Consider the following 55,986-nt stretch of genomic DNA (forward strand, 5'->3'; position numbering starts at 1 on the left):
GCCGCGCGTACACCCCGCAGCAGCCGGAGAACGACTCGAAGCGCAGCCGGTCGCCGTTGCCCGTCACCACCGGGTCCAGGGACGACAGCAGGGTCCGCTGGTAGTAGCGCGCGGCGGCGACATCGGCGACGGCGAGCAGCCCCCGCGCCGCTATCCGCGGCGAGGCCAGGAACCCCGAGAAGAACCGGGGGTGCGCCTCGGCGCCCTGCGGTGTGGAGCCGCCCGCCGTCTCCAGGCCGAGCGACCGCCCGGCCTGTGAGGAGGCCAGGACGGAGGGACGTGAGTAGGCCAGGGCCTGCAACGTTCGGGTCATGGAAAAACCGTAGAACCCACCACTGACAATCGGTCATCACCGCAGGTCAAAAGGGCTATTGAACAAGGCAGGCCAGTGCGCGCACCCCGCGCACGATGTCGGCCGGCGTCAGATGGGCGTAGCCGAGGACGAGGCGTACGCAGTCGTCCTCCGGCCGCTCCGTCCCGTACTCGCGCAGCAGCCGCACGGCCACCCCGGCAGCCGCCGCGCGCTCCGCGAACTCCTCCTCCGGGCCCCGGCGCCCGGGGAGCCGCGCGATGGCGTGCAGGCCCGCCGCGACACCGCTCACCTCGGTGCCCGGGATGTGCTCGGCCAGGGCCCGCGTGAGGACGTCCCGGCGCTCCCGGTAGGCGCGCTGACAGCGCCTCAGCTGGCGGTCGTAGCCGCCGCCGGCCACGAAGTCGGCGAGCACCGCCTGTTCGAGGGACGGGTTGCCGAGGTCCATCATCCGCTTGCGCTCCACGAGCTCGGCGGTCATCGACGCGGGCGCGATCAGCCAGCCCAGACGCAGCCCGGGAGCCAGTGACTTGCTGACCGACCCGGTGTACGCGACACGTTCCGGATCGAGGCCCTGGAGGGCGCCGACCGGGGCGCGGTCGTACCGGAAGTCACCGTCGTAGTCGTCCTCGATCAGCAGCCCGTCCGTCTCCCGCGCCCACTCCAGGAGCCGGCTGCGACGGGCCGCGGAGTACGCCACTCCGGTCGGGAACTGGTGGGCGGGAGTCGTCACCGCGACCCGCACCCCGGAACGTTTCAGCGGCGCCAGGGCCAGGCCCTCCTCGTCCAGCGGGACCATCGTGGTGGCCACCCCGGCGGAGGCGAAGAGTGCCGTGTGCTCCGGGCTTCCCGGGTCCTCCACACCGACCGTGCGCACCCCGCGCCCGTGCAGGACGAACCCGAGCAGCGTCGTCGCCTGCGCGACCCCGGAACACACCAGCAGCCGTTCCGGATCGGCGACCACCCCGCGCCGCCGCGTCAGCAGCGCGGCCAGGGCGACGCGCAGCTCCGGCAGGCCGCGCGGATCCGGGTAGCCGAGCGCGCCGTGCGGCAGCCGCCCGAGCACCGAGCGATGGGCGGCGGCCCAGGCACTGCGCGGGAAGAGGGAGAGATCGGGCGTCCCGGGCCGGAAGTCGACCCGCACCCCACGGGCGCGCGGCGCCAGGTCCCGCGCACCGCCCGCCGCCGCCCGCGCCGACCCGCTCACCCACGTCCCCGCCCCGCGTCCGCTGCGCAGATAGCTCTCCGCCGTCAGCTGCTCGTACGCCTCGGTCACCAGACCGCGCGAAACCCCCAGATCGGCGGCCAGCTCACGGCTGGACGGCAGCCGCGTCCCCGGCGCCAGGCGGCCGGAGCGGACCGCCTCGCGCAGCGCCGACTGGAGCGCCCGGCCACGGCCACGCGCCGGAGCCGACGCCACCGGAAGCAGCAACTCCCAGGCCGCCGATACGGATTCACGGCCTCTGCCGCTGCCACCGGCGGGCGGTTCGGCCCCCGGATTGGTCCCCGAAGCTGTCATGGAAGTGGACCTTAAACCGAACCACCGCGCTCCCTAGCGTCGGTCCCATGAACGTGACCTCACTGCGCGGGGCCCTGCTGGCCACCGTCGCCTGCGTCCTCGTCGGCGCCTCCTTCACCGCCAACAGCGTCCTCGGCGACTACCCCTACGCGGGCGGCCAGGCGCTCCGCTACGGCCTCGCGGCGCTCCTCCTGCTGCCCCTCATCCGCCGCCCCGGCGAACCCCGCCCCGCCGCTACGCTCCGCCTGCTCACCGGGCGCCAGTGGGGGCGGCTCGCGCTGCTCGCCGCCGTCGGCATGGTCGGCTTCAACTTCGCCGTCCTGGCCGCCGAACGCTCCGCGGAACCTGCGGTTCCGGGTGTCTTCGTCGGCTGCGCCCCGATCCTCGTCGCCGTCCTCGTACCGCTGCTGGAAGGGCGCAGGCCCGCACGGCCCGTGCTGTACGCGGCGGCGCTGGTCGCCGCCGGGGCGTTCACGGTCCAGGGCTGGGGGCGCAGCGACCTGAGCGGCATCCTGTGCTCCGTCGGCGCGCTGGTCGGCGAGGTGGGCTTCGCCGTGATCGCGGTGCCGGTCCTGCGCCCGCTGGGCCCGAAGCTGCTGTCCGCGACCGTGTGCGTCATCGCGGCGGCCGAGTCGACGGTCCTGGGCCTGGTGCTGGACGGCGGCGGCTTCCTCCGCGTGCCGACCGGGGCCGAGGCGCTGGCGCTGATCTGGCAGGCGGCCGTCGTGACGGTCATCGGCTTCGTCTGCTGGTACATGGGCATGCAGCGCATCGGCGCCGAGCGCGCCACCCTCTTCTCCGGCCTCATCCCCGTCTCCGCCGCGCTCACCGCCCCGCTCGTCGGCACCGGTTCGTACGGCCTCGCCCAGGCCGCCGGGTCCTGCCTCGTCGGCCTCGGTGTGGCGATCGGCTCGGGAGTGCTGGGGCGGCGCCGCGCGACCGCCCGGCAGGCGGAAACCCCTGCTCCGAAGGCGGACGCCGGGCCGCGCGCGGTGCGCCGGTCCGCGAACGTCCTGTGAACGCTGTGCGGCACATCGTCCATTCACAGGGTCTCCGGCGCAGGATTGGTCTTGACCAAGGGGTTGCGCCGTCCTATGGTCTCAACGTTAAGACAGGAACCTTTAATAAATAACGTCGCGGAATAAGCCGCTGGGTGATTGCGGAGGACAGGGTGGGGACCACGCAGCTGGAAACGGTGCAGGAGCCGAAGTACTGGCACCTCAAGACCGTGCTCAGTGAGGCACTCGACTCGGACTTTGCGGTGGGGGAGATCCTTCCCAACGAGCGCGAGCTCGCCGCCCGGTTCGGCGTCGCCCGGGCCACGCTCCGGCAGGCCCTGGAGCAACTCGAACTCGAAGGCAGACTGCACCGCCGCCGGGGCGTCGGGACCACGGTCGCCCCGCCCCGCGTCGGCGTGGCCGTCTCCACCGCCCGCAACGACTGGACCGACGGCGAGGCCGACACGGCCTGGCAGCCGGTGGACTGCGAGAGCGCCCCCGCCCCGGCCGCCGTCGCCGCCACGCTGAACGCCGGCGCCGAGGAGCCCGTGCACATCGTGCGCCGCATCCGCACGAGCCACGGCCAGGTGGTCGCCGCCGAGCTGCTCTACGTGCCGTCCTCCTCCGTGCCCGAGCTGTCCGGGATAGACGCCCCGTCCGGCGCGGCCCGCGCCCGCAACGTCGTCCGCGAACTGCACCGGCTCGGCCTCGACGGCCAGGACCGCTCCGTCGAGCTGGGCTCCGCCCGCGCCGACGACGCCAGGGAGCTGGACCGGCTCCCCGGCGCCCCCGTCCTCGTGGTCACCACCCGCTACCTCGCCGCGGGCGGCACGGCGGCGGTCTCGGTCGCCACGTACCGGGCCGACACCTGCCGGCTCACCTTCGGCGACACGGGCGACCTGGAGATCAGCCACCCGGCCCAGGAGCGCCAGGCTTCCTGACACGAGGCGCATCAAGGATCAAGCACCCCACGGCCCGTCGCGTTCAGCGGCGGGCCGTCACCGTTCCCTCGACCGCGAACAACTGCTCCTCCACATGGTCGAGCGCGAGCCGCAGCGCACCGGTCGCCACCGCCGCCTCGCCGAGGAGCGACAGGCACACCCGGGGCGGGCGCAGGCAGTAGCGGGCCAGTTCGCCCCGCAGCGGGTCCAGCACCCCGTCGAGACCGGCGGCCCAGCCCCCGACCACCACCAGCTCGGGGTCGAGCGCCAGCACCAGCGCCGCCACGTCGTGCACCAGGCGCTGGATGAACCGCTCCACCGCGGCCCGCGCCTGCTCGTCCCCGTGCCGCGCCTTCGCGAACACCGCGGCCACCGCGTGCTCGTCCAGCGGGTCCAGCGGGGTGTCCGTCATGGACAGCAGGTGTTCCGGCGTCACGTCCCGGCCGAGCAGGTGCAGCGCGCCGATCTCCCCGGCCGCGCCGCCGAACCCGCGGTGCAGCCGTCCGCCGATCAGCGAACCGGCGCCCGGGCTCAGCCCCGCCAGCACGAACACGATGTCGTCGGACTCCGTCGCCGCGCCCTTCCAGTGCTCGGCGACGGCGGCGGCGTTGGCGTCGTTCTCCACGAGGACCGGGCAGCGGAAGGAGCGCCGCAGCCGTTCGCCCAGGGGCAGGCCCGTCCAGTCCGGCAGCGCGGTGCCCAGCCGCACGGTCCCGTCGGCCTCCACGATGCCCGGGCTGCCCACGCCGACCGCGCGCAGGCTGCTGCGGGCCACGCCGGTGCGGCGCAGGACGTCGGCGACCACGGCCCGTACCCGGTCGAGGCGGTCGTCGGCACCCGCGGTCTCCGGCACCTCGCGGGAGCCGGCGCCGATGATCCGGCCGTCCAGCCCCGACAGCAGGGCGGAGACGCGGTGCGGGCCGATCTCGATGCCCAGCAGGTGCCCGGCCTCGGCGCGGAAGCGGAAGCGGCGGGCCGGACGGCCCTGACGGCGGATTTCGGCCCCCTCCGGAGCGCACTCCACGACCAGGCCCGCCTCGAAGAGACCTTCCACGACGCCCTCGACCGTCGGACGGGACAGGCCCGTGATCCGGGTCAGGTCCGTGAGGGTCGAGGAGGACGCGCCCCTGAGGGCGTGAAGCACCACCGCGGAATTGATCCGCCGCAGCAGCGAGGGGTCCCCGCCGGTCAGCCGGCCCACGGTGTGTCCTCCCAGCTAGTGCGCATGTCAGGCGGATCGTACTCGCTGCTCAGGGGGTAGGCGACCGAGGGATGCGAAGCCGTTAGCAAGGGGTTCGGCACGCCGGGCGAGGCTGCCGCGGACCCGGATGCCGCGACCGGTGCCATCTTCTGCGGAGCACGGCCCAGTTGGTGCGTGGGCAACGCCAACTGGGGGCGCGGCAGCCGGAACGAGGTGGCTGAAATCATCTCAAAGTACGGAGCGGAGTCCCGATTGTCAGTGGGGGAAGGTTTACTGACGGCATGACCACCGCACATCACCTCCGCCTCATCGACGGGATGCGCACCCGGGAGTTCCCCGCGGAGCGCGTCCGGTCGGGTTCGGGAGTCAGCGGTCCCGGTTACCACACGGAGTTCCTGTACGCGGACGAGGTCGGGGAGGACGACGAGGCCGGCCGGATCGAGCGCAGCGCCCAGTGCCTCGCGGACCACGAGGCACTGGTCACCCTGCTCGGCAGCCGCTGGGGCGAGCCGCAGCTGGTCAGTCTGTTCAGCGCCCAGGAGCGGATGCTCGCCGGCGAGGAGATACCGCAGCCGTGGGCGGACACCGTCGCGGGCTGCGCGTACCTGCGCCTCTGGTACATCGAGGAGCGCTGGATAGCGCTGGCCCTCGCTCTGGAGGAGGGCGGCTCCGGCTGCGAGCTGAGCGTGGTCGTGACGAAGACCGACCCGCCCTAACCCGAGCTCTCCTCCTCCACCGCCGCGCGCAGCCGGGCGTACTCCTCGGCCATCGTGGCGGCCGTCCAGTGCGCGTTGAGGCCGCTGGGGTTGGGCAGTGCCCAGACGCGGGCGCCGCCGACCGTCCGTTCCTGCGGCCCGATCCGGGCCCGGCGCTCGCCGAACGCCGTGCGGTAGGCGGTGATGCCCACGACGGCCAGCCGGCGCGGGCGCAGTTGCTCGACCTTGGCGGTCAGGATCCGCCCGCCCTCCCGGTACTCCTCGGCGGACAGCTCGTCGGCCCGGGCGGTGGCCCTGGCGACGACGTTGGTGATGCCGAGCCCGTGGTCGAGCAGTTCGGCCTGCTCGGCGGGGGCCAGCCGGCGCGGGGTGAAGCCCGACAGATGGAGCACCGGCCAGAAGCGGTTGCCGGGGAAGGCGAAGTGGTGCCCCGTCGCCGCCGTCGTCAGGCTCGGGTTGATCCCGCAGAACAGGACGCGCACGCCGCCCGCGGCCACGTCGGGAACGACGCGGTCGCGGGCCGCCTGGAGCTCTTCGGGCGTCATCTGCGGGAGGCGGACGCGGTGGCCGTCGCCGTCAGAGGATGGAGCCGGGCGCGTAGCCGGCGGCCTCGGGGTGCTGCTTGGTGATCTCCTCGATCCGCGTGACGAGCGCGGTGACCTGGTCGCCGGCGGCCCCGGTGAAGGACAGCTTGTCGGCCATCAGCTCGTCCAGCTGGGCGCGGTCCAGCGGGATGCGCTCGTCGGCGGCGAGCTTGTCCAGCAGCTCGTTGCGCTCGGTGCCCTGCTCGCGCATGGCGAGGGCGGAGGCGACGGCGTTCTCCTTGATCGCCTCGTGGGCGACCTCGCGGCCGACGCCCGCGCGCACCGCGCCCATCAGGACCTTGGTCGTGGCGAGGAACGGCAGGTAGCGGTCCAGCTCGCGGGCCACGACGGCCGGGAACGCGCCGAACTCGTCCAGCACCGTCAGGAACGTCTCGACCAGCCCGTCGAACGCGAAGAACGCGTCCGGCAGGGCCACCCGGCGTACCACCGAGCAGGAGACGTCGCCCTCGTTCCACTGGTCGCCCGCCAGCTCGCCGGTCATCGACGCGTAGCCGCGCAGGATGACCATCAGGCCGTTGACGCGCTCGCAGGAGCGGGTGTTCATCTTGTGCGGCATCGCGGACGAGCCGACCTGGCCGGGCTTGAAGCCCTCGGTGACCAGCTCGTGGCCGGCCATCAGCCGGATGGTCTTCGCCACCGACGAGGGCGCCGCCGCCAGCTGCACGAGCGCGGTCACCACGTCGTAGTCGAGCGACCGGGGGTAGACCTGGCCGACCGAGGTGAAGGCGTGCGCGAAGCCGAGGTGCGTGGCGATGCGCTCTTCGAGGTCCGCCAGCTTCCCGGCGTCGCCGCCGAGCAGGTCCAGCATGTCCTGCGCGGTGCCTACCGGGCCCTTGATGCCGCGCAGCGGGTAGCGGCCGAGCAGGTCATCGAGGCGGCCGTACGCCACCAGCAGCTCGTCGGCCGCGGTCGCGAAGCGCTTGCCGAGGGTGGTGGCCTGCGCGGCCACGTTGTGGGAGCGCCCGGCGACGACCAGCTCGCGGTACTCGGCGGCCAGCTTGCCCAGGCGGGCCAGGACGGCCACGGTGCGGTCGCGCATCAGCTCCAGGGAGAGCCGGATCTGCAGCTGCTCGACGTTCTCGGTGAGGTCGCGCGAGGTCATGCCCTTGTGGACGTGCTCATGGCCGGCGAGGGCGTTGAACTCCTCGATCCGGGCCTTCACGTCGTGCCGGGTGACCTTCTCGCGCTCGGCGATCGAGGCCAGGTCGACCTGGTCGAGGACGCGCTCGTAATCGGCGAGGGCGGAATCGGGCACCTCGATCCCGAGGTCCTTCTGGGCGCGCAGCACCGCCAGCCACAGCCGGCGTTCCAGCTTCACCTTCTGCTCGGGGGACCAGAGGACGGCCAGCTCCGTGGAGGCGTAGCGGCCGGCCAGGACATTGGGGATGCGAGGCTTCGCAGACACAGCAGTCACGTGTACGGATTCTACTGGCGGTTTGTGCAGCTCAGCGCCGAGGTCCGGTTTGTGCGTTGCTACGAACCCGAGGCGTCCCGCGCCCCCCGCTCACCGGACTCCACCTGACGCCACGTCGCCACCGGAGCCGCCCAGCCGTCCTCCTCCGGGGTCACCCAGAAGGCCCGCCCCAGCTCGGTGTCGAACTGCGCCCCGGCCCGCCCGTCGCCCGACGAGCGCCCCGTGAGCCGCCGGCCGATCCAGGGCAGCAGGTGCTGCCGGGCGAACCGCACGTCCTCCACCCGCCGGGCGCCCCAGCGCGCGGGGGCCGAGTCGGGCAGCGCGGCCTGCCAGTCGCTGTCCGGCGGCAGCCCGAGAGCCTGCCAGACCGCCTCGGCCACCCGGCGGTGCCCCTCGGCGGTCAGGTGCAGCCGGTCGACGTCCCACATGCGCGGGTCGGCCAGGGCCGGAGCGCCGTACAGGTCGACCACCACCGCGTCGTGCCGGGCTGCCAGCTCGTCCACCAGTGCGAACAGCTCCTCCATGCGCGGCCGGAACCGGTCGAAGACGGGCCCGCTGCGGCCGGGGCTGCGCATCAGCACCAGCTGCTTGCACGACGGCGCCAGGCGCTCGACCGCCTCCTCAAGGCGTCCGCGCACCATGCCCATGTCGCACTTGGGGCGCAAGGTGTCATTGAGGCCGCCGACCAGCGTCACCACGTCCGCCCGCATGGCCGCCGCCACCTCCACCTGCTCGTCCACGATCTGGGCGACGAGCTTCCCGCGTACCGCGAGATTGGCGTACCGGAAGCCCGGTGTCCGGGCGGCGAGCCGGGAGGCGAGCACATCGGCCCAACCCCGGTACGAGCCGTCGGGCAGCAGGTCCGACATGCCCTCGGTGAACGAGTCGCCGACCGCGACCAGGCTGGTGTATGAGGCATTGATTTCCATGGCGATGCGATCGTATCGCGGTGCCGTACGGCGCCGACGGGCGCTCGGCGGCTCCGGACCGGGGCCCGGAACCGCCCCGGCTCAGCGGCTCTGCGGCCGCCCCACCAGCTCCCGGAGCACGTCCTCCATCGTCACCATGCCCGCGAGCCTGTCGTCCTCGTCCAGGACCGCCGCCAGGTGCGTACGGCTGCGCCGCAGCGCCGTCAGCGCGTCGTCCAGCGGTGTCGCCGCCCGGACCCGGGCGATCGGCCGCATCGAGGACACCGGGAACGGCATATCGCGCGGGGTGACGTCCAGGGCGTCCTTCACGTGGAGGTAGCCGAGGATGCGCTGCTCCGCGTCCATCACCGGGAAGCGCGAGAAGCCCGTCTCGTACGACAGCCGCTCCAGCTCCTCCGGTGTCGCCCCGACCCGGATGTACATCACCCGGTCGACCGGCAGCACCACGTCCCGTACCGGCCGGCGGCCCAGCTCCAGCGCGTGGTGCAGGCGCTCGGCCGCCCGGTCGTCCACCAGCCCGGCGTCACCGGCGTCCTTCACCAGGCGCGCCAGCTCGTCGTTCGAGAACGTCGCCTCCACCTCGTCCTTCGTCTCCACCCGCAACAGCTTCAGCAGGGCGTTGGCGAAGGCGTTGATCGCGAAGATCACCGGGCGCAGCGCCCGGGCCAGCGCCACCAGCGGCGGACCGAGCAGCAGCGCGGACCGCACCGGCTCGGCCAGCGCGATGTTCTTCGGGACCATCTCGCCCAGCAGCATGTGCAGATAGGTCGCCACCGTCAGCGCGATCACGAACGAGGCCGGGTGGACCAGGCCGTGCGGCACGCCCACCGCGTCGAAGACGGGTTCCAGCAGATGCGCGATCGCGGGCTCGGCGACGATACCGAGCACCAGGGTGCACAGCGTGATGCCGAGCTGCGCCGCCGCGAGCAGCGCCGAGACGTGTTCGAGGCCCCAGATGACGCTGCGCGCCCGCCGGTTCCCCTGCTCGGCCTGCGGCTCGATCTGGCTGCGGCGCACCGAGATGAGGGCGAACTCCGCGCCGACGAAGAAGGCGTTCACGACCAGCGTCAGCAGACCGATGAAGAGCTGTACGGCGGTCATCGCTCGTCCTCCGAGGGCAGGTGGGCACCGGTCAGCGGGGCGTGCAGCAGCGCCCGGGCGGCACGGCGCCCGGAGGCGTCCACCACGTCGAGCCGCCAGCCGGCCAGCTCGATCGAGTCGCCCACGGCCGGGATGCGGCCGATCTCCGTGGCGATCAGGCCCGCCAGGGTCTCGTACGGGCCGTCCGGCACACGCAACCCGATCGTCGCCAGCTGGTCCGTGCGGGCGGCGCCGTCCGCCGACCACAGGACGCGCCCGTCGGCGTCCTCACCGGCCGGGGCCAGGTCCGGCGTCTCGTGCGGATCGTGCTCGTCGCGCACCTCGCCGACGACCTCCTCCACGATGTCCTCCAGCGTCACGACGCCCGCCGTGCCGCCGTACTCATCGATCACGACCGCCATGGCGAGCTTGCCGGACAGCCGGTCGAGCAGCCGGTCCACGGTCAGCGTCTCGGGGACGAGCACCGGCTCGCGCAGCATCTCGGACACCCGCTTGCGGGGCCGCTCCTCGGCCGGGACCGCCAGCACGTCCTTGATGTGGGCGACGCCCACGACCGTGTCGAGGCTGCCCCGGTAGACGGGGAAGCGGGAGAGGCCGGTGGCCCGGGTCGCGTTGGCGACGTCCTCGGCGGTCGCGCCGACCTCCAGGGCCGTGACCTGCACGCGGGGGGTCATCACGTTCTCCGCGGTGAGCTCCGGGAGGTTGAGGGTACGGACGAACAGCTCGGCGGTGTCCGCCTCCAGCGCGCCCTCCTTGGCGGAGTGCCTGGCCAGCGCCACCAGCTCCTGCGGGCTGCGCGCGGTGGCCAGCTCCTCGGCCGGTTCGAGCCCGAAGCGGCGCACGATCCGGTTGGCGGTGTTGTTGAGGTGGCTGATGAAGGGCCGGAAGACGGCCGTGAAGGCCCGCTGCGGGGTGGCGACCGTCTTCGCCACCGCGAGCGGCGAGGAGATGGCCCAGTTCTTCGGGACCAGCTCGCCGACGACCATCAGGAACACCGTGGACAGGGCCGTACCGATGACGAGCGCCACGGACGAGGCCACTCCGGGCGACAGGCCGACGGCCTCCACCGGCCCCCGGATCATCTTGGCGATCGACGACTCGGAGAGCATGCCGACCACCAGGTTGGTGACCGTGATGCCGAGCTGCGCCCCGGACAGCTGGAAGGTGAGACCGCGGACCGCTTTCATGGCGCTCTCGGCGCCGCGCTCACCCCGCTCGACGGCCCGCTCCAGCTGACCCCGCTCCACCGTGGTCAGGGAGAACTCCGCGGCGACGAACGCGCCGCAGGCGAGCGAGAGCAGTATCGCAACGAGCAGCAGAAGCACTTCGGTCATCGGTTCACCTCCGTCCCATGATCGGACAGGGACCGGCGGACCGCGCGATGCCGGTGGCTTCTGGTACGGGGAGGCTCGCCCATGGGCGGACGCTCACACCTTTCGTCGGAAGGGGCAGGACTGCGCCCCCATAGTAAAGGATCGGCAAAGTCACGGGTGCGGCCGGTCACCTGTCCCCGGTGTCCGGCCCGAGCGGCTTCACCCACCGCCGCCAGTGGTTCTCGCGGTGGTAGCCGGCCGCCTGCCAGGTGTGGTGCGCGCGCTCGTTCTCCTCCAGGACCATGGCGTCCACCCGCCGCCCGCCCAGCTCGGCGAAGCGCTGCTCCGCCGCGTCGAGCAGGGCGCTCGCGATGCCCCGCCGGCGGTGGTCCGGGTGGACGGCCAGCCGGTAGGCCGAGCACCGCCAGCCGTCGAAGCCCGCGATCACGGTCCCCAGGAGCACGCCCTCCCGTTCCGCGAGGAGCAGCGCCCCCGGGTCGCGGTCGATGAGCCGGGCCACCCCGTCGTGATCGTCGCTGATGCTGGTGCCTTCCGCCGCCGTCCGCCAGAACCGCAGTACGGCGTCGATGTCGGAAGGGGCGGCGGGGCGTATCGGGAGATCACTCATGGGGCGAGCCAATCAGAGGACCGCTCGTCCGGGCGAGTGCTTTGCCCACCGGTACGGGGACGGCTCAGCGGAGTCGTGCGGGCAGCGACTCGACGCCGTACACGATCGACAGCTTGCGGAAGGCGAGGTCCTGCGGCGGTACGGCGAGCCGCATCGCGGGAAAGCGGCGGACCAGGGCCGGGAAGGCGGAGCGCAGTTCCATCCGGGCGAGCTCCGCGCCGATGCAGCGGTGGATGCCGTACCCGAAGGCGAGGTGGCCGGCCGGAGTGACCCGGTCCACCTCGAACCGCCCGTCGTCCGTGACGTACGCCGGGTCGCGGTTGGCGCCGCTCAGCGAGCAGAGCACCATGTCGCCGCGCGGGATCACCACCCCCGCGATCTCGATGTCCTCGCGGGCGAACCGGGGGAAGGCCATCTGCACGGCCGACAGATAGCGCAGCACCTCCTCCACGAAGGGCGCCGTCACAGCGTCGTCCGCGCGCAGCCGGTCGGCCACTTCCGGGTTGCGCAGCAGGACGAGGGCGCCGAGCGCGATCGTGCTGGCGGTCGTCTCGAAGCCCCCGGTGAGCACTCCGTCCGCCAGGCCCGCCAGTTCCTCGTCGTCCACGCTGTCCCCGTGCTCCCGCACGATCATCCCGAGCAGGCCGTCGCCCGGCGCGCGCCGCTGGTCCCGGACGACGCCCCGGAAGTAGTCGAGCGACTCGGACATGGCGCCGAACGGCGCGGTGGCCCCCTGGAACAGGTCGAAGCGGTCCATGGCGAGCTTCTGGAAGTCGTCGCGGTCCTCGTAGGGCACCCCGAGTAGTTCGCAGATGGTCAGCGAGGGCACCGGCAGCGCGAACGCGTGCACCAGATCGACCGGCCCCGGCGCGGCGGCCATCGCGTCCAGCCGCTCCGCGACGATGGCGTCGATCCTGGGCGTCAGCCGGCGCAGCCGGCGCATCGTGAACTCCGGGGTCAGGATCCGGCGCAGCCGCGTGTGCACCGGCGGATCGCTGAACCCCAGGCCGCCGGGGCTGTGCTCGGCGGCTATGCCCGCGTTGCCCGCCAGGTGCGCGAAGTCCGTGCTGAAGCCCTCGGCGGAGCCGAGCACGGCCTTGGACTCCTCGTAGCCGGTGACCACCCAGGCGTCCATCCCGAACGGCAGCGCCACCCTGGACACCGGTGCGCCCGCCCGGGTCTCGGCAAGCCGCCGGACCGGGTCGAGCCCGTCCCTGCGCAGCGGCATCAGGAGCTGTTCCGGGAGCAGTTTCATCGTGGTCGACCCGAATCCGTGCTTCTGGATCCTGGCCAGGTAGCCGCGCCCGAGCCGGGCCGTGATGCGGGAACGGAACGTCGTCGTACTCAATGTCACTCCATGAGTCGTCGCGAGAACTGGTCGGTTGGCGCGCCTGTGGCGCCAGGACGTGGCCGACCGCGGTGACTTCGGCTACCTGAGCCCTGAGCAGGAATTATGACCAGGTGTTCGACCCATGGGGGGCCGGGGTACGGAATACGTCCGAATACGCCGGTGAACGGACGCGCGGGCGACCCCGGAAGGCTCCCGGGGCCGGCGGCCGCCCGCTCGGCTCAGCCCAGCGGCCGGTCGCCACCCAGCGGTGCGGCCAGCCAATTCGCCGCCCGCGCCCGGAAGTCCGCCGGGGTGAGCGCCCCGGCGCCCTCCGGGACGACGCCCAGCAGCGGAGCACCGGCGGCCACCGGGAGGTCCGTCACATTGCAGCGCTCCGCCAGACCGGGCGCGGCCGGCATGCTGCCGATGACCACCCCCAGGCAGTCGAGCTCCCGCGCCCGCAGCGCCTCCGCCGTCAGGGCCGTGGAGTTCAGCGTGCCCAGCCCGGCCGGGGTGACCAGCAGGACCGGGGCCGCGAGCAGCCGGGCCGCGTCCGCCAGGGTCGCGCCCTCGTCATCGAACCGTACGAGCAGCCCGCCGGCGCCCTCGACCAGGACCAGGTCGTGGTCGGCGGCCAGCTTCTCGGCGGCCTCGGCGACCTCGTACGGGCGGACCGGGTCCATCCCGGCCCGGCGGGCGGCCGTCGCGGGCGCCAGCGGCTCGGGGAAGCGAGCGAGCTCGACCGCCGTGACGTGGGCGCCCGCCAGCCGCGCCACCTCGGCCACGTCGCCGGGTTCGCCCGGCTCCAGGCCGGTCTGAGCCGGTTTGAGGACGGCGACGCGGCGGTGCGCGGCGGCCGCCGCCACGGCCGCCGTCACGATCGTCTTGCCGATCTCCGTACCGGTACCGGTCACCACCAGAACGCTCATGCCTCAGCCTTCCCGCGCCGCCGCGCACACCGCGCGGCAGATGCGTGCCACATCGTCGTCACCCGTCACATACGGCGGCATGGTGTAGACGAGGTCCCGGAACGGCCGCAGCCACACCCCCTCGCGCACCGCGGCCGCGGTCGCCGCCGCCATGTCCACCTCGTGGTCCAGCTGGACGACCCCGATGGCGCCGAGCACCCGCACGTCGCGGACCCCGGGCAGCTCCCGCGCCGCCGCCAGACCCTCGTTCAGCCCGGCCTCGATCCGCTTGACCTCCTGCTGCCAGTCCTGGCCGAGCAGCAGGTCGATGGAGGCGCAGGCCACCGAAGCGGCCAGCGGGTTGCCCATGAACGTCGGTCCGTGGGCGAGCACCGGAACCTCGCCGCGCGAGATGCCGTCGGCCACCTCGCTCGTGCACAGCGTCGCCGCCATCGTCAGATAGCCGCCGGTCAGCGCCTTGCCCACGCACATCACATCGGGGGAGACCCCCGCGTGCCCGGCCGCGAACAGCTTCCCCGTACGGCCGAAGCCCGTCGCGATCTCATCGAACACGAGCAGCACGCCGTACGCGTCGCACGCCTCGCGCAACACCCGCAGATAATCGGGGGAGTGGAAGCGCATGCCGCCCGCCCCCTGGACCACCGGCTCCACGATCACGGCCGCCAGTTCGTCCGCGTGTCGCTCGATCAGCTCGCGCAGGTGCGCCGCGTACGCCGGGTCGGGCTCGGCGTCGTAACCGGCGGGCGGCTCATCGGCGAAGACCTGGCGGGGCAGGGCGCCGGACCACAGCTCGTGCATCCCGCCCTCGGGGTCGCACACCGACATCGGCTGCCAGGTGTCCCCGTGGTAGCCGCCGCGCCAGGTCAGCAGCCGCTTCTTGGCCGGCCGCCCGGCCGACCGCCAGTACTGGAGGCACATCTTCACGGCGACCTCGACCGACACGGAGCCCGAGTCGGCGAGGAAGACGTGGCGCAGCGGTTCCGGGGTGATCTCCACCAGCCGGGCCGCCAGCCGGACGGCGGGCTCGTGCGTGAGCCCGCCGAACATCACATGGCTCATCCGGTCCAGTTGGCCGCGCGCCGCCTCGTTCAGCACGGGGTGGTTGTAGCCGTGCACGGCCGACCACCACGAGGACATCCCGTCGACCAACTCATGCTGCCCGTGGGCGGGTTCGGCGAGCCGCAGCCGGACCCCGGACGCGGACTCCACGACCAGCGGGTCCTGCCGGCCCGGCATGGGGCCGTACGGATGCCAGACGTGCGCCCGGTCCAGGTCCCGGAGCACGGCGGGGGAGAGCGGCTCAGGCATTGGGAGCGAGGTCCGTGCCCGCGCCGCGGCGGCGGACCGCCACCAGATCCGTCCGGGCACCCGGGGTTTCCGGCACCTCGGCGGCGGGTACGGCCTCCGCCTCCGCGCCTTCTCCGCACGGCCCGCAACCGCTGCCCGCGTGCGCACCGCAGCCCTCGTCCTCCGGGGCACAACCGCCGTCCCCGGGCGAGCCGCAGCCCGCCGCCGCGTCCGCGCGGTGCCGGGGGAGCGTCGTCGTACCCGCCCCCTCCACCTCGAAACCGGCGTCCGCGATCATGTCCAGATCCGCCTGGCCCGCCTGGCCCTCACTGGTCAGGTAGTCGCCCAGGAAGATGGAGTTGACCAGGTTGAGGGCGAGCGGCTGCATCGAGCGCAGATGGACCTCGCGCCCGCCCGCGAGCCGCACCTCCACGTCCGGGCAGACGAACCGCACCATCGCCAGGATGCGCAGACACCGCTGCGGCGTCAGGTTCCACTCCTTGGCGAGCGGGGTCCCCTCGAACGGGATCAGGAAGTTGACCGGCACCGAGTCCGGGTCCAGCTCGCGCAGCGAGAAGACCACGTCGACCAGATCGGCGTCGCTCTCGCCCATGCCCGCGATCAGCCCCGAGCACGCGGAGAGCCCGGCGGCCTGCGCCTGCTGCACCGTGTCCACGCGGTCGGCGTAGGTGTGGGTGGTCGTGATCTCCCCGTACGTCTCCTCGGACGTGTTGAGGTTGTGGTTGTACGCGTCGGCGCCCGCCGAACGCAGCCGGTCGGCCTGGCCCTCGGAGAGCAGACCGAGGCAGGCGCACACCTCGACGCCCTCGTGCCGCTCCTTGATGGCCTCGATGGTCTGCGAGACCCGGTCCACGTCCCGGTCCGTCGGGCCCCGGCCGCTGGCCACCAGGCAGACGCGTTTGGCGCCGCCGGCCACCCCGGCCGCCGCCGCCTTCGACGCCTCATCCGGCTTCAGCCAGGTGTACTTGAGGATCTCCGCCTTGGAGCCGAGCCGCTGCGAACAGTACGAGCAGTCCTCGGGGCAGAGCCCGGACTTCAGATTGACCAGATAGTTCAGTTTCACCCGCCGCCCGAACCACTGACGGCGCACCTTGCCGGCCGCGGCCACCACGTCGAGCAGTTGGTCGTCCGGGGTCGCCAGTACGGCGAGCGCTTCTTCACGGGTCGGCAGCTCGCGCCGCAGCCCCTTGTCCACCAGCGTGTTCAGGAGGTCCATGGCGATGATCCTGACGCACCGCACCGCCCGGAGCCAAGGAGGAACCGGACAACAGAGCTCGCACGGGGTGTGTGCATGGCCACACCCTGTCTCGGCATGAGCCCGGTTAGGGTCTGTGAGCTGCCTACAAAAGGGACCGCCCATGCCCGCCACCCCGTTCGACTGGATCGAGGACGAGGCGCGCCGGCGCGCGGACGCGGGGCTGGTCCGCCGGCTGCGGCCCCGCGAGGCCGAGGCGGAGCTCCTGGACCTCGCGAGCAACGACTACCTCGGGCTCACCCGGCACCCGGAGGTGACCTCCGCGGCGGCGGACGCGGCGCGCCGCTGGGGCGGCGGGGCGACCGGCTCCCGGCTGGTCACCGGCTCGACCGCGCTCCACGCCGAGCTGGAACGCGAACTCGCCGCGTTCTGCGGCTTCGAGGCCGCGCTCGTCCTCTCCTCCGGTTACGCCGCCAACCTCGCGGCCCTCACCGCGCTCACCGGACGCGGCGCCCTCATCGCTTCGGACGCGGGCAACCACGCCTCCATCGTGGACGGCTGCCGGCTCTCCCGGGCCGAGACCGCGGTCGTCCCGCACGCCGACCCGGAGGCCGTCCGCAAGACGCTGCGCGGGCACGGGGGCCGGAAGCTGGCCGTCACCGACTCGGTGTTCTCCGTGGACGGCGACGCCGCGCCGCTGGCCGCACTGGCCGCCGTCTGCCGGGCGGAGGGCGCCGCGCTCCTGGTGGACGACGCGCACGGGCTCGGGGTGCTCGGCGCGGGCGGACGGGGCGCGCTCGACGCGACGGGGCTCGCGGGCGACGCGGACGTCGTCGCCACGCTCACCCTGTCCAAGTCCCTGGGCAGCCAGGGTGGCGCGGTCCTCGGGCCGGCCCGGGTCATCGACCACCTGGTCAACACCGCGCGGACGTTCATCTTCGACACCGGCCTCGCCCCGGCCGCCGTCGGCGCCGCCCTGGGCGGACTGCGGCTGCTGCGCCGCGAACCGGAGCGCGCGCTCCGGGCCCGTACGGTCGCCACCGCGCTGTACGAGGGGCTGACGGCGGCCGGGCTGACCGCGGTGCGGCCCGACGCGGCGGTCGTCTCGGTCCGGGCGCCCTCGGCCGACGCCGCCGTGCGCTGGGCCGCCGACTGCCGGACGGCCGGGATGGCGGTGGGCTGCTTCCGGCCGCCGTCCGTGCCCGACGGCGTCTCACGGCTCCGGTTGACCGCCCGCGCGGACCTGACGGACGCACAGATCGCGCGGGCGGTGGAGACGGTGCGGCGGACCGCACCTCAGAGCTGAGGCAACTGGTCCGCCTCAGCCTTTCAGGCGGGAGACGAAGGACGTCCAGGCCGTCGGGGAGAACTCCAGGTGCGTGCGGTCCACGTCCTTCGAGTCGCGGACGGCCAGCAGCCGCCCGCTTCCGGACGGCGCGGTCTCCACGCAGTTGTTCATCCCCGTGCTGTAGCTGCTGCTTCGCCAGCGCGGCGCGGGCCGGGCGAGGTGATCGGACATGACGCTTCCTCCGGGCGGTGGGGGGGGGTCACCGGTCGCCGCGGTCGATCGCGGCGATCAGGTCCAGCGTGTGCTCCGGCGACAGCGCGTGCGTCTGAAGGGTCTCGAAGGCCGAGCTGTACGCCGCAAGGTCTTCTTTCCGTTCCAGATAGAGGCTACTCGTCAAGTGGTCAAGAACGACCACGTCAAGGTCGGAAGCGGTCGGAAAAGAGAAGATAACGAAAGGGCTGGTGAGGCTGACATAGCCGCCGACCGAGAACGGAAGTAACTGGAGTTGCACATGGGGAAGTTGTGCCACCCGGGCGAGATGGCGCAGCTGCTCCCGCATCACCCGCCGGCCGCCGACCTCCCGGCGCAGCACCGCCTCGTCCAGGACCGCGCTCAGCCGCAGCGGCGGATCGCTCCGCAGCACCCCCTGCCGGGTCAGCCGCACCTCCACCAGCGAGTCCAGCTGACCGGACGGCAGCCCGTCCAGGGACGCCCGGGTCACCGCGCGGGCGTAGTCGGCCGTCTGCAACAGGCCCGGCACCACCGTGGTCTCCAGCGTGCGGGCGGTGCGCGCCTGCGACTCCAGGCTGATGAAGTCGCGGTACTGCGGGGGGATGAGCCCCCGGTAGGCGTGCCACCAGCCGGCACCGCCCCCGCCCGCCGAACCGGCGAGCGCGCCCAGGACCTCGCGGAGCTTCGGATCGTCCATGCCGTACGCGTCGAGGAGCCGGCTCACGTCGTCCGGCCGCACCCCGCTGACACCTGTCTCGATCCTGCTCACCTTCGACTGGTGCCAGCCGAGCAGCGCCGCCGCCTCCCGGCTCGTGAGACCTGACGCTTGGCGCAGGCTCCGCAGCTCCTCTCCCAGCTTGCGGCGCCGCACCGCAGGGCCGTGCTGCATCCGATGTCTCCCTCCGCTGTCCGACGAGCAGACAGTGTGGCGCCGGAGCGGGCCCGCGTGGGGAGAGTTCACCGGTTTGAGCGACAGATATATGCATATCTTGGTGGATCGCCGCCACGGAGGGCGGCATCGGTGGCACTCTGGCGCGAAGCACAACCGGACCGCTCGGCGGGCCGGTATCGGGTGGGAAAGGGACGGCTCGCCATGGCAGACCATCAGGAAGCACGTGTCACCCTGCCGAGCGAGCCGGTCTCGGTCTCCGCGGCCCGCGGATTCGTCGCCCGGGTGCTGACGGAGTGGGGCCTGCCCGAGGAGGCGGAGGCCGCCGACACCGTCCGCCTCATCATCTCGGAGCTGGCCACCAACGCCGTCCTGCACACCTTCGGGCAGTCACCCACTTTCACCGTCGACCTGCGTCTTGAGCGGGACGAGGAACTGCGCCTCGGTGTGACGGACAGCCACCCCCGCCGGCCCCAGCGGCTGCCCGCCGCCGTCCAGCAGGACAACGGACGCGGCATGGTCATCATCCGCTCACTGGCCAAGGAGTACGGCGGCCGGCTGGCCGTCACACCCACCGCCGACGGCGGCAAGACCGTCTGGGTGGCGCTCCCGTGGCAGGTCCCCGTCCAGCCCTGAGGCGGCCGGATCAGGCGACCCGGCCGTAGGAGACGCTCCTGGTCCAGATCTTCTCCAGGCGGACCACGGCCCCGGTCTTCGGCGAGTGCCAGATCTTCCCGCTGCCGGCGTAGATGCCCACGTGGTAGACGCTGCGCCCCGAATGGAAGAAGACCAGGTCACCTCGTTGGCGCCGGGACGCCGAGATGTGCCTGGTCCTGTTGTACTGCTGCTGGGCCGTACGGGGGAGTCTCTTGCCGGCCTTCTTGAACGAGTAGAGCGTCAGCCCCGAACAGTCGAAGCTGCCGGGCCCGGTGGCGCCCCAGCGGTAGGGCGCCCCCTTCTTCGACGCGGCGATCTTCAGGGCTTTCACCGCGTGGCCGGCCGCCTGCGCCTCGGGCGCGGCTCCTGGGACGCACAGCGTGCCGCCGACGGCGGCGAGCGTCATGACCGAGGCCGTGGTGGCCCGGGCGAGCAGAGACGGGACATGAACCTGCGCACTCATGCGCAACCCTTCGTCAGCCGCCTGTGAAGGATGACCTGTCGGGTTCGGGCTGGCGAAGTTGCCCGGCCGCGCGAGGCGGCTTCACCCCGAGGGACAACCGGAGATCCGGCGGTCCCGTAGTGCTCGGGTCCTCCACTCCTGCCGATGCACTCCTGTCGACCAGTCATCCGGGCGGCGGCAGGACTCGGCGTCCGCCCGGACCGCCCCGCCGCGGTGGCGGGGGCTTGTCGTCCCAGGGATCTTGACTCACCTCGTGCCGGATTTCCGAGCCGGAACAGCCATCGGTGAAGACCGTCGCGGATGGCCCGTTCAGGTGGGCGGAAACCCGGACGGCGGTCCGCCGGCCGCACGCGGCCACGGCCGTACCAGCGGTGTCGCGAAGGAACGCGCCCCACGCGCATCAGGAAAAGGCAAATCGGACCGTCGCTCGTGAGAGGGAACGCCTACGCCGAACGAGCGAGGAAATCCCGCGCGCCCGCCGGGCGTGTCGGTGACCTGAGGGGCCTCAGTCCGTCGGGGCGGGCGGCAGGGCGACCCGCGCCGCCCGCCGCTCGCCGTCCAGCTCCCGCAGCGCGCGGGTCAACGTGGTGCTGTGGATGCGGGTTTCGCCGCGCCGGTGCATCAGCGCGAGCGCGTCCCGCAGGGCCGCCGCGTGCGAGGCGAGCGCCTGGGCGGCGCGCAGGGCCGCGTAGGTGTCGTCACCGTGCGCCGGGTTGATCCGGCCCACCTGGTCGACCACACGCAGATAGCGGTCGATGAACTCGGACTCGGCCCGGGTCAGAGCGGGCAGCGGCGAGAACTCGGGTGGCTGCATCCCCGGTTCACCACCCGGAGCGCGGCGGCACCGGGACCCGGTTCCGCACGATGTGGTCGACCAGCCCGTACGCCAGGGCGCCCTCCGCGTCGAGGACGAGGTCGCGCTCGGTGTCCTCGGTGACCTGCTCGACTGAGCGCCCCGTGTGCCGGGCCAGCATGCCGGTCATCGTGGCGCGCATACGGGCCAGTTCCCGCGCCTCGATCTCCAGGTCGGACGGCTGCCCCTGAAGCGGCTCGTCCAGCGCGGGCTGGCTGACGACCACCTTGGCGCCGGGCAGCATGTGCCGCCGGCCCGGGGCGCCCGCGGCGAGCAGCACCGCCGCCCCGGCCCCCGCCCGGCCCAGGCAGAAGGTCTCCACCTCGCAGCCGAGGAAGTGCATCGTGTCGTACAGGGTTGTCATCGCGCCGTACGAGCCGCCCGGCGAGTTGATGTACAGCGAGACGGGCCGGTCCGGCGCGTCGTGCTCCAGGTACATCAACTGGGCCACCAGGTCGTTGGCGGCCGTCTCGTCGAGAGCCGTACCGAGGAAGACGATGCGGTCGGCCAGCAGCTTGGAGTACGGGTCGAGAGTCCGGGACCCCTGGGAGGTGCGCTCGGTGAACTCGGGCAGGACGTGGCGGGCGACGGGACGGTACACGGCTGTGCCTCTCCTCCGGTCGCGCGGGCACAGCGGGGCGCCCGCGCACGCTTCCGTAAAAAATGTACAGGACGTACAGAAGGTTATGATGGGAGCATGGCCTACGAGATTCCGGTGACGCAAGCCCGGGCTGAACTCGCCGAACTGATCAACCGCGTCGTCTACGGCGGCGAGCGCGTGGTCGTCACGCGGCACGGAAAGCCGCTCGTCGCCCTCGTATCGGCCGCTGACCTCGAACGACTCGAGAAGGAGGAGGCGGCGGAGCAGGAGCACGTGATCAGCTCGGTCTCCTCGATCGGCTCCGCCCCGTCCGCTCCCGGCGAACGGCGGCGCTTCGGCATCGCGGCGGAGCACCGCGGCCACCACGGCCGGGACGACTGACCCCCGTACACGGCGAAGCGCCCCCGTCCGGCCGGACGGGGGCGCAGTTCCGGGCGTGGTCAGCCCGCCAGTGCGGGCTCCCGCGCCGAGGCCGGGGCCGTCGTGTCGGCCGCCGTCCTGCGGCGCCCGCCGACGAGCACCGCGCCCAGTCCCAGCACCGCCCACACGCCGAGCGTCAGGGCGGGGACGGCCGCCGCCGCGCCGTCGAAGAACGCCACCGAGCGCAGCGCGGACCCCGCTGCCCCGGGCGGCAGCAGCTGACCGATCACGGCGATCGGGCGGGGGAGCAGTTCGGGCGCGCTGGTCACTCCGGAGAAGGGATTGCCCAGCAGCACCATGAGCAGGGCGCCGATCCCGATGCCCGGAGTCCCGATCAGGGCGGCGAAGCCCGCGACCGGCGCGCCGATGGCGAGCACGGTCAGGGCGATGGTCCCGGCCTCGCTCCACCAGTCGCCGGTGAGGGCGCCGAGCCAGCTGTCCGTCACGGCGGTGGCCAGGAGCCCCACCACGACGGCCACGCCGAGCAGGGCGATTGCGGCCCGCGCCCCGCGCAGCCTCAGCACGGTCACGGCCGCGCCGGCGGCGACCCCCGCGATGGCCAGCGGCAGGATGCTCGAACCGAGTACGGCTCCCCGCGGGTCGGCGGCGGGCGCGGCCACCACGTCGGTGACCGGTACGGCCGTGCCGGCCGGTGCCCCGGCGGTCACCGCCTCGCGCAGCAACTGGGCGACCACCGTGCTGCCCGCGCTCGCCGTCAGCAGCTCGGGGCCCTTGGCGGTCACGACGACCGCGCCGTAGACGGTCCGGTCCTCGATCGCGTCCCGGGCAGCGGCCTCGGAGTCGTAGCGGTGCACGTCGAAGGCCCCGTCGCGCTCCTCGAACCGCTGCTGGAGCTGGTCGGCGGCCGGTGCGGTACCGGCGATCCCCACCGGCAGGTCGCGCGGTGCGGTCCGGGCGGCGGGCCAGGCGAAGGCCCATAGGGCGAGGGTCACCACCAGCGGAACCAGCAGGACCACCACCAGCAGGCGGCGGTTCGGGGTGAGGGACATGGGAAGGGCCTCGATTCGGGGAGAACGAACCTCAAAGAGAAGGATCGTTCGTTTTATATGACGCGGCCACTGTCCCCCTCGCGGTCGGCGCTTGTCAAGAATGAATGTTCGTTTTAGGTTGGCCGCATGGCCCGTGTATCCCAGGCGCACCTCGACGCCCGCCGCAGACAGATCCTGGACGGCGCCGCGCGCTGCTTCGCCCGTGACGGCTTCCACGGCACGTCGATGCAGGACGTGCTGAAGGAGGCCGGTCTGTCGGCGGGGGCGGTCTACCGCTACTTCAGCGGCAAGGAGGACCTGATCGCGGCCATCGCGACCGAGGCCGTGAACGGAGTGCGCCGGGCCTTCGAAGGGGCGGCCCGGGACACCCCCGTCCCCAGCCCGGACGTCCTGATCGGCCGGGTGTCGCGGAGCCTGTTCGCGGACGGCCTCGAATCGGGGCGGGGGCTCGAACCCCGGGCGTACGCGGGGCTGATCGTCCAGGTGTGGTCCGAGACCCTGCGCAGTGAGCGGCTGGCGGCCACCCTCGCCGAGGCGTTCGAAGGGCTGCGCCGCGCCTGGACCGAGCTGGTCGGGCTGTACCGGGAGGCGGGGGTGCTCCGGGCGGACGTGCCGGACGAGCACGTCGCCCGGGCCCTCGTCGCGACCGCCCAGGGGTTCATCGCCCAGCTCGCCATGTTCGGCGACACCAGCCCGGAGGTCCTGCAGAACGGGCTGCGCGGGCTGATGTCGATGGACGTGACACGGACGGGCTGAGACGCCCGCCCCGGCTCACCCCTTCCGGTCGTGCTCCGCCAGCCAGGCGTCCTCCGCCGCGTAGTCGAACAGGCTCGTGCCGTACGACCGCAGCATGGCCGGGTACGCGTCCCGCCAGTCCCGTCCGGCCAGCTGCCCGGCGATCCACTCGACGGTCTCCGGCAGCGACTCGGCGTATCCCGTCACCGGCCGGTAGCCGAGTTCCCGCTCGGCCGCCGACATGTCGAAGACGAGGGAGTGCGGCGCGCTCCAGGGCGTCGAGCCCACGCCCTCCGGGGACGGGTCGCCGGGCATCAGCACCGTCTCCGTGCTCAGGCCCAGCACCGCGTCCACCGCCTCGCCGATCTCCGCGACCGTCGGCGCCTGCGGATCGGCGGCGTTCAGCGCCCGCGACCCGGGCCGGGCGGCGGCCAGCCGGATCAGCTCCGCCACGTTCGCCGAGTGGACCGGGTGGAAGCGGGACGCCCCGCCGTACGCCAGCACGCGCCGGGTGCGGCCGTCCAGCGCCCGCTTGACGAAGTACAGCTCACGCGGCGAGCGGCAGTGCGGCCCGTGCACCGCGCCCGCCCGCAGCAGTGTGGCGGGCAGCGCGTCGCCCGCCGCGAGGAGATCGTGCTCCAGCCCGCTCTTGCGCGTCGCGTACGTGGCCTCGCCCGGCGCGATGGTGGGCAGCGACTCCGTGATCGGCACCGGATAGCGGGGCGCACCGTCCGGTTCGCCCTGTGTGTCGAAACCGCGGCCGTGCCCGTCCTCGTACACCACACAGGTGGAGATCACCACCGCGGAACCGATCCGGCCCGCGAGCCCGGTCAGCTGCGCGGCGTGCTGCGGCCCGTACGCCACCATGTCGACCAGCACGTCGCAGCCCGGCCCGAGCGCCGCCGCGAGCGCGCCCTCCTCGTCGCGGTCGAGGGCGACCGTCCTGACCCCGTCGTCCCACCTCTCGTCACGGCCTCCGCCGCGCGAGGCCGCCGTCACCTCCCAGCCGTCCTCCGACAGCGCGCGCACGGCGGCCCGCCCTATCTGTCCCGTCGCTCCCAGTACCCATGCGCGTCCCTTGCTCATGGCCCGAACGCTAAGCCCGACCCACGCCCCTGACCAGCGTCGTTCACTGTTCGCGAATCCGCTGTCGGCGTCGCCGTTTCGGGAACCGGCCCGGCTGCTTCTCCCCGGTCGCCTGCTTGACCTTCACCGCGTACTCGTCCACGTACTCCTGACCGGAGAGCCGCAGGATCGCGTACATGATCTCGTCGGTCACCGCCCGGATGGCCGCCTTCTCGTCCTCCAGGCCCGCGTAGCGCGAGAAGTCCAGCGGTTCGCCGAAGCGGATGGTCACCGGCTTGAGGCGGGGGAGCCGGCGGCCGGGCGGCTGGATCTCGAAGGTGCCGACCATGGCGCACGGCACCACCGGCACCCGCGCCCGGATGGCCATGACCGCCACCCCGACCTTGCCCTTGTAGAGGCGTCCGTCGTGCGAGCGGGTGCCCTCCGGGTAGATGCCCAGCAGCTCGCCCCGCTCCAGCACCCCGATGCCCTCGCGGATCGCGGCCTGCCCGGCCTTCTTGCCCGAGCGGTCCACCGGGATCTGGCCCGCGCTGCGGAAGAAGGCGGCCGTCAGCCGGCCCTTCACGCCCGGGCCCGTGAAATACTCCGCCTTCGCCAGGAAGGTGATCCGCCGCTTGAGGATCGCGGGCATCAGGAAGTGGTCGGAGAACGACAGGTGGTTGCCCGCGACGATCGCGGCGCCGTCGTCCGGAACGTGCTCCGCGCCCTCGATGACCGGCCGGAACAGCAGCCGCAGCACCGGGCCGAGAACGACGTACTTGAGGACGTAGTAGAACACGGTCGCTCCCCGGTCCGGCGGCATCAGCGGGTCGATGATGGAGACGTATACCCCGCGCCCGCCGGGCGACGCCGCGGCCTCACATCTCCGCGCCGAAGTCCTGGGTCCAGACGATGCCGCCGGGGCTGTCCTGGACGCCCACGCCCAGCTCCTTGAACGAGCAGTTCAGTATGTTCGCCCGGTGGCCCGGGCTGTTCATCCAGGAGTTCATCACGTCCGCCGGCGTCCGCTGCCCCTTCGCGATGTTCTCCCCGTACGTACTCCACCGGTAGCCGGCCGCCGTGATCCGCTCGCCGGGGCCCGAGCCGTCCTGCGAGGTGTGCGAGAAGTAGTCGTGCGCGGCCATGTCCTCGGAGTGCCGCTGCGCGGCGGTCGTCAGCTCGTCGTCGCCGGTCACCGGCGAGCAGCCCTCCTTCGCCCGCTCGGTGTTGACCAGGGCCAGGACCTGTTCCGCGTCCGACAGCGGGCTCGGCGCGGGCCGGTCCGGGGCCGGCCGGGTCGCGGAGGGGGACTTCGTCGCCGGGGGACGTGTGGTCGCGGGCGGCGTCTTCTTCGGCTTGGCCCGGTCCTTCTTCTTCGTGGCGCTCGGGCTCGGGCTCCCGGCGGAGTGCGAGGGCGAGGCGGACGGCGTCGCGGGAGCGGACGCCTCGGCCGAAGCGGCCGCGGTGACGGAGCCGTCGGCCTCGGGGGCGGTCGCGACGGAGACCTCGTCGCCGCCGTCGTCATCCGTGGACAGATGGACGGCGGCGCCCCCGGCCCCCAGCACGCCCACCGCGAGGACGGACGCCACCACGGCGTTGCGCCGGCGGCGGCGCGCCTGGTTCCGCCGCAGCGCCGCCCGGCCCGGCCGTGCGGGCGCGTCGAGGGGCGTGCCGGCCGCGACCTCGGTCAGCCGGGGGGCCCGGCCCGCCCCGGCCACCGCGAGCGGGACCAGCGCGAGGCCCACGAGCAGGCCCTCGGCCGGCACCAGGCCCGAGCCGAAGCCCGAGCAGACCGTGCAGCCGCGCGCGTGCCGTGCGATGCGCTTGCGCCACAGCGGCGAGGGCGCCCCGTCCCAGCCGATGAGGATGTCGTCCAGCAGGATGCACCGGGGCTGCGCGGCCAGCGCGCCCACCACCACACGGGCGGTGTCCAGCTGCGCCTTCATCCGCTGCACGCGTACGGCGGTGTGCTCGGGCGACAGGCTCATCGCGGCGGCCACCTCGGCCCGGGTCAGCTGCCCCGCCGCCTCCAGCCACCACAGCGAGAGCAGCGCCCGGTCGTCCTCGTCCACCCACCGGGTCGCCTCGGCGACCTGGCGGCGCTGCCCGGACAGGCCGAGCCGCAGGATCGTCACGTCCACGAAGTCCGCCGTCGGATCGACCCGGTCGTGGCCGGTGGCCAGGGGCTCCACGGGGATCGCGGCGGACTGCCGGTCCCGCCAGTGCCCGCGTATCTCGTTCATCGCGATGGCCACCAGCCAGGAGCGGAAGCTCTCCGGATTCCGCAGGCCGGGCAGGGCGCGGAGCATGCGCAGGACCGTCTCCTGCACGACGTCGTCCACGTCCGCGTGGCCGTTCAGCGCGCGTCCGACGATGTTGTAGAGCAGCGGAAGACAGGACGCGACGAGTCGGTCCTTGGCGTCGGCGTCACCGGCTCGTGCCGCCTTGATCAACGCCCGTTCGCGGTCCTGGCCCATGCTGTGCTCACTCTTCCGGAGTCCTGTTCTGGCTTCACGCACACCTGGGAGATGCGGCCCGGCCGGAGACCATAACAAAAACCCGTCGCTCACTTGTACGTAAAGATGTCCGGCCCCGCGCACGTAAAGAAGTCCGGCCCCGCCACACAGGTGGCGGGGCCGGACGGAGTCACCGGGTCATCCGGTCACTGATCAGGGCGCGGTGCCCCAGGAGAGCGCACCGGCCGTGTACACGCCGACCTTCGAAGCGTCGGCGAACGAGGTGCCCGTGCCGTGGCTGTAGTCGTCCGCCTCGTTGAAGTTGGACCAGTCACTCTTGTTCAGCCGCAGCTGCATCTCACCGGTGGAGGCGCCGGCCGCGAGGGTGCCGCTGCCGAAGGAGACCTCCAGGTAGTGGCTGGCCCCGGCCGTCGAACCGCCCGACTTCACCGCCAGGCTCAGCTTCCCGCAGCCCAGGACCGCGTAGTCGCACGCGGTGCCGAAGGTGGAGGCGCCGGACTCGGGGGTGAACCAGTAGCGCAGCTTCACCGTGGACAGGTCCACCGCCGTGCTGCCGGTGTTGACCACCTGGAGACCGAACCGGATCTGGTTGTCGGTCGCGGAGGAGTCGTTGTTCTTGTACTGGACCTTCAGCGCGCCCGTTCCGGTGCCACCCCCGGCGGAGGTGGTGACGGAGAGGGCCGAGGAGGCCGCCGAGACGTTACCGGCCGCGTCCTTCGCCTTCACGGTGTAGCTGTAGGCGGTCGAGGCCGACAGACCCGTGTCGGTGTACGAGGTGGTGGTGGACGAACCCACCTTGGTGCCGCCCCGGTACACGTCGTAGCCGGTCACGGCCTTGTTGTCGCTCGACGCGGTCCAGGACAGCGAGACGCTGCTGCTGGTCTTCGCCGTGGAGGTCAGACCCGTCGGAGCGGTCGGCGCCTGGGTGTCGTCGTCGCCACCGCCGGGGTTCTCGCCGCTGCCGTCGATCGGCGGGTAGGCGTTGCGTACCAGCTCCTGGAACTGCGCGGAGAACCAGTGACCCGCGAGCGGGGAGTTCGGCAGCGCGCCCGTCATGCTGTTGCCGTTGCGCCCGTTGCCCTCGTAGGTCGGGTCGCACATCCGGTCGAAGCCCTTGCCCTCGTCGTTGTCCTCGGGCTGGCTGTTACCGTCCGACTCCCCCGGGGGCTTCGCCCACACGTAGGCGTCGATCCCGGCCTCGGGGGCGGTGGTGGGACGCTCACCGATACCGGCACCGGTCTGGTTGCACCAGTTGCCGGCGTGGATGCGCCGGTCGACGCGGCCACCGTTGACGTAGGCGTCCACGCTGGTCAGCGGGCCCGCCGAGGTGGGCCGGTCGGCGCCGCCCCAGCCGTTGCGGGCGGTGTCGATCAGCATGCCGATGTTGGAGTTGAAGCCCTGGCCCACCAGCTGGGTGCGCAGCGCCTGGGCGAACGACAGCTCATCGACGTAGTAGTTCCAGTCGACCCACTTGGACTGGCGCACGGTGGTGCCGTTGACCGAGTCGGTGACCTTGAAGTTCGGCTCCTTGAGGGCCGAGTAGTTGGCCGTGTTCACAATGAAGCCGGCGACGTCGTCCACGGTCGCGCCCTCGGAGGTCGCGGCCTTCTTGAACTCCACGCCCGCCGGGACCATGTTGCTGTCCCAGCCCAGCCAGCCGTGGTGAGCGGCGTCGACGTAGTTGTAGACGTTGGGGATGGCGCCCAGCGTGTGCAGGGCGTACCCGATGCCCTTCTCGTAGTTGCCGTTCGCCTTCATCGTCGCGCAGGCGTCGGTCGAACCGGCCGTGCCGCCCGCGTTGGTGACGATGTTGGGCAGCGAGTCCGGCTCGATGAGGGTGACGATCCGCATGTTCGCGTACGCCGGGTCGGCGAGGATCTCGGAGATCGGGTCGATGTATTCGTCCTTGTACCGGTCGAGCTCCGTGGGGCCGAGCTCACCGTTGGACGCCAGCGCCGCACAGTCGCGCCCCGGCAGGTCGTAGATGACCACCTGGAAGAGGTTCGCGCCCTGGTCGAGGGCGGTGTCCAGGTGCTCACGCAGGCTCATCGCCCCGGGGGTGCCGCCGATGGCCGCGATGCGGTCCATCCAGACGAAGGCCGGGGTGTCGGCGATGGCCGCGCCGCCCGGCTCGGCCGCCGCCTTGGCGGACCAGTCCGGGTTCACATATGCCGTGGCGCCCACGTAGGGGTTGTCGACCCGGGCCGCCGCCGCGTCGGCGGTGGTGGGGATCGCCACCGCCAGCGCCGCGCCCATGGCCAGGGCGGAGGCTGCGGCCAGCCTCCGGCGCAGACCTTGCTTGATGGTGCCTCTGGTACTCATTGCGGCTCCGTGCTCCTCTCGTACGCCTGCGGAAACTCCCCGCAGACGGGTTCATGGGGGTGCTGCCCGATGGCGGGTTCAGCGGGGTGAGTGTGTGACCCGCCATCGGGAGTGGTGGGGTGACCGGCGGTTTCAGCCGGTCAGGGGGCGGTGCCCGAGGACAGGGCGCCGTTGACGTACACCCCGACCTTCGAGGCGTCGGTGAAGGCCGGGTCGGCGGACCGGCTGTAGTCGTCGGACTCGTTGAACGCCGACCAGTCGGACTTGTTCAACCGGAGCTGGATCTCTCCGGTGGAGGCCCCCGGGGCGAGGCTGCCCCCGGTGAAGCCGACCTCCAGGTAGTGGCTCGCACCGGCGGCGGTACCGCCCTGCTTCACCGTGTGCGTCACGTTTCCGCAGCCGACGACCGCGTAGTCGCACGCGGTGCCGAAGCCGGCGGCGCCGGACTCGGGGGTGAACCAGTAGCGCAGCCTCACGGTGGACAGGTCCACGGCCGTGCTGCCGGTGTTGACCAGTTGGAGGCCGGGCCGGATCTGGTTGTCGGTCGCGGAGGAGTCGTTGTTCTTGTACTGCGCCTTGAGGGCGCCGGTCGTGCCGCCCCCGCCCGGATCACCGTCGTCGCCGCCGTCGTCGGGGCCGGCGCTCGCCTCGAAGGAGAACTCCTTCATGCCGAGCCCCTGACCGCCCTGCCAGATCTCGAACCCGGCCTCGGCGTCGATCAGGTAGTGCGCCGGATCGATCTGACCCCGGCCGACCCCGTCGTCGATCAGGCTCTTCACGTCGAAGCCGGTCAGCGCGGTCGCGCCGCCCTGGAGGACGTACGAGATCACCTTCCAGCCCGACGCGCCGGGACCGGTCCACACGTCCCAGGTCCGGCCGTCGAGCTGGACCGTCGCCGTGCGGGAGCCGATGGGCTGGACGCCGCCCCGGTGGTTCATCCAGATCATCAGCTCGGTGCCGTCCGGCTGGTCGTCGGTGACCGGCGCCGAGTTGAACCAGACGTCCATCGAGACGTTGTACGCGCCGGAGCCGGTCTGGGTGGTCGACCAGTCGGTGCGTACGCTGCCCAGCTCGTCCACGCGGAGCGGCAGCCCGCTGTCCGTCGTGCACGCCCCCCAGTGACAGCCCTTGTAACTGGAGGGGTACGTCGCCGGGGCGCCGTTCGTCGGCAGGTTGAACGAGGCCGTGGTGACGGACCAGGCACCGGTGTCCGGGTCGACGCCGACGCACTGCTCGCTGGCGGAGTTCCACTCGTTCTGCTGGTAGAGGTACTCCCCGCCGCGCAGTTCGGTGGTGCCCCAGGGCGTGCAGTCGGTGACCGGTGACGCCGAGGCCGAGGACGCGCCGGTCAGCATCGACGCGGCGGCCAGGACCAGGGCGGCGGCCGCCCCGGCCAGCGCCGCCGGCGGTCGGCCTGTCACGGCTCGACCCCCCAGGCGAGGGCACCGGCGACATACGCGCCGACCTTCGAGGAGTCCGCGTACGCGGTGTTGGTGGCCCGGCTGTAGTCGTCCGACTCGTTGAAGTTCGACCAGTCGCTCTTGTTGAGCCGCAGCTGGATCTCACCGGTCGAGGCGCCCGCGGCCAGCGTGCCGGCGCCGCCGGTGAACCCGATCTCCAGGTAGCGGTCGGCCCCGGTCTTCGGGCTGGAGACGGCGACCACCGTGTGCGTGATGGTGGACGAGCCGAGCGCCGCGTAGTCGCAGTAGGTGCCGAAGGTGCTCGGGCCGCCGTCCGCGGTGAACCAGTACCGGACCTTCACCGTCGACAGGTCGACGGGCGCGCCGCCCGTGTTCACCACCTGGAGGCCCATCCGGATCTGGTTGTCCGTCGCGGCGGAGTCGGTGCTCTTGTACTGCACCTTCACCGCGCCGGTCCCGGTCGAGCCGCCGGTCTTCGTCTTGGCGAGGACCGCGTCCGACAGCGCCGAGGTGTTGCCGCCCGCGTCCCGCGCCGCCACCGCGTAGGTGTACTCGGTGTTGGCGGCGAGTCCGGAGTCGGTGAACGTCAGCCCCGTCGCGTTGCCCGCCAGCACACCGTTGCGGTACACGTCGTAGCCGGTCACCGCGGTGTTGTCGGTGGACGCGGACCAGGCGAGCGAGACGCTGTCCTTGGTGGTCGCGCTCACCGTGAGGCCGCCCGGCGCGGTCGGCGCCTCGGTGTCGCCGCCCGGCTCACCGCCACCGCCCTCCACCAGCAGCTCCGCGTAGATCGCGAAGGCCAGGGCGAGCGCGGCCTGCGCCCAGAAGCGGTGGTACGTGAAGACGGGCGCGTCCCCGCCGTCCAGGTACGCCTGCACCTTCGGCCAGTCCGGGTCGTCCTTGTACCAGCTGCGGATGCCGATGAAGGTCGAACCGGGCCGGACCGGGTCGCCGTTGGGCATGGTGCCCGACCAGCCGGACGGGATGTACACCTCGTCGTCGAACCGGTTGTAGTCCAGCCGGGTCTCCGGCACCGAGATGCCCTTGTCCGTGGTGTTCAGCGCCATCGCGTCCAGCAGGGCCTTGGCGAGCGCCGCCGCGTCCTCGTCGCCCGACTTGGCGGCGTAGTAGGTGAGCGTCTTGACGTACGCGGCGCCCACGCCGACGTCGTTGGCGTAGTCCACCACGGACACGTGCAGACCGGCGTTGCCACCGGGCGAGGCGGCGTTCCAGGTGTCGGGCTCCCCGGTCCAGTTGAGGGTCGAGGGGAAGCGGAAGCTGCCGTCGGAGCCGATGGTGGTCTCGCTCGACGCCCAGGCGACCCACTTCGAGAGCACGGCCTCGGCGGTCGCGTTGCCGGTCACGTAGTAATAGGCGGCGACGCGCTCCATGCCCCACGCCTGGAAGCCGAACCAGTTGTTGCTCGCCGGGTCGTGGTACACCGGCTGCCAGTCGTACGCCATCCCGTAGAAGGTGGGCGTGCCGGCCGGGGGCGCGCTGTAGCTGCCCTCCCAGCTGTTGGTGCAGCCGCCGGCGAGGGCGCCCTCGCTGGACTGGAGCCAGGTCAGGAACTCCAGCTGCCGGGTCAGGCTCTTGGACCAGTCCGACCTGGCCGTCGCGGACTTGGGGGTGAGCGACGGCACGTTGGACAGGGCCCAGGCGGCGAGCGGGTTCTGGTAGCCCTGGTGGGAGGCGCCGTCACCGATGCGCCAGGCCCAGCCGCCGCCGCTGCCCGCGGCGGCCCCGCCCCAGGCGTAGTACCAGGAGAGCAGGTAGTGCTGGGAGTCGCGGCCGGAGGCGGCCGGGCAGGAGTTGGGGTCGGTGCAGGAGCCGACGCGCTTGAAGTACTTGTCGAACATGGCGTAGCGGAGGTAGTCGCCCATCTTGGCGGCCTTCGCCACCGAGGCCGCGACCTGGCTCTCCTTGCCCTGGTCGGAGGCCCAGCGGTACGCCCAGTAGGCCGCCTGCACCGCACGGGCGTCGGCGTCCGGCGCGTTGGTGTACTTCCACTGCTTGGCGTAGCTGGAGTCCCCGACGAACAGGTCGAGATACCCGTTGGGACCGCCGTACTTGAAGAGGTCGGTGGTCGGCTGCGGGACCGTCTCCCACACCGACTCCTGCGCACCGCGCTGGTAGGTGTTGATGAAGGAGGCGCCGGCGCCCGGCCCGGACTCGCCGCCGGTGCCCGGCTTGTTGCCGTAGCCGTAGACATTGTCCAGGTCCATCAGCCAGTGCATGCCGTAGACGTCCATCGTCCCGTAGGACGAGGCGAGTTCGGCCGACAGCGGGTCGGTGCCCACCGGCACCGTGCCGTCCAGCGCGGAGGGGTAGCCGCTCGGCAGCGGGTGCTCGGGGGCGTAGGTCGCGGGCGCCGAGGGGTTGTACGAGTCGCTGGTGGACTGGTCGGCGTGCTGCGGGATGATGGTCTTCTCCGCCACCGCCCAGGCCGCGTTGAACGGCGCCCAGTCACCGGTCACCCTGCCGTACGCCGCCTCCAGCCACATCCAGAAGCTGACGGCCTCCGACGTCGTCTGGTGGCCGTGGTCCGGCGCCTCGACCATCAGGGTCTCGACCGAGTGGTACGGGAGACCGTCGGGGCTGAAGTAGCCGTTCGCGGCGTCCTTGAGCTTGCCGTACTGGGTGAGGAACGCCTGCGTGTACGGGTCGTCGCCGGCGGCGGCCGCACGGGCTCCGGTACCGGCCTGCGCCGAGGCGGGCCGGGCGATCGCGGTGCCCTGGGCCAGACCGGCGGCCAGCACGCTGCCGCCGAGGGCGCTGCTGAACGTTCTACGTGATATCGACACAAATCCTCCAGTGGCGGGTGTCGTCGAGGGGGAGGGGAGGAGGGGAAGCGGTGGGGACGGGTGCGGCGGATGCGCGGGTGGGGATACGGGTGGGGATGCGCGAGGGTGTACGCGAGGGGAGCGGGGCCCTGAGCGGGGCCCCGGGATCAGGGCTCGATGCCCCAGACGAGTGCGCCGCCGGCGTAGACGGTGACCTTGGAGGCGTCCGCGTACGAGGCGCCGGTGCCGTGGCTGTAGTCGTCCGACTCGTCGAAGTTCGACCAGTCCGTCTTGCTGAGGCGCAGTTGCATCTCGCCGGTCGATGCGCCCGGGGCGAGGGTGCCGCCCGCGAAGCCGACTTCGAGGTAGTGGTCGGCACCGGCCTTCGGGGTGCTCGCGGCCGCCACCCGGTGCGTGATGGTGGAGCAGCCGATCGGGGACCAGTCGCACCAACTTCCGTACGTGGTGGCGCCGTTGTCGCCGGAGAACCAGTAGCGGACGGTCACCGCGGGGAGGCTGACCGGGGCGCTGCCGGTGTTCACGAGTTGGAGGCCGGGCTTGATCTGGTTGTCGCCGGCCGAGGTGTCGTTGGCGCGGTACAGGGCCTTCAGCGCGCCGGGCGTACCGCCGTCGCCGCCGCCGTCACCCCCGTCGTCCTCGTCGCCCAGGGCGGTGCGCACGGCGGCGTAGGCGGGCTTGGGGGCCAGGTTGTCGTCGTACAGGTTGGCGGCGCCCTCGCCCGGGAAGGTGCTCGGCACCCAGGAGTACTTGTCCGTGTAGTCCCAGACCGTGATGCCGACGCAGCGCTCCACGGCGAGGCAGGCGTCGACCACCTGCGCGTAGTAGGAGGACTGGGTGGCGAGCTTGGTGGCATCCGCCGGAAGTTGCATGCGCACGTCAAGTTCGGTGACGGCGACGTCCAGGCCCAGATCGGCGAACCGCTGCATGTTCGCCTGCATCTGGTACGGGAAGCCGTACTGGATGGCCAGGTGTGCCTGCATCCCGACCCCGTCGAGCGGCACGCCCTCGGCGAGGAGGTCGCTCACCAGGTCGTACATCGCGTCGCTCTTCGCGCCCTTGCCCTCGACGTTGTAGTCGTTGATGTAGAGCTTGGCGTCCGGGTCGGCGGCGTGCGCCGCGCGCAGGGCCTCGGCGATGTAGTCCTTGCCCATCGCGTTGTAGAACGGGCTGGTCCGGAAGGTCCCGTCCTCGTTGAACGGCTCGTTCACCACGTCCCACGCGGCCACCTCGCCGCGGTAGTGGGTGGCCTCCGCGGTGATGTGGCCGGTCATGGCCGTCTCCACCTCGGCGGCGGGCAGTGAGCCCACCCAGCCGGGCAGCTGGCTGTGCCAGACCAGGGTGTGGCCGCGCACGGTCTGGCCGTGCTCCTGGGCGAAGGCGGTGATCACATCGCCCTTGGCGAAGTTGAACTGGCCGCGGGTGGGCTCGGTGGTGTCCCACTTCATGGAGTTGCCGGGGGTGACCTGCCCGAACTCGGAGCCCAGTTTCGCCGCGTAGGCCGCGTCGGGGAGCTCGGGGTTGTCGGTGGCGGAGCCGAAGTACTTGCCCTGGGCCGCGGCGAGGTCGTGCAGTGTGTCCTGCGGTGCGGCCGACGCCGGCCCGCCCGCCAGGCCGGTGGCCAGGGCGAGTGCGCCGACCACGAGGGCCGGGAGCCCCGGGGAGCGGCGGGGCCTACAACGCTTCACCAAGCTCATGACGAACGCCTTCCTCTGCCGGGGAGCGCGGACGTCACGGGGAGCGCGGCTGCGCCCCGTAACTCCTTTGCGGATCAACGGCGTTGGGGGAGAAGGGGAGGGGGTGGAGTGTGCAAGTCTTGATTGTGGGAGCGCTCCCAAGGTGGCGTGGCGACAGGCACCTGTCAAGAGTTAAAGCGCAACTGGCTTACGACCGTGTGAACGGGACCACACGTCGAACGGATCGGCCGCGCAGCGGAGTTGACGACCGGGTAACCACGGGTGACCGGGCCCGGGGAGACACCTCCCCGCGCCCGCGGAGACGTTCGCAATCGCACGCGCGGGGTCGCGTGCGCGGCCGGGTGCCTCGCCGTGGCGGGCGCCCGGGCGGTCACCCGGGGTGAGGCGCGCCTCCGGCGCGGTGGCGGGCTCCACGGCACATCGGTCGGAGGCGAATCGCCAGGGCAGCGGCGTGCCAGGCACGACTGAGCGGCGCCTCCGGGAGGGGTGCGCCCCTCCGCGACAACGTGTGTCGAAACCGACGGGGAGTGACGGGAGGTACGGGAGCGACGGCAGCCCCCGGGGCGTTTGCGAAGTTCGCATCACCGCCACCGGTCCGGCAGGCGTACGCCGCAGCGGCGGGGTGCCCCCGGTGGCGCCGGGCCGACCGCGCGGCCCGGATGGAACCGGTTGCGGCCGGTCACCGTATGCACCGGTTCACCTTTGCGTAACGCAGCCGGAACGACCGCCCGAACGACCGCCCGCCGGGCCGGACCGCGTGTGGGAGCGCTCCATCCGGAGGGCCACCGCTCGCTCACGTCTCCCGTGTAGCCGCCATCCCGATCGTGATCAGGCCCAGGATCACCCAGCCGAACCAGAGCCAGCCGTTGCTTCCCAGGGCCACCGTGTAGGCGGTCACCGCCACCAAGGTGCCGGCGGTGAGCATTCCCATCGTCTTCGTGGATCCGGACATGCGCGCACCCTCCTCGTCGGCCGCGCGGCCGTTAAGGCCATCGTCACCCGAAAGGGGGGTTTGCCGCTACTGTCCGCGCGCCTGCAACGACGCGAGATACGCGTTGTACGCCAGGAGCTCCTGGTCCCCGTCGCGGTCCGCGGCCCGGTCCGAGCGCTTCGCCGTCCGCTGTTCCGAGCGGTACCACTGGAACACCAGGGCCACCAGGACCACCACCGAGGGGATCTCGCTGAACGCCCACGCGATGCCGCCCGCCGCGCTCTGGTCGGCGAGCGCGTCGATGCCGAGCGAGGACGACGGGTTCTTGTACACCTCCACCATCGGCGTGGAGGCCATCATGAGGGCGATCCCGAAGAACGCGTGGAACGGCATCCCGGCGAACAGTTCCAGCATCCGCATCACATAGCCGGGGCGGTGCGGCCCCGGGTCGATGCCCATGATCGGCCAGAAGAAGAACAGGCCGACCGCCAGGAAGTGCACCATCATCGCGAGGTGCCCGGCCGTGGAGCCCATCAGATAATCGAAGAGCGGTGTGAAGTACAGGCCGTACAGGCTGGCGATGAACAGCGGGATCGTGAACGCCGGATGCGTGACGATCTTCATGTACCGGCTGTGCAGGAGCATCAGCAGCAGCTCGCGCGGCCCCTTCGTGCCCCGTGGCGCGACCGGCAGCGCGCGCAGCGCGAGCGTCACCGGCGCGCCGAGGAGCAGCAGGATCGGCGACAGCATGCTGATCACCATGTGCTGCACCATGTGCACGCTGAACATGACCATGCCGTAGTCGTTGAGCCGGGTGCACATCACCAGCGCGATCGTCAGCACACCGATCACGAACACGACCGTGCGCCCCACCGGCCACGCGTCCCCGCGCCGCCGCAGCCGCAGCACCCCGTACCCGTACAGCAGCACCGCCAGGACGCAGCCGGTCAGGAAGAACGGGTCCGCGGAGAAGTGGAGCCCGCGTCCCAGCGTGAACGGCGGCAGGTCCATGTTCATGCCGTGCCCGCTGTGATCCATCTGTTCACTCCCGAGGGGAACGCCGGGACGTCCCTGTTTCGTGCTGGTTGTCCCGACCAGACTAGAACCGCCCCCGGCCGATCATGCGGCCGGGGGCGGTCTCGTGTCGGGTGTCGCTCAGAGCACGCACTCCGCCTCGGCGTAGCGGGCGGCCGGAACCGTCTTCAGGGTCTCCACCGCGTGCGCGAGAGGCACCAGCGTGATGTCCGTGCCGCGCAGCGCCGTCATCATGCCGAACTCGCCCCGGTGCGCCGCCTCCACCGCGTGCCAGCCGAACCGGGTCGCGAGGACGCGGTCGTACGCGGTCGGCGTGCCGCCGCGCTGGACGTGGCCCAGGATCACCGGGCGGGCCTCCTTGCCGAGGCGCTGCTCCAGCTCGACGGAGAGCTGGGTCGCCACGCCCGTGAAGCGCTCGTGGCCGTAGACGTCCCTGGCGCCCGCCTGGAAGTCCATGGAGCCCTCGCGCGGCTTCGCGCCCTCCGCGACGACGACGATCGCGAACTTCTTGCCGGCCGAGAAGCGCCGGCCCACGACCTCGGTGAGCTCATCGATGTCGAACGGGCGCTCCGGGACGACGATGGCGTGCGCGCCGGCCGCCATGCCGGAGTGCAGGGCGATCCAGCCGGTGTGGCGGCCCATGACCTCGACGATCATGACGCGCTGGTGCGACTCGGCGGTGGTCTTCAGCCGGTCCAGCGCCTCGGTGGCCACACCGACGGCGGTGTCGAAGCCGAAGGTGACGTCGGTCGACGCGATGTCGTTGTCGATGGTCTTCGGCACACCGACGATCGGCAGCCCCGCCTCGGACAGCAGGTTCGCCGCCTTCAGGGTGCCCTCGCCGCCGATCGGGATGATCGCGTCGAGCCCGAGGTCCTTGACGTGGCCCCGGGCCGTCTCGACGCCCCCGCGCAGATGCGCCGGCTGGACCCGGGAGGAGCCGAGGATCGTGCCGCCACGGGCGAGGATGCCGCCCACGGCGTCCAGGTCGAGCTTGCGGTAGTCGCACTCCAGGAGGCCCCGCCACCCGTCGTGGAAGCCGATGACCTCGTCGCCGTGGTCGACCACAGCGCGGTGGACGACGGACCGGATGACGGCATTGAGGCCGGGGCAGTCGCCGCCGGAGGTGAGCACACCAATTCGCATTGCCCGGGAAACCTTTGCAACGTGGGCCGACGACCGGACCACGTCGTCCGGTTGGATCCCCGCCACCCTACCGGCGCAGGGTGGCGGGACCGAACCGGGCGTCCGCCTGCTGGACGCCGCTCATCCGAGCCACGCGCCACTCATCGGACAACCAGTGAAACGCCTGGTCAGGCGGGCTGGGTGGCAGCCGCGACGCGCTCCGCGCGCAGCGCCTCGTACCACCGGTCGTCGGTCGGCGGGAGCGCGTTCACATCGAGGGCCAGCTTCAGCAGCAGGTCCGCGATCATGGGGTTCCGCGCCATCACCGGACCGTGCATGTACGTGCCGAAGACGGTGTCGTTGTACGCCCCCTCGGTGCCGTCCCCCGTGCCGTTGCCCCGCCCGAACCGCACCCGGGCGAACGGCCGCGCCGTCGGCCCGAGATGCGTGACGCCCTGGTGGTTCTCGAACCCGGTCAGCGGCGGAAGGCCCAGCTGCGGGTCGATGTCCGCCAGCACGTCGCCGACGCACCGCGCGCCCTCGCCGCGCGTCGACACCACGTCCAGCAGACCGAGACCCTGCTCGCGCTCACCGAGGTCGTTGATGAACTCGTGGCCGAGGATCTGGTAGCCGGCGCAGACCGAGAAGATGATCGCGCCGTTGGACGCGGCCCGGCTCAGCCCGCCGTCGCGGCGCAGCCGCTCCGCCGCGAGCCGCTGCGGCCGGTCCTCGCCGCCGCCGATCAGATAGATGTCGCCCGACGTGGGCACCGGCTGGTCGCTGCGCACGTCGACGCGCGCCACGTCCAGGCCGCGCTGGCGGGCCCGGCGCTCGACCACGAGGGCGTTGCCCTGGTCGCCGTAGGTGCTCAGCAGGTCCGGGTACACCCACACCAGCCGCAGGCTGTTGTTGCTCATGCTTCGTCCTCTCCGGAGGGGCCCGGGGCCGGGGTCAGTTGCCGACACGGCGGCGCAGGTCCTGGAAGGCGGTGTAGTTGGCGATGACCTCGATGCGCCCGGGCGGAGCCTGCTGCACGGCCTCGTCCAGGTTCTCGCAGACCCGGAAGTCGAGCCCGGCCACTTCGAGGCGGACCGCGAGGTCCAGCTTGCGGTCGCCGAGCACGAAGATCGGGTGGCCCGCGAGCTGGGTGTAGTCGACGTCCCACAGCCACGAGGTGTCCGTGCCGTCCGCGCCGCGCGCGTTCACGGAGAGGATCACCGGGGTCGGCGGCGGGTCGATCAGCGAGAACGTCTCCAGCCAGCCCGCCGGGTTCTTCGCCAGCAGGAGCCGCAGCTCACGGCCGAGGAAGTTCACCACGTCATAGCGGCCGGCGACGGCCTGCACCTGGTACATGCGCTCCAGGGCCACCTGCGGCGGCACCCCGAAGACGGCGGCGACGGCCGCCGAGCTCGTGGCGTTGGCCTTGTTGGCGCGGCCGGGGAGCTGGAGGTGGATCGGCCACGCCGAACCGTGCGGGTCGAGCACGTAGTCGCCGTGCAGCACCCAGCTCGGCGGCGGACGCCGGAAACCGCACTCGCCGCAGAACCAGTCGTCGCCGGGGCGCTGCATGACTCCGCCGCAGGACGGGCAGGACCAGGCGTCGTCCTTCCACGCCTGGCCGGCCGCGACCCACACCACGTTGGGGGAGGAGGAGGCCGCCCAGACGATCAGCGGGTCGTCGGCGTTGGCGACGATCACGGCCTTGGAGCCGGAAAGACCCTCGCGCCACTTCTCGGCCAGCATCCGCGTCTCCGCGGCCCGGTCCAGCTGGTCGCGCGAGAGGTTGAGGAGCGCGATCACCTTGGGCGTCGTGTCGCGGGCCACCCCGGCGAGGTACTTCTCATCGACCTCGATCACGCCGTACTGCGCGTCGGACCCGCCGGCCAGCGCCGACGTGATGCCCGCGGGCATGTTGGCGCCGAGGGCGTTCGACACGACCGGGCCCGCGGCGCGCAGCGCCTCGGCGATCAGCCGCGTGGTGGTCGTCTTGCCGTTCGTCGCCGAGACGAGGATCACGTCCAGGTGCTGCGCCAGCCGCCCGAGCAGGTCGGGGTCGAGCTTGAGCGCCACCCGGCCGCCGATCACCGATCCGCTGCCCCGCCCGGCCGCCCGCGACACCGCCGCAGCGGCCTTGCCCGCCGTCACGGCCAGCTTGGCCCGCGGCGACAACGGCTCCGTGTTGCCTGCCATCGTCCTAGATCCTCCTTGCATCGGTCCGCCGCCCAGCCTATCGATGTCCGGCACGGTGACCGCACGGCGGCACCGTCCGGCACGTGGACTTCCCGTGGAATGGAGGACGCGTGAGCGGGCCGTCGCGTTCTCCATGAGTCCGCCGGCGACGGAATCCGGGTGCGCGGGCGGCCGGGGACGCGTTACCGTCGGCGTATGGACGTCAACGGCATCACCACCACCGCGACCGCGCGAGCGACCAGCTCGCCGGTTGCCGCCGTCTGACTTTCCCTTCCCCCGGCGACCGGAAACGGTCCGTCGGTGGTTGCCGTGGTGATTCCTCCCCGGCCGGGTGACCGAACGGTCCGTTCTCCGGCGCCTTCCCGCCACCCGCGAAGGAGCCGTCCCCATGGACACCGAACAGCTCGCCCGTACCTTCCTGGAGTACTTCGAGGAGCGCGGCCACCGCCGCATCACCGGCTCGACCCTGCTGCCGCCGCCCGGCGACCCCGTGCTCTTCACCACATCCGGGATGCACCCCCTCACCCCGTACCTGGAGGGCCGCCCGCATCCGCTGGGCAGCCGGCTGGTCAACCGGCAGCGCTGCCTGCGCACGACCGACCTGGACGAGGTGGGCGACGCCACCCACCTCACCGTCTTCGAGATGCTCGGCAGCTGGTCGCTGGGCGATTACGAGGGCCCGCGCAGCCTGGAATGGGGATACGGGCTGCTCACCGAGGGCCTGGGCATCGACCCCGGCCGGCTGCACGCCACGGTGTACGCCGGGGACGAGCACACCGAGCGCGACACCGCCTCGCTGCGGATGTGGCAGGAGCTCGGCGTGCCCGTGGAGCCGACCGTCGAGGACAACTGGTGGTCCAACGGGCCGACCGGGCCGTGCGGCCCCGACTCGGAGATCTTCCTGTGGAGCGGCGAGGGGCCGCCCGTGTCCACGCCCACCGGGGACGACCGCTGGGTGGAGGTGTGGAACCACGTCACGATGAGCCACCGCAGGCTCGACGACGGATCCCTGGTGCCGCTCCCGCAGCGCAATGTCGACACCGGGCTCGGTCTGGAACGGCTGGCCTCGCTGCTCCAGGGCAAAGCCTCGGTGTTCGAGTGCGATGTCTTCGATCCCTGGCGCCGGCTCGTACCGGTCCTCCGGCCGCTGGACGAGCCCTCGCTGCGGCTGGTCTGCGACACCTCCGCTCCGCCGTCGTCGTCATCGGCGACGGGGTGCGCCCGGCCGCCACCGGACGCGGTTACGTGCTGCGCCGCCTGCTGCGACGGGCCCTGACCGTGCTCCGGCGGGGCGACCCCTCGCGCACGCTCGGCGATCTGCCGCCCGAGCTGGTCCGGCACACCCTGGACCACTTCCGGCAGGACGTGGACCCCGGCGAGGTGCTGCGGGTGCTGGCCGACGAGGAGCGCCGGTTCGTCCGGCTCCTGGAACGCGGCAGGCAGGTGCTGGCCCGGCCCCGGTTCCGGGGGACGCTGACGGAGGAGGACCTTCACTATCTCCACGACACCCACGGACTGCCGCGCGACCTGGTGACGAGCCTGCGGGAGGAGTGAGACGGCAGCGGTGCCGGGGGCGGCCGCCCCCAGCACCGCCGGCCGGGTTACGGAGTGACCACGGTCCCGCCGAAGGAGACGACCAGGCGGCCGTCGGAGGCGAACGACCAGTCCAGGGCCCCGTCGTACGCGGAGCAACGGGAGCCGTTCGACCCGGTCCAGAACTGGTTGGAGCCGTCCGCGTCGCCGACGGTCTTGTCGTTGGAGCCGTCATCGCTGCGGCAGGAGGTGTTGTCCCGGAACACCGAAGTGCCCTTGTCGAAGGAGAAGTTGCGCTCCTCGTTGTCGATGCCCACGTTGTCGGACACGGTCATCGAGCCGGGGTTGCTGTTGTAGGTGAAGCCGTGGTGGCCGTTGTTGTAGGCGATGTTGCGCCGCACGATGTGATTGACCTTGATCCCGTCGCCGCCGAGCTTGAAGCCGTTGCGGTCGCCGTCCTCGTTCACGGTCCCGTCGGAGAGGGTGCCGTTGTCGTAACTGAGGGAGTCCTCGATGGTCACCGGGCCGATGGGGCCGGTCTCCGTCTTGGTGTAGAGGTCCCAGCCGTCATCGATGTTGTTGTGCGAGACGGTGTAGCGGAAGACGTTGCCCTGGCCCGCGGTGAGCTTGGCGGCGAACCCGTCCGCGTCCTCGCCGTCGGAGTCCGCGTTGTCATGGGACTCGGAGCTCAGGACGAGGTTGTTCGCGGGCCACTCCTCGTCGGGGGTGTCGGAGGAGATCCGGGAGATCTGGAGCCCCGAGTCGTGGTTGAAACGGGTCACGACGTGCTCGATGACGTTGTCACTGCCGCCGACGAAGATGCCGTTGTCGCCGGCGTGCTCGACCGTGAGGCCGTCGATGTGCCAGTAGTCGCCGTTCACCGCGAGCCCGCGGTTGGCGGGGTCCTCGCTCATCTCCGAGAAGTTCAGCACGGGTTGCTCGCCCGGGTAGGCGGCCATGGTGGTGCGGGCGCCCGAGGTGCCGTCGTTGCCCGGCGGGACGGTGACCGTCTGCCCGTAGCGGTACGTGCCGCCGCGCAGGTAGATCGTGCCGCCGGCGTTCACCCGGCTGATCGCCGAGGCGAGCGTGGTGGGGTCCGACTCGGTACCGGCGGCGTCGGCGGTACCGTCCGGAGCCACGTACAGCGCGGCGGCCGCGAGGGAAGCGTTTTCCTGGCCGGGGGCGGCCTGCGCGGTGGTGCCCAGGACGGCGAGCGAACCGGCCAGCAGGCCGGCACATGCGAGAACAGGCTTGAGCTGCATCTTCGACTCCAGGTGGGGGGAGTGAACCGGACGGACTCCCGCCCGGCATGGTGCAAGCGCTTTCCATCGACCGTAGAGTGATGCCATGGGCACGTCAATGGCCATGCATGTGTTCCGTGATCGGATATGTGAACGCTGGCGCATCTACGTGAAGGTCTACGTGAAGGTGCACGGGCGCAGCGTCATGAGGGAGCCCTCCGGTGTCGCCACCAAGGCGAAGGAGAACCGGTCGAGTTCGAGGCAGAGCGCCACGTCATCGGGGTGGGCCCCCGCGCGCACCCCCTGCGCCAGCTCGGCGGCGGCGCGCGACGCGCCGGCCCGGCGCAGATACGGCTCCGCGTCCGCCGCCTCGCCTGCCGCCCGGCGGGCGATGTACTGGGCGCACGCCAGGTCCTCGTCGGCGCGCCCGTCCTCACCGGTGACCACGAAGGTGACGTCGTCGCCACCGCGTTCCCGCAGCAGCCGCGCCGTCGCCTCCGCCACCACGAAGCCGGCGCACAGCACCAACGACGCGTCCTTCACCGCGAGGGCGCCGACCGTCCCCGCGGTGGTCTTCTGCACCACGGTCCGGCCACCCAGGTCCCGCGAGCGCAGCAGCCCCGGAGAGTTGACGGCATCGAACCCGGGCGCGGGCGCCCCGTCCTTGAGTGCCACCCAGTCCGGGTGGCGGCCCTTGAGCGCCAGCGCCTCGTCCGGTGAGCCGGCGAGCACGATCTTCTCCGCGCCCCGGGCGAAGGCCCAGGCCGCCACGGTGTAGGCGCGCATGACGTCGACGACGACCGCCACGGACGGGGTCGTGGACAGCTCGGCGATACCGAGGAAGCGGGTGTCCATCCGTCCATGATCGCCCATGGCCGGCCGCGTCCGCCCGGACAGTGGTGCGCGTCACGCCGACGGTCCGGGATGGCCGCCCGGGTGACCGCGCCAAGGGCGTTGACGCAGACCCGGGTGGGCCGTCCGGCGTCTCCGGCGCCACCTCGTGGAACGTACGATGACCGCCATGCGCAACCGCCCCATCCCCGGCAGCTCCGGAGTCGTCCGCACCATGAGCCTGCTCGGCGACCCCGTCCTGCACGCGCCGTGTGAACCGGTCACGGAGTTCGGCCCCTCGCTCGCCCGGCTGGTCGAGGACATGTTCGCCACGATGTACGAGGCGCAGGGCGTCGGGCTCGCGGCCAATCAGGTCGGTGTGCCGTCGCGGGTGTTCGTCTTCGACTGCCCCGACGACGAGGACGTGCGCCACCTCGGTCACGTGGTGAACCCGGTGCTCGTGGAGGCGGACGGGATCACGATGCGCGGCTCCGAGGGCTGCCTCTCGCTCCCCGGCCTGGAGGCGGGCACCCCGCGCTTCGATCACACGGTGGTCGAGGGCGTCACGATGACCGGTGAGCCGGTCCGGATCGACGGCACCGGATTCTTCGCCCGCTGCCTCCAGCACGAGTGCGACCACCTGGAGGGCCGGGTCTACACCGACCGGCTGACCGGTCTGCGCCGGGCCCGGGTGCTGCGTGCGGCCCGCCGGGCGCCGTGGGCGCGTAACGACTGACCGGCCGGCGGCCCGTCAGAAGCCGGGGCCGTCCGCGCGGTCGCCCGCCTCGGCCAGCCTGCCCCAGAGGAGGTCGGCGAGGCTGCGCACCAACTGCTCGCGCGAGCAAGGGCGTTCGCCCAGCCACCAGTCACCGGCCGCGTGCATCATGCCGACGATGCCGTGGCCCCAGATCCGGGCCATCGCCTCGCTGTCCGGGCCGAGGTCCACCCGCTCCGCGATCACCATGGCCAGTTCCTCGCCCAGGCGGCGCAGCAGCGGCGCGGAGTGCCGGCCCACGTCGAAGCCCTGCTCGGGGGAGGGGGCCGCGTCGTCGGAGGGGTGCATCAGGAAGCGGTACACCTGGGGGCGGGCCTCGATCGCCGCGAGGTAGGTGTCGAGCGTCGACTCGACCCGGGCGCGCCGCTCCGCCGGGGCGTCGAGCGCGGCGCGCAGGGCGCTCAGCAGCGCGTCGGTGTGCCGCTTGGCGAGGGCCCGGTAGAGCCCGCCCTTGTCGCCGAAGTGCCGGTAGAGGATCGGCTTCGTGATGCCCGCCTCCGCCGCGATGGCGTTCATCGAGGCGCCGGGGCCGTCCCTGAGCACCACGCGGTCGGCGGCGTCGAGCAGCTCTCGGCGGCGGCGCTCGGCCGTGGTCCGCTGGCGCTCGGCCTGTCGTGTGGTCTCCATGTCGTCTCTCCCACCCCTGACCGTGCCTGTCCGTCGTGCCTGCGCAACGTAACACCCTGTCCGGCGGGGTGCGGATGGCGTCTCATGTGGTTGACACAGGCTACTTGCCAGTAACAGACTGTTGTTACCGCAAGTAACGAGGCGTTTCGACGGCAGCACGTGGAGGGGAACATGGCCGAGTTCACGCTTGAGCTCAACGATGACCAGAAGCAGGTCCGTGACTGGCTCCACGGCTTCGCCAAGGACGTGATCCGTCCGGCCGCCTCGGAGTGGGACGAGCGTGAGGAGACGCCCTGGCCCGTCATCCAGGAGGCGGCCAAGGTCGGGATCTACTCCCTCGACTTCTACGCCCAGCAGTTCTTCGATCCTACGGGGCTCGGCATCCCGATGGCCATGGAGGAGCTGTTCTGGGGCGACGCCGGTATCGCCCTGTCGATCGTCGGTACGGGCCTGGCGGCCGTCGGCGTCCTCGCCAACGGCACCGAGGAGCAGATCGGCACCTGGATCCCGCAGATGTACGGGGACGCCGACGACGTGAAGGTCGCGGCCTTCTGCTCCTCCGAGCCCGACGCCGGTTCCGACGTCGCCTCGATGCGCACCCGCGCGGTCTACGACCAGGCCAAGGACGAGTGGGTGCTCAACGGCACCAAGACCTGGGCGACCAACGGCGGCATCGCCAATGTCCACGTGGTGGTCGCCGTGGTCGACCCCGAGCTCGGCTCCAAGGGCCACGCCTCCTTCATCGTGCCGCCGGACACCCCCGGCCTCTCCCAGGGCCAGAAGTTCAAGAAGCACGGCATCCGCGCCTCGCACACCGCCGAGGTCGTCCTGGAGGACGTGCGGGTCCCCGGGCACTGCCTGCTCGGTGGCAAGGAGAAGCTGGACCAGCGCCTCGCCCGCGCCCGCGAGCGCGCCGCCACCGGTGGCGAGCGCGTGAAGAACGCCGCGATGGCCACCTTCGAGGCGTCCCGCCCGGCCGTCGGAGCCATGGCGGTCGGCACCGCCCGGGCCGCGTACGAGGTGGCGCTCGACTACGCGAAGACGCGGACCCAGTTCGGCCGCCCGATCATCGACAACCAGGGCGTCGCCTTCCAGCTCGCCGACATGCGGACCCGGATCGACGCGGCCCGGCTGCTGGTCTGGCGCGCCTCCTGGATGGCCACCACCGGCAAGCCCTTCGAGTCGGCCGAGGGCTCCATGTCCAAGCTGTACGCGAGCGAGACGGCCAAGAAGGTCACCGCCCAGGCCGTCCAGATCCTCGGCGGCAACGGCTTCACGCGGGAGTACCCCGTGGAGCGCATGCACCGGGACGCCGCGATCTACACGATCTTCGAGGGCACCAGCGAGATCCAGCGCCTGGTCATCGCCCGCACCCTGTCGGGCATGCCCATCCGCTGACCGCGCCGCGACCCCGGCCCCCGCCCCCGGCACACGCCGGGGGCGGGGGCCGCAGTCGTGGGGCACTCGCGATGGTGTGCACCTGCCATGTACCTGTAGATTCCCGGTGGAGATCGTGACCGGGTGATGGAGGGAGCAGGCATGGCGAGATCCGGTGCGGGACGGATCGCGGTGACGGCGGCGGCGGCCTTCGGGCTCGTGGTCACCGTGCAGACGACGGCGCACGCCGAGCCCCGGTCGGTCGACGCGGTCTTCGGCGGTTACGGGGAGTGGAACGCGGACCCGTACGGCGCCGCCCCGGGCGACTCCATCCGCGCCTGCGACACCACCGCCGACGGCTGGAGCATCGAGGTGAAGCTCGACATCGGCCGGGACGGCACCTGGGACCGCACCGCCACCACCCGCGGCCACACCTCCCCGTACTGCACGTCGTGGAAGACCGGCAACATCAAGGAGGGCACCCCCGTCCTCATCCAGGTGGCGAACGTGGGCGGCGATGCCACGTACCCCAAGGGCTCCGTGCTGCTCAGCCGCGCCTAGGGCCTGTCGTCCATCAGGCCGGCAGCTGCGCCTCGATCGCGGCGACCAGCTCGGGCGCGTCCGGCTCCGTGCGGGGGCGGACGCGGGCCACCGGCTCGCCCGCCGGTGAGATCAGGAACTTCTCGAAGTTCCACTGGACGTCCCCGGCCTCGCCCCCGGCGTCCGCGAGCCGGGTCAGCTCCACGTACAGCGGGTGCCGGTTCGCACCGTTCACCTCGGTCTTCTCCAGCAGCGGGAAGCTCACCCCGTAGGTGGTCGAGCAGAACGTCTCGATCTCCTCGGCGGTCCCCGGCTCCTGGCCGCCGAACTGGTTGCACGGCACGCCGAGCACGGTGAGGCCCCGGTCCCCGTACTCCTTCTGGAGCCGTTCCAGGCCCGCGTACTGCGGGGTCAGCCCGCACTTCGATGCCACGTTCACCAGCAGCACCGCCCGGCCGCGGTAGTCGCCCAGCGAGGTCGGCTCGCCGGTGAGGGTGCGCAGCGGAATGTCGTACAGCGTCATGGATGTCTCCTCGTCGGTGTCTTCCCGACCCATTCTCACCCCAGGGGTACGTCCGTCACGCGGCCGACCGCCTTGTAGTAGAAGGTCGTCGGCTTCAGGACCCCGTCGGGCCCGGCCGCGTAGTCCGGAACGGAACCGCACTCCGTCCAGCCCGCCGCGCGGTACAGCCGCTCCGCCGGGCTGCCGCTCTCGGTGTCCAGGACCAGCAGCGTGACACCGTCCTCGGCCGCCGTGCGCTCGGCCGCGGCCAGCAGTTCACGGCCGAGTCCGCGCCCGCGCGCCGAGGGGCGGACCATCAGCTTGGCCACCTCCGCGCGGTGGCGGGCGTTGGGCAGCGGCGCCCGGACCAGGCCGATGGTGCCCGCGATGCGTTCCCCGTCCCGGGCGATCCACACCCGGAGCCCGTCCGCCTCCACGGACGCGGCCCGGGCGCGCCACCAGTCGGCGGCGGCGCCCCGGTCCAGGGGCGCGAGGAAGCCGACGGAGGAGCCGTTCTCGACGGTCTCCACCAGCAGGGCGGCCAGCTCGTCGGCGTAGGTGACCAGCTCGGGGCCGGACACCGGGACGATCTCGGTCATGGGGCAGGTCCTTCCACGGAACGCCGGGCCGCATCCCCGCGCGGACCGGCTGCGACGTGATCCTAAGCGGGTGGTGCGCCGGCAGCGGATGTCCGGTCCGTCAGCCCCCTGCCCGCCGTACTGCCGGACACGCACGCCCGTGACACTCTGGAAGCGGAACGTCCGGTTCGGATCCAGTCCGTGCCGGGCGACCGTGCCAGCAAAGGAGGCCCGAGATGGCCAGCACGGGCAGCGCACCGGCGGCGCTACACGGCACCGACGCATCACACCATCCCGCCCGCACGGGCTGGACCGCGTTCGCGGCGGTCCTGATGATCTTCGGTGGTGTCATGGCGGTCTTCCAGGGGATCTCCGCCATCGCCAAGGACGACGTGTTCGTCGCCACGCGCAACTATGTCTTCCAGTTCAACCTGACCGGCTGGGGCTGGATCCACCTCGTCCTCGGCATCGTCATCGTGCTCGCGGGCTGCGCCCTGTTCACCGGCGCCCTCTGGGCGCGCGTCATCGGAGTGATCCTCGCCGGACTCGGCGCGCTCGCCAACTTCGCCTGGCTGCCGCACTATCCGCTCTGGTCCATCGTGCTCATCGCCATCGACATCTTCATCATCTGGGCGCTCTGCACGGGCGGGGACAGTCGCGCGAAGGCGTGAGCCCTCACGCCTCCGTCAGCAGTACGAGCGTGTCGCCCGGGACCGCTTCCGGGTGCACGCCGTCCGTGACCGGGACCAGCCGGCCCTCCGGACGGACCACGAAGAGCACCTGCTCCCCGTCCGCCGGAGGGCCGTCCGCCGTCCGCGTCACCACCCGCGCCCCGGCCTCGTACCGCCGGACGATCTCGGGCCGGGTGAGGATCGCGTCGAACAACAGGGACTCGCCCCCGGCGTAGGGGGCCACCACGCCCTCGCTCGCGGCGGACGGCGCGAGGCGGCGCACCGTCCCCTCGACGCTCTCCCGGAGCTTGAGCGAGGCCAGCGCGTTGAAGTCGTCCTCGCCGGTGAGCAGCAGCACATCGGTGATCCCTTCGAGCACCGCGCCGAACCCCTCCGCCGAGGCCATCAGCTCGCCGGGCGCCAGCTCAAGGCCGGCCGCCTCGATCCGCGCCCGCTCCTCGCCCGCGCCCGCCCACATCAGCACGTCGAGCCCCGCCGCGCTCAGGGCGCGCGCCAGGTCGACCGCCCAGGGCGCCCCGCCCACCAGCAGCGGCCTGGACCGGGACGGCCGCAGCACCCCGAGCCGCCGCGCCACCGGGAACGCGGTCAGGCCGTAGAGCATCACGGTCGCGACGATCACCACGAAGGTCGCGGGCAGGATGCGCTCGGCACCGGCGATGTGGTGCGCGGCGAGTTCGGCCGAGAACGTGGAGGCGGTGGCCGCGGCGACGATGCCCCGGGGCGCCATCCAGCCGATGAACCACCGCTCCCGCGCGGGTACGTCGGTGCGGGCCGCCGCCAGATGCGCGATGAGCGGCCGGGTCACCAGGACGAGCAGGGCGGTCAGCGCCAGCGAGGGCAGCACCACGTGCCGCAGCGACTCCGGGGTGACCGTCGCCGAGATGGAGACGAACAGCAACCCGATGATCAGGGAGACCAGCGTCTCGAAGAACGGGCGGCGCGTGGGCAGTTCCAGGCCCGGCAGGTTGGCCAGGGCCATCCCCATCACCACGGCGGAGATCAGCCCCGTGTCGTCGCGCAGCGCGTCGCAGGCGGCGGCCACCCCGATCACGGCGGCCAGTTGCACCGAGGTCGCCAGTTCCTCGCTGAGCCGCACCCGCCCCAGCACCAGCCACAGCACCCCCGCGCCGGCCGCGCCCGCCCCCAGGCCCAGCGCCGCGCTGGCCAGGAAGTGCCCGAAGCCGCTGCCGAACCCGGGCCGGCTGCCCGCGAGGACCCCGTGGAAGACCAGCGCCCCCAGAATGCCGCCGACCGGATCGATCAGCGAACCCTCCCAGACGAGGATCCGCTGCAACCGCTCGGTGGGCCGTACGAAGGCGAGCAGCGGGCCCACGACCGTCGGGCCGGACACCACGAGGATCGTCGCCAGCATGACCGCCGCCTGCGCCGACATGTCCAGCACCGGTACGGCGAACAGCGCGGCGGACACCACCGTCAGCAGCGCCCCCAGCCACAGCAGCCGGATCACCACCCGCCGGTTGTGTCCCTTCAGCCGCCTCAGGTCCAGCCCCAGGCCGGCGTCGTAGAGGATCACCGCCACCGCCAGCGACACCAGCGGCGAGAAGGAGCTCCCGAGCAGCCGCTGCGGATCGACGTTGTCGGTGAGCGCCCCGGCGGTGAACCCGGCCGGTAGCAGCACGAGCAGCGCCGGCACCCGCAACCGGCTCGCCAGCAGCTGTGAGCCGACCGCGAGCACCGCGATCAGCCCGAGCCCCACGTACACCTGATCCGCCGACATCCACCCGCCTCCTCCGACGCGCCCCACGGCAGCGCGCGTGACCACCTTCCGCGCCACCGCACACGGCGGATGCGAGGGCTCGCGCCGGGGAGGCGTACTCACCGGCCGGGATCGCCCGGAAGGGCTATCGGCCGAGGCCGGGCCGTACGCGTGGGGCCGGCTTCACGGCCGGGCCCGCCCCTCGGCGGCGTCGAACGCGGGCGCGAGCGGGGCCAGCGCCGCGCGGAGCCGGCCGGACAGGGAGCCGACGGGCACGACCAGCCCTCCGGCGCCCGGACGCGCGGCGGCCCCGGCCGGCTGGATCCAGCCTTCCAGCGCGATGCGGACCGCGGCGGCCGCGCTCGCCGCGAGGACGCGGGCGGCCGGTGCCGAGGTGTCGTCCAGGCGCGCGGCGATGGCCGTCGTGAGCGGCGGCTCGATGCCGGCGGTGGCGTCGAGGAAGGCGTCGCGCAGCGCGGGCCGGGTGGTGACGAGCAGCAGCGCCTCCTGGCCGTGCGCGCCGGGGTCCGTGTACTGCTCGACCACCGCGTCGGTCACGGCGTCTGCCAGGCGGACGTCCGCGGGACGGGCCGCGACGGACGCCGCGACGCGCGCCTCCCGGTCGGCGGTGACGGCGGCGACGATCGCCTGCTCGCGGCTGGCGAAGTAGTTGTTGTAGGTACGCGCCGAGACGCCGGCCGCCTCGGCGATGTCCTCGACCCGCAGCCGGTCCGGCCCGTGCTCGATGGCCAGGCGCAGCGCCGCCTCGCGCAGCGCCTCGCGGGTGGCCTGCTTCTTGCGCTCCCGCAGCCCCGGTGGTGTCGTCACGCCGCCAGCGTTCCACAGAGACTGCGTGCACGCAAACTTGCGTGCACGCACTTTTCCTGTCAGCCTCGGCCGGACCGACCGAGGAAGGGACGCCACCATGCGGGCAAGAGGAATGACCTACGACACCGGATTCGTGCTGAACGGCCGCACATCCCGCGAGCACTTCGACCTCGCGGTGGTCCGGCGCGAACTCGCGATCATCCGCGACGACCTGCACTGCAACGCGGTCCAGATCATCGGAGGCGACCCGGACCGGCTGGAACGGGCCGCGTCCGTCGCCGCCCGACTCGGCCTGGAGGTCTGGTTCTCGCCCTATCCGCTGGAGCTGGAAGCGGAGCAGATCCTCACGCTCTTCCGTGACTGCGCCGCACGGGCGGAACGGCTCCGGCAGGAGGGCGCCGCGGTCGTGTTCGTCGCGGGCGTCGAACTGAGCGTGATGAACCGGGGGTTCCTGCCCGGGGACAGCCCCGAGGAACGGGTCGGGCAGCTGATGAGCCGCCCCGAGCGACGGTCCGACGCGATCCGTGAACTCGGCGTCCGCGTCAACGATTTCCTCCGCGACGCCGTGGCCGCCGTCCGCGCGTCCTACCGGGGCACCCTCACGTACGCGGCCATCCAGTTCGAGCAGGTGGACTGGGCCCTCTTCGACATCGTCACGTACGAGCTGCTCCGCTCCGCCGAGATCGCCGACCGGTTCCGCGAAGCGGTCCGCACCCTGGCCCGGGGCCCGAAGCCGCTCGCCATCACCGGCTTCGGCACCGCGGCCTACCGAGGCGCGGGGGACCGGGGCGGGCGGGTCCTGGACGTGGTCGAGCACGACCCGCTGACCAAGGACCCCGTACGGCTGAACGGCGTCTACGAGCGCGACGAGGCCGGCCAGGCCGCGTACCTGAGCGAACTCCTGGAGGTCTTCGAGACCGAGGGCGTGGACAGTGCGTTCGTCTTCCTGTTCGCGCTGCCCGGCTATCCGCACCGCCCGGACGGCGATCCCAGGGACGACCTGGACCGGGCGGGACTGGGCATCGTCAAACTCCTCGAAGGGCGCCGGGGGCGGACCTACCCCGACATGGAGTGGGAGCCCAAGGCCGCCTTCGAGGCGGTGGCGCAGCGGTACCGGGGGTGACCCGGGCCGCTACTCCCGCTTGTCGTCCCAGGGCATGCCCAGCCAGCTGTCGAACGAGGTGATCAGCGCCGTCAGCGCCGCCGCCAGCCGCTGGTCGGTCCCCTGCGCGTGTACGAGGAGCTCGCCGTCGGAAAGGAATTCGAGCGGGGTCTCACCGGCCGCCCGCCAGCGGATGCGGCGGGGTCCGCGCGGCACGTCGCCGCCGCCGCCCACCAGGCTGCCCACGCCGATCGCCAGCCACAGCGGGAACAGCAGCCACCACACGTACCACCAGAAGATCCGGCCCTTGAGCCCGACGGCCTCGGGGCAGCCGGTCCGGGCGACCGTCCAGCGGGTGCGCAGGCCCTTGCCCGAGCACGCCTTCTCGCGGACGACCGTGCCCAGCACCTCCCCGTAACCGCCCAGCACCTGATACGCCGAAACGCCGTCACCGGCCGACGCGGTGACGACCGTTGCCAGCCGGGCGCGGCGCTCCGGGTCGGCCCACAGGACGAAGGAGCGGGCCCCGTCCTTGCGGGCGGCGAGGTACGCCGGTATGCCGCCCGGCGGCGGTTCCCGCTCCAGATGGGCCAGCACCCGCGACGCACCGGCGGGCTCGTCCTTCACCATGACGACATGGCTGAAGGGAGAGAGGGGCGCGGTCGCCGGTATCCCCTTCCGCGCCTTCCTCCCGGCGGCAACGGCACTCACTTTCAGGACGGTGGCCACGTGCGCGCTCCTCGGTTGTGATGATCGGGAAGTCGAACAGTAGTCCTGCCGTCGGAGGGGGTTACGGGGACGGCGCGTCGTCCAGCCGCCGGAACAGGCCCTCCTGCACCACCGACACCAGCAGATTGCCCGCCCGGTCGTAGATCCGGCCGCGCGCCAGACCCCGCCCGCCCGTCGCGACCGGCGACTCCTGGTCGTACAGGAACCACTCGTCCGCCCGGAACGGCCGGTGGAACCACATCGCGTGGTCCAGCGACGCCATGTCGAAGCCGCGCGGCCCCCACAGCGGTTCCACCGGGATGCGGACCGCGTCCAGGAGCGTCATGTCGCTCGCGTACGTCAACGCGCAGGTGTGCACCAGCGGGTCGTCGCCCAGCGGCCCCACCGCCCGCATCCACACCGCGCTGCGCGGTTCCGCGTCCTTGATCTCCTCGCGCGTCCAGCGCAGCCGGTCCACGTACCGGATGTCGAACGGCTGGCGCCGCGCCATCCGTTCCAGCGCCTCCGGCAGACCGCCCAGGTGCTCGCGCACCTCCTCGGCGACCGTCGGCAGCTCCTCCGGGTCCGGCACCACCCGGGCGGGCGGCAGCTGGTGCTCGAAGCCCGCCTCCTCCGGGCGGTGGAACGACGCCGTCAGGTTGAAGATCGTCCGGCCCTGCTGGACCGCCGTCACCCGGCGGGTGGTGAACGACCTGCCGTCCCGGACGCGCTCCACGTCGTACACGATCGGCACACCGGGACGGCCCGGCCGCAGGAAGTAGGCGTGCAGCGAGTGCACCGGCCGGTCCCCGTCCGTGGTGCGGCCCGCCGCCACCAGCGCCTGCCCCGCGACCTGGCCGCCGAAGACCCGCTGAAGCGACTCGTCGGGGCTCCGGCCCCGGAAGATGTTGACCTCGATCCGCTCCAGGTCGAGCAGATCGACCAGACGCTCGGCGGCGTTCGTCATGCCGTTCTTCTCCACTCTCACAACTGGCCCACGGACGTGACGCGCACGACCGCCCGGCCCTCCTCGTCCGACGCGGCGAGGTCGACCTCCGCGCTGATGCCCCAGTCGTGGTCGCCGTTCGGGTCGGCGAACGTCTGGCGGACCCGCCACACCCCGTGCGCCGCGTCCTCCTCGATCTTCAGCAGCTTCGGGCCGCGCGCGTCCGGACCGGTGCCCAGCTCCTCGTACTCGTCCCAGTACGCGTCCATCGCCTCGCCCCACGCGTCCTCGTCCCAGCCCGCGTCCGCGTCCAGCTCGCCCAGATCGCGGACCCGGTCCAGCGCGGCCAGCTCCACCCGGCGGAACATCGCGTTGCGCACCAGCACCCGGAACGCGCGGGCGTTCGCCGTGACCGGCTTGACCTCGTCCGCCCGCTCCTGCGCCTGCTCGGCGGTCTCCACCTCGGGGTTGGCCAGCTGCTCCCATTCGTCCAGCAGACTGGAGTCGACCTGCCGGACCATCTCGCCCAGCCAGGCGATCAGATCCTCCAGGTCCTCGGACTTCAGGTCGTCCGGAATGGTGTGTTCCAGCGCCTTGTACGCACTCGCCAGATACCGCAGCACGATGCCCTCGGTGCGCGCCAGCTCGTAGTTCGACGTGAACTCCGTGAACGTCATGGCCCGTTCGTACATGTCACGGATCACCGACTTCGGCGACACCGGATGGTCGCCCACCCACGGGTGGCTGTGCCGGTAGACGTCGTACGCGTGCCACAGCAGCTCGCTCAGCGGCTTCGGGTACGTCACCTCCTGGAGCAGCTCCATCCGCTCCTCGTACTCGATGCCGTCGGCCTTCATCTGCCCGACCGCCTCACCGCGCGCCTTGTTCTGCTGCGCGGCCAGGATCTGGCGCGGATCGTCCAGCGTCGACTCCACCACGGAGACCATGTCCAGGGCGTACGACGGCGAGTCCGGGTCCAGCAGCTCGAACGAGGCCAGCGCGAACGTGGACAGCGGCTGGTTCAGCGCGAAGTCCTGCTGGAGGTCGACGGTCAGCCGCACGATGCGGCCCTCCGCGTCCGGCTTCTCCAGCTGCTCCACCACACCGCCGTCCAGCAGCGAGCGGTAGATCGCGATGGCCCGGCGGATGTGCCGCAGCTGCGCCCGGCGCGGCTCGTGATTGTCCTCCAGCAGATGCCGCATCGCCTCGAAGGCGTTGCCCGGCCGGGCGATCACCGAGAGCAGCATCGTGTGCGTGACCCGGAAACGCGAGGTCAGCGGCTCCGGATCGGACTGGATCAGCTTGTCGAACGTGGTCTCCGACCAGGCCACGAAACCCTCG

Annotated in this window: 52 protein-coding genes, 3 pseudogenes and 1 riboswitch (2 of these 56 only partly in view); of the genes and pseudogenes, 13 read left to right on the plus strand and 42 right to left on the minus strand. The window is 72.2% G+C overall.

All coding sequences use genetic code 11. The features are described from left to right. Together OG867_RS28510 and OG867_RS28515 are read right to left on the minus strand one after the other, a co-directional pair. Positions 1–313: the 5' portion of an SWIM zinc finger family protein gene (locus tag OG867_RS28510; RefSeq protein WP_406289647.1), read on the minus strand. The gene continues 1,061 nt to the left of window position 1, outside the view; only the first 313 of its 1,374 coding nucleotides appear in the window; it begins with the start codon at positions 311–313; its stop codon lies off the left edge, out of view. A gap of 55 nt (positions 314–368) precedes the next feature. Then, positions 369–1,829, minus strand: a complete 1,461-nt coding sequence (locus OG867_RS28515; RefSeq protein WP_406289650.1) for a PLP-dependent aminotransferase family protein — start codon at positions 1,827–1,829, stop codon at positions 369–371. Between the two features lie 47 nt (positions 1,830–1,876). Between OG867_RS28515 and OG867_RS28520 the strand changes: the two genes are divergently transcribed. Together OG867_RS28520 and OG867_RS28525 are read left to right on the plus strand one after the other, a co-directional pair. Beyond that, complete coding sequence (locus OG867_RS28520) at positions 1,877–2,848, plus strand: DMT family transporter (RefSeq protein ID WP_406289652.1); 972 nt, start codon at positions 1,877–1,879, stop codon at positions 2,846–2,848. Positions 2,849–3,000: 152 nt separating this feature from the next. After that, on the plus strand, positions 3,001–3,768 hold the full coding sequence (locus OG867_RS28525; protein ID WP_328899086.1) for a GntR family transcriptional regulator: 768 nt from the start codon (positions 3,001–3,003) through the stop codon (positions 3,766–3,768). Positions 3,769–3,811: 43 nt separating this feature from the next. Here OG867_RS28525 and OG867_RS28530 read toward each other — a convergent pair whose 3' ends face one another. Next, a complete protein-coding gene (locus OG867_RS28530) occupies positions 3,812–4,969 on the minus strand; it encodes an ROK family protein (RefSeq protein ID WP_406289655.1) in 1,158 nt (385 codons plus the stop codon). Positions 4,970–5,250: 281 nt separating this feature from the next. On the opposite strand from OG867_RS28530, the gene OG867_RS28535 reads away from it, so the two are divergent. Further along, positions 5,251–5,685, plus strand: coding sequence for a hypothetical protein (locus tag OG867_RS28535; protein WP_406289657.1), 435 nt, complete (start codon positions 5,251–5,253; stop codon positions 5,683–5,685). Here the strand turns inward: OG867_RS28535 and mug are convergent. From mug to bioB, 10 genes are all read right to left on the minus strand, one after another. Further along, positions 5,682–6,230 (minus strand): G/U mismatch-specific DNA glycosylase, encoded by a 549-nt coding sequence (mug, locus tag OG867_RS28540; protein WP_406289660.1) that lies wholly within the window; start codon positions 6,228–6,230, stop codon positions 5,682–5,684. The genes OG867_RS28535 and mug overlap by 4 nt on opposite strands. Positions 6,231–6,261: 31 nt before the next feature. After that, positions 6,262–7,704 carry an adenylosuccinate lyase gene (gene purB / locus OG867_RS28545; protein WP_406289662.1) on the minus strand — a complete coding sequence of 481 codons (1,443 nt, stop codon included), beginning with the start codon at positions 7,702–7,704 and terminating at the stop codon, positions 6,262–6,264. A gap of 59 nt (positions 7,705–7,763) precedes the next feature. Next, complete coding sequence (locus OG867_RS28550; RefSeq protein WP_406289665.1) at positions 7,764–8,633, minus strand: SGNH/GDSL hydrolase family protein; 870 nt, start codon at positions 8,631–8,633, stop codon at positions 7,764–7,766. A gap of 81 nt (positions 8,634–8,714) precedes the next feature. Beyond that, on the minus strand, positions 8,715–9,734 hold the full coding sequence (locus tag OG867_RS28555; protein ID WP_328899079.1) for a hemolysin family protein: 1,020 nt from the start codon (positions 9,732–9,734) through the stop codon (positions 8,715–8,717). Further along, positions 9,731–11,068, minus strand: a complete 1,338-nt coding sequence (locus tag OG867_RS28560; RefSeq protein ID WP_328899078.1) for a hemolysin family protein — start codon at positions 11,066–11,068, stop codon at positions 9,731–9,733. The genes OG867_RS28555 and OG867_RS28560 overlap by 4 nt, the downstream gene beginning before the upstream one ends. 166 nt (positions 11,069–11,234) lie before the next feature. Continuing rightward, on the minus strand, positions 11,235–11,675 hold the full coding sequence (locus OG867_RS28565; RefSeq protein ID WP_406289669.1) for a GNAT family N-acetyltransferase: 441 nt from the start codon (positions 11,673–11,675) through the stop codon (positions 11,235–11,237). A 64-nt stretch (positions 11,676–11,739) separates the two neighbouring features. After that, a complete protein-coding gene (locus OG867_RS28570; protein ID WP_328899076.1) occupies positions 11,740–13,023 on the minus strand; it encodes a cytochrome P450 in 1,284 nt (427 codons plus the stop codon). Positions 13,024–13,244: 221 nt separating this feature from the next. Then, on the minus strand, positions 13,245–13,934 hold the full coding sequence (bioD, locus tag OG867_RS28575) for a dethiobiotin synthase (protein ID WP_406289672.1): 690 nt from the start codon (positions 13,932–13,934) through the stop codon (positions 13,245–13,247). Between the two features lie 3 nt (positions 13,935–13,937). Then, the gene (locus tag OG867_RS28580; protein ID WP_406289674.1) at positions 13,938–15,242 is read right to left on the minus strand and encodes an adenosylmethionine--8-amino-7-oxononanoate transaminase; all 1,305 of its coding nucleotides are present in this window, start codon (positions 15,240–15,242) and stop codon (positions 13,938–13,940) included. Then, on the minus strand, positions 15,235–16,458 hold the full coding sequence (gene bioB, locus OG867_RS28585) for a biotin synthase BioB (RefSeq protein WP_406289676.1): 1,224 nt from the start codon (positions 16,456–16,458) through the stop codon (positions 15,235–15,237). The genes OG867_RS28580 and bioB overlap by 8 nt, the downstream gene beginning before the upstream one ends. Positions 16,459–16,600: 142 nt before the next feature. On the opposite strand from bioB, the gene OG867_RS28590 reads away from it, so the two are divergent. Then, positions 16,601–17,743, plus strand: coding sequence for an 8-amino-7-oxononanoate synthase (locus OG867_RS28590; protein ID WP_406289679.1), 1,143 nt, complete (start codon positions 16,601–16,603; stop codon positions 17,741–17,743). Positions 17,744–17,758: 15 nt separating this feature from the next. Here OG867_RS28590 and OG867_RS28595 read toward each other — a convergent pair whose 3' ends face one another. After that, positions 17,759–17,956, minus strand: coding sequence for a DUF397 domain-containing protein (locus OG867_RS28595; protein WP_328899071.1), 198 nt, complete (start codon positions 17,954–17,956; stop codon positions 17,759–17,761). Positions 17,957–17,984: 28 nt separating this feature from the next. Beyond that, positions 17,985–18,845, minus strand: coding sequence for a helix-turn-helix domain-containing protein (locus OG867_RS28600; RefSeq protein ID WP_406289681.1), 861 nt, complete (start codon positions 18,843–18,845; stop codon positions 17,985–17,987). A 204-nt stretch (positions 18,846–19,049) separates the two neighbouring features. Here OG867_RS28600 and OG867_RS28605 point away from each other — a divergent pair, with 204 nt between their 5' ends. Beyond that, a complete protein-coding gene (locus OG867_RS28605; protein WP_406289684.1) occupies positions 19,050–19,481 on the plus strand; it encodes an ATP-binding protein in 432 nt (143 codons plus the stop codon). Positions 19,482–19,491: 10 nt separating this feature from the next. Here OG867_RS28605 and OG867_RS28610 read toward each other — a convergent pair whose 3' ends face one another. The 3 genes from OG867_RS28610 to OG867_RS28620 all read right to left on the minus strand — a co-directional run bounded on the left by OG867_RS28610 (position 19,492) and on the right by OG867_RS28620 (position 21,419). Next, the gene (locus OG867_RS28610) at positions 19,492–19,965 is read right to left on the minus strand and encodes a C40 family peptidase (RefSeq protein ID WP_406289686.1); all 474 of its coding nucleotides are present in this window, start codon (positions 19,963–19,965) and stop codon (positions 19,492–19,494) included. Between the two features lie 3 nt (positions 19,966–19,968). Then, positions 19,969–20,133, minus strand: a riboswitch (cyclic di-AMP (ydaO/yuaA leader). Positions 20,134–20,470: 337 nt separating this feature from the next. Further along, a complete protein-coding gene (locus OG867_RS28615) occupies positions 20,471–20,779 on the minus strand; it encodes a hypothetical protein (RefSeq protein ID WP_328899067.1) in 309 nt (102 codons plus the stop codon). 7 nt (positions 20,780–20,786) lie between these two features. Beyond that, the gene (locus OG867_RS28620; protein ID WP_328899066.1) at positions 20,787–21,419 is read right to left on the minus strand and encodes an ATP-dependent Clp protease proteolytic subunit; all 633 of its coding nucleotides are present in this window, start codon (positions 21,417–21,419) and stop codon (positions 20,787–20,789) included. Positions 21,420–21,515: 96 nt separating this feature from the next. Between OG867_RS28620 and OG867_RS28625 the strand changes: the two genes are divergently transcribed. Continuing rightward, the gene (locus tag OG867_RS28625; RefSeq protein WP_328899065.1) at positions 21,516–21,800 is read left to right on the plus strand and encodes a type II toxin-antitoxin system Phd/YefM family antitoxin; all 285 of its coding nucleotides are present in this window, start codon (positions 21,516–21,518) and stop codon (positions 21,798–21,800) included. A 59-nt stretch (positions 21,801–21,859) separates the two neighbouring features. On the opposite strand, the gene OG867_RS28630 is transcribed toward OG867_RS28625, so the two are convergent. Then, a complete protein-coding gene (locus OG867_RS28630; protein ID WP_328899064.1) occupies positions 21,860–22,849 on the minus strand; it encodes an ABC transporter permease in 990 nt (329 codons plus the stop codon). 126 nt (positions 22,850–22,975) lie between these two features. On the opposite strand from OG867_RS28630, the gene OG867_RS28635 reads away from it, so the two are divergent. Beyond that, a complete protein-coding gene (locus OG867_RS28635) occupies positions 22,976–23,605 on the plus strand; it encodes a helix-turn-helix domain-containing protein (protein WP_328899063.1) in 630 nt (209 codons plus the stop codon). Between the two features lie 15 nt (positions 23,606–23,620). Here the strand turns inward: OG867_RS28635 and OG867_RS28640 are convergent, their stop codons facing one another. The 13 genes and pseudogenes from OG867_RS28640 to OG867_RS28700 all read right to left on the minus strand — a co-directional run bounded on the left by OG867_RS28640 (position 23,621) and on the right by OG867_RS28700 (position 40,648). Beyond that, positions 23,621–24,670: an NAD-dependent epimerase/dehydratase family protein gene (locus OG867_RS28640; protein ID WP_406289691.1), complete on the minus strand. Its 1,050-nt coding sequence runs from the start codon at positions 24,668–24,670 to the stop codon at positions 23,621–23,623. A 43-nt stretch (positions 24,671–24,713) separates the two neighbouring features. Then, positions 24,714–25,448 (minus strand): lysophospholipid acyltransferase family protein, encoded by a 735-nt coding sequence (locus OG867_RS28645; RefSeq protein WP_406289693.1) that lies wholly within the window; start codon positions 25,446–25,448, stop codon positions 24,714–24,716. Between the two features lie 79 nt (positions 25,449–25,527). Next, positions 25,528–27,126: a sigma-70 family RNA polymerase sigma factor gene (locus tag OG867_RS28650; protein WP_406289696.1), complete on the minus strand. Its 1,599-nt coding sequence runs from the start codon at positions 27,124–27,126 to the stop codon at positions 25,528–25,530. 192 nt (positions 27,127–27,318) lie between these two features. Next, a complete protein-coding gene (locus OG867_RS28655; protein WP_328899059.1) occupies positions 27,319–29,448 on the minus strand; it encodes a glycoside hydrolase family 6 protein in 2,130 nt (709 codons plus the stop codon). A 140-nt stretch (positions 29,449–29,588) separates the two neighbouring features. After that, positions 29,589–30,053, minus strand: a pseudogene (locus OG867_RS28660) (cellulose binding domain-containing protein); the annotation flags it as partial. 105 nt (positions 30,054–30,158) lie between these two features. Then, positions 30,159–30,803, minus strand: a pseudogene (locus OG867_RS28665) (GH12 family glycosyl hydrolase domain-containing protein); the annotation flags it as partial. Between the two features lie 62 nt (positions 30,804–30,865). Beyond that, positions 30,866–33,628 carry a glycoside hydrolase family 48 protein gene (locus OG867_RS28670; RefSeq protein ID WP_406291204.1) on the minus strand — a complete coding sequence of 921 codons (2,763 nt, stop codon included), beginning with the start codon at positions 33,626–33,628 and terminating at the stop codon, positions 30,866–30,868. A 191-nt stretch (positions 33,629–33,819) separates the two neighbouring features. Continuing rightward, positions 33,820–35,367, minus strand: a complete 1,548-nt coding sequence (locus tag OG867_RS28675) for an endo-1,4-beta-xylanase (protein ID WP_406289699.1) — start codon at positions 35,365–35,367, stop codon at positions 33,820–33,822. Positions 35,368–36,160: 793 nt separating this feature from the next. Further along, complete coding sequence (locus OG867_RS28680) at positions 36,161–36,319, minus strand: hypothetical protein (RefSeq protein WP_198957105.1); 159 nt, start codon at positions 36,317–36,319, stop codon at positions 36,161–36,163. A 66-nt stretch (positions 36,320–36,385) separates the two neighbouring features. Next, entirely contained in the window at positions 36,386–37,336 is a 951-nt protein-coding gene (locus OG867_RS28685) for a cytochrome c oxidase assembly protein (RefSeq protein ID WP_328899057.1), read from the minus strand. Positions 37,337–37,453: 117 nt separating this feature from the next. After that, complete coding sequence (locus OG867_RS28690) at positions 37,454–38,479, minus strand: 6-phosphofructokinase (RefSeq protein WP_328899056.1); 1,026 nt, start codon at positions 38,477–38,479, stop codon at positions 37,454–37,456. A gap of 167 nt (positions 38,480–38,646) precedes the next feature. After that, positions 38,647–39,375: a type 1 glutamine amidotransferase gene (locus OG867_RS28695; protein ID WP_073865163.1), complete on the minus strand. Its 729-nt coding sequence runs from the start codon at positions 39,373–39,375 to the stop codon at positions 38,647–38,649. 34 nt (positions 39,376–39,409) lie between these two features. Further along, complete coding sequence (locus OG867_RS28700; protein WP_018105235.1) at positions 39,410–40,648, minus strand: MurT ligase domain-containing protein; 1,239 nt, start codon at positions 40,646–40,648, stop codon at positions 39,410–39,412. A 388-nt stretch (positions 40,649–41,036) separates the two neighbouring features. Here OG867_RS28700 and OG867_RS28705 point away from each other — a divergent pair. Then, positions 41,037–42,202 (plus strand): annotated as a pseudogene (locus OG867_RS28705) (alanine--tRNA ligase-related protein). 47 nt (positions 42,203–42,249) lie between these two features. Here OG867_RS28705 and OG867_RS28710 read toward each other — a convergent pair. Together OG867_RS28710 and OG867_RS28715 are read right to left on the minus strand one after the other, a co-directional pair. Further along, positions 42,250–43,443: a right-handed parallel beta-helix repeat-containing protein gene (locus tag OG867_RS28710; protein ID WP_406289703.1), complete on the minus strand. Its 1,194-nt coding sequence runs from the start codon at positions 43,441–43,443 to the stop codon at positions 42,250–42,252. A gap of 156 nt (positions 43,444–43,599) precedes the next feature. Further along, complete coding sequence (locus OG867_RS28715) at positions 43,600–44,277, minus strand: 2-phosphosulfolactate phosphatase (RefSeq protein ID WP_406289706.1); 678 nt, start codon at positions 44,275–44,277, stop codon at positions 43,600–43,602. 166 nt (positions 44,278–44,443) lie between these two features. Here OG867_RS28715 and def point away from each other — a divergent pair, with 166 nt between their 5' ends. Next, entirely contained in the window at positions 44,444–44,989 is a 546-nt protein-coding gene (gene def / locus OG867_RS28720) for a peptide deformylase (RefSeq protein WP_406289708.1), read from the plus strand. Positions 44,990–45,004: 15 nt separating this feature from the next. On the opposite strand, the gene OG867_RS28725 is transcribed toward def, so the two are convergent. After that, positions 45,005–45,655 (minus strand): TetR family transcriptional regulator, encoded by a 651-nt coding sequence (locus tag OG867_RS28725; RefSeq protein ID WP_406289711.1) that lies wholly within the window; start codon positions 45,653–45,655, stop codon positions 45,005–45,007. Positions 45,656–45,826: 171 nt separating this feature from the next. On the opposite strand from OG867_RS28725, the gene OG867_RS28730 reads away from it, so the two are divergent. Together OG867_RS28730 and OG867_RS28735 are read left to right on the plus strand one after the other, a co-directional pair. Beyond that, positions 45,827–47,053, plus strand: coding sequence for an acyl-CoA dehydrogenase family protein (locus OG867_RS28730; RefSeq protein WP_406289713.1), 1,227 nt, complete (start codon positions 45,827–45,829; stop codon positions 47,051–47,053). A gap of 141 nt (positions 47,054–47,194) precedes the next feature. Continuing rightward, positions 47,195–47,593: a hypothetical protein gene (locus tag OG867_RS28735; protein WP_328899049.1), complete on the plus strand. Its 399-nt coding sequence runs from the start codon at positions 47,195–47,197 to the stop codon at positions 47,591–47,593. 13 nt (positions 47,594–47,606) lie between these two features. Here OG867_RS28735 and OG867_RS28740 read toward each other — a convergent pair whose 3' ends face one another. Both OG867_RS28740 and OG867_RS28745 read right to left on the minus strand, forming a co-directional pair. After that, complete coding sequence (locus tag OG867_RS28740) at positions 47,607–48,095, minus strand: glutathione peroxidase (protein WP_328899048.1); 489 nt, start codon at positions 48,093–48,095, stop codon at positions 47,607–47,609. A gap of 35 nt (positions 48,096–48,130) precedes the next feature. Continuing rightward, positions 48,131–48,673 (minus strand): GNAT family N-acetyltransferase, encoded by a 543-nt coding sequence (locus tag OG867_RS28745; RefSeq protein ID WP_406289717.1) that lies wholly within the window; start codon positions 48,671–48,673, stop codon positions 48,131–48,133. Between the two features lie 215 nt (positions 48,674–48,888). Here OG867_RS28745 and OG867_RS28750 point away from each other — a divergent pair, with 215 nt between their 5' ends. Next, positions 48,889–49,323 (plus strand): hypothetical protein, encoded by a 435-nt coding sequence (locus OG867_RS28750; protein ID WP_406289720.1) that lies wholly within the window; start codon positions 48,889–48,891, stop codon positions 49,321–49,323. Between the two features lie 4 nt (positions 49,324–49,327). Here the strand turns inward: OG867_RS28750 and OG867_RS28755 are convergent, their stop codons facing one another. Together OG867_RS28755 and OG867_RS28760 are read right to left on the minus strand one after the other, a co-directional pair. Further along, positions 49,328–51,082 (minus strand): cation:proton antiporter, encoded by a 1,755-nt coding sequence (locus tag OG867_RS28755; RefSeq protein ID WP_406289722.1) that lies wholly within the window; start codon positions 51,080–51,082, stop codon positions 49,328–49,330. A gap of 162 nt (positions 51,083–51,244) precedes the next feature. Next, positions 51,245–51,889, minus strand: a complete 645-nt coding sequence (locus tag OG867_RS28760; RefSeq protein WP_406289725.1) for a TetR/AcrR family transcriptional regulator — start codon at positions 51,887–51,889, stop codon at positions 51,245–51,247. 112 nt (positions 51,890–52,001) lie between these two features. On the opposite strand from OG867_RS28760, the gene OG867_RS28765 reads away from it, so the two are divergent. After that, positions 52,002–53,012 (plus strand): hypothetical protein, encoded by a 1,011-nt coding sequence (locus tag OG867_RS28765; protein WP_406289728.1) that lies wholly within the window; start codon positions 52,002–52,004, stop codon positions 53,010–53,012. Between the two features lie 9 nt (positions 53,013–53,021). On the opposite strand, the gene OG867_RS28770 is transcribed toward OG867_RS28765, so the two are convergent. The 3 genes from OG867_RS28770 to OG867_RS28780 form a co-directional block, all read right to left on the minus strand. Next, positions 53,022–53,621: a hypothetical protein gene (locus OG867_RS28770; protein WP_328899042.1), complete on the minus strand. Its 600-nt coding sequence runs from the start codon at positions 53,619–53,621 to the stop codon at positions 53,022–53,024. Between the two features lie 160 nt (positions 53,622–53,781). Continuing rightward, positions 53,782–54,666 (minus strand): acyl-CoA thioesterase, encoded by an 885-nt coding sequence (locus OG867_RS28775; RefSeq protein ID WP_406289730.1) that lies wholly within the window; start codon positions 54,664–54,666, stop codon positions 53,782–53,784. 17 nt (positions 54,667–54,683) lie between these two features. Beyond that, positions 54,684–55,986, minus strand: partial view of a DEAD/DEAH box helicase gene (locus OG867_RS28780; RefSeq protein WP_406289733.1) — the 3' portion only. 1,211 nt of this gene lie beyond the right edge of the window; the window shows 1,303 of its 2,514 coding nt (coding positions 1,212–2,514); its start codon lies beyond the right edge, outside the window; the stop codon is at positions 54,684–54,686.

Source organism: Streptomyces sp. NBC_00209 (genome assembly GCF_045206345.1).
GTDB lineage: Bacteria > Actinomycetota > Actinomycetes > Streptomycetales > Streptomycetaceae > Streptomyces.

Bases quoted from the DNA above. Each gene is read 5' to 3' on its own strand.
- OG867_RS28515 (WP_406289650.1), bottom strand. From the start codon at position 1,829: ATGACAGCTTCGGGGACCAATCCGGGGGCCGAACCGCCCGCCGGTGGC.
- OG867_RS28520 (WP_406289652.1), top strand. From the start codon at position 1,877: ATGAACGTGACCTCACTGCGCGGGGCCCTGCTGGCCACCGTCGCCTGC.
- OG867_RS28535 (WP_406289657.1), top strand. From the start codon at position 5,251: ATGACCACCGCACATCACCTCCGCCTCATCGACGGGATGCGCACCCGG.
- mug (WP_406289660.1), bottom strand. From the start codon at position 6,230: ATGACGCCCGAAGAGCTCCAGGCGGCCCGCGACCGCGTCGTTCCCGAC.
- OG867_RS28550 (WP_406289665.1), bottom strand. From the start codon at position 8,633: ATGGAAATCAATGCCTCATACACCAGCCTGGTCGCGGTCGGCGACTCG.
- OG867_RS28555 (WP_328899079.1), bottom strand. From the start codon at position 9,734: ATGACCGCCGTACAGCTCTTCATCGGTCTGCTGACGCTGGTCGTGAAC.
- OG867_RS28560 (WP_328899078.1), bottom strand. From the start codon at position 11,068: ATGACCGAAGTGCTTCTGCTGCTCGTTGCGATACTGCTCTCGCTCGCC.
- OG867_RS28565 (WP_406289669.1), bottom strand. From the start codon at position 11,675: ATGAGTGATCTCCCGATACGCCCCGCCGCCCCTTCCGACATCGACGCC.
- bioD (WP_406289672.1), bottom strand. From the start codon at position 13,934: ATGAGCGTTCTGGTGGTGACCGGTACCGGTACGGAGATCGGCAAGACG.
- OG867_RS28580 (WP_406289674.1), bottom strand. From the start codon at position 15,242: ATGCCTGAGCCGCTCTCCCCCGCCGTGCTCCGGGACCTGGACCGGGCG.
- bioB (WP_406289676.1), bottom strand. From the start codon at position 16,458: ATGGACCTCCTGAACACGCTGGTGGACAAGGGGCTGCGGCGCGAGCTG.
- OG867_RS28590 (WP_406289679.1), top strand. From the start codon at position 16,601: ATGCCCGCCACCCCGTTCGACTGGATCGAGGACGAGGCGCGCCGGCGC.
- OG867_RS28595 (WP_328899071.1), bottom strand. From the start codon at position 17,956: ATGTCCGATCACCTCGCCCGGCCCGCGCCGCGCTGGCGAAGCAGCAGC.
- OG867_RS28600 (WP_406289681.1), bottom strand. From the start codon at position 18,845: ATGCAGCACGGCCCTGCGGTGCGGCGCCGCAAGCTGGGAGAGGAGCTG.
- OG867_RS28605 (WP_406289684.1), top strand. From the start codon at position 19,050: ATGGCAGACCATCAGGAAGCACGTGTCACCCTGCCGAGCGAGCCGGTC.
- OG867_RS28610 (WP_406289686.1), bottom strand. From the start codon at position 19,965: ATGAGTGCGCAGGTTCATGTCCCGTCTCTGCTCGCCCGGGCCACCACG.
- OG867_RS28615 (WP_328899067.1), bottom strand. From the start codon at position 20,779: ATGCAGCCACCCGAGTTCTCGCCGCTGCCCGCTCTGACCCGGGCCGAG.
- OG867_RS28625 (WP_328899065.1), top strand. From the start codon at position 21,516: ATGGCCTACGAGATTCCGGTGACGCAAGCCCGGGCTGAACTCGCCGAA.
- OG867_RS28630 (WP_328899064.1), bottom strand. From the start codon at position 22,849: ATGTCCCTCACCCCGAACCGCCGCCTGCTGGTGGTGGTCCTGCTGGTT.
- OG867_RS28635 (WP_328899063.1), top strand. From the start codon at position 22,976: ATGGCCCGTGTATCCCAGGCGCACCTCGACGCCCGCCGCAGACAGATC.
- OG867_RS28640 (WP_406289691.1), bottom strand. From the start codon at position 24,670: ATGAGCAAGGGACGCGCATGGGTACTGGGAGCGACGGGACAGATAGGG.
- OG867_RS28650 (WP_406289696.1), bottom strand. From the start codon at position 27,126: ATGGGCCAGGACCGCGAACGGGCGTTGATCAAGGCGGCACGAGCCGGT.
- OG867_RS28655 (WP_328899059.1), bottom strand. From the start codon at position 29,448: ATGAGTACCAGAGGCACCATCAAGCAAGGTCTGCGCCGGAGGCTGGCC.
- OG867_RS28675 (WP_406289699.1), bottom strand. From the start codon at position 35,367: ATGAGCTTGGTGAAGCGTTGTAGGCCCCGCCGCTCCCCGGGGCTCCCG.
- OG867_RS28680 (WP_198957105.1), bottom strand. From the start codon at position 36,319: ATGTCCGGATCCACGAAGACGATGGGAATGCTCACCGCCGGCACCTTG.
- OG867_RS28685 (WP_328899057.1), bottom strand. From the start codon at position 37,336: ATGGATCACAGCGGGCACGGCATGAACATGGACCTGCCGCCGTTCACG.
- OG867_RS28690 (WP_328899056.1), bottom strand. From the start codon at position 38,479: ATGCGAATTGGTGTGCTCACCTCCGGCGGCGACTGCCCCGGCCTCAAT.
- OG867_RS28695 (WP_073865163.1), bottom strand. From the start codon at position 39,375: ATGAGCAACAACAGCCTGCGGCTGGTGTGGGTGTACCCGGACCTGCTG.
- OG867_RS28700 (WP_018105235.1), bottom strand. From the start codon at position 40,648: ATGGCAGGCAACACGGAGCCGTTGTCGCCGCGGGCCAAGCTGGCCGTG.
- OG867_RS28710 (WP_406289703.1), bottom strand. From the start codon at position 43,443: ATGCAGCTCAAGCCTGTTCTCGCATGTGCCGGCCTGCTGGCCGGTTCG.
- OG867_RS28715 (WP_406289706.1), bottom strand. From the start codon at position 44,277: ATGGACACCCGCTTCCTCGGTATCGCCGAGCTGTCCACGACCCCGTCC.
- def (WP_406289708.1), top strand. From the start codon at position 44,444: ATGCGCAACCGCCCCATCCCCGGCAGCTCCGGAGTCGTCCGCACCATG.
- OG867_RS28725 (WP_406289711.1), bottom strand. From the start codon at position 45,655: ATGGAGACCACACGACAGGCCGAGCGCCAGCGGACCACGGCCGAGCGC.
- OG867_RS28730 (WP_406289713.1), top strand. From the start codon at position 45,827: ATGGCCGAGTTCACGCTTGAGCTCAACGATGACCAGAAGCAGGTCCGT.
- OG867_RS28735 (WP_328899049.1), top strand. From the start codon at position 47,195: ATGGCGAGATCCGGTGCGGGACGGATCGCGGTGACGGCGGCGGCGGCC.
- OG867_RS28740 (WP_328899048.1), bottom strand. From the start codon at position 48,095: ATGACGCTGTACGACATTCCGCTGCGCACCCTCACCGGCGAGCCGACC.
- OG867_RS28745 (WP_406289717.1), bottom strand. From the start codon at position 48,673: ATGACCGAGATCGTCCCGGTGTCCGGCCCCGAGCTGGTCACCTACGCC.
- OG867_RS28750 (WP_406289720.1), top strand. From the start codon at position 48,889: ATGGCCAGCACGGGCAGCGCACCGGCGGCGCTACACGGCACCGACGCA.
- OG867_RS28755 (WP_406289722.1), bottom strand. From the start codon at position 51,082: ATGTCGGCGGATCAGGTGTACGTGGGGCTCGGGCTGATCGCGGTGCTC.
- OG867_RS28765 (WP_406289728.1), top strand. From the start codon at position 52,002: ATGACCTACGACACCGGATTCGTGCTGAACGGCCGCACATCCCGCGAG.
- OG867_RS28770 (WP_328899042.1), bottom strand. From the start codon at position 53,621: ATGGTGAAGGACGAGCCCGCCGGTGCGTCGCGGGTGCTGGCCCATCTG.
- OG867_RS28775 (WP_406289730.1), bottom strand. From the start codon at position 54,666: ATGACGAACGCCGCCGAGCGTCTGGTCGATCTGCTCGACCTGGAGCGG.